Origin of the sequence: Ralstonia mannitolilytica (assembly GCF_000954135.1) — a bacterium.
Lineage (GTDB): Bacteria > Pseudomonadota > Gammaproteobacteria > Burkholderiales > Burkholderiaceae > Ralstonia > Ralstonia mannitolilytica.
The window spans coordinates 3,451,575-3,502,500 of sequence record NZ_CP010799.1 but is presented as its reverse complement, the minus strand read 5'-3'; the positions used below and the strand labels follow the sequence as shown (position 1 = coordinate 3,502,500).

The window sequence follows — 50,926 nt, the reverse complement described above, 5'->3', positions numbered from 1 at the left end:
CACACCATGGGAGTGGGCTTTACCAGAAGTAGTTAGCCTAACCGCAAGGAGGGCGATTACCACGGTAGGGTTCATGACTGGGGTGAAGTCGTAACAAGGTAGCCGTATCGGAAGGTGCGGCTGGATCACCTCCTTTAAGAGCGTGCATCCTAGTTAGGCGTCCACACTTATCGGTTTGTTTGATGTTACAGCCAAGGGTCTGTAGCTCAGGTGGTTAGAGCACCGTCTTGATAAGGCGGGGGTCGTAGGTTCAAGTCCTACCAGACCCACCAAGTTACGGACGGTGGAAGTCTCTGCCGTGACTGGGGGATTAGCTCAGCTGGGAGAGCACCTGCTTTGCAAGCAGGGGGTCGTCGGTTCGATCCCGTCATCCTCCACCAATACCTTGTGGTAGCCAAACGCAAGCATCGACGCGGTGATGTCGATGGTGTTTGCGTTTGGCCTAGCCAAGACGAGCGTAAAAGTTCGGCTGTTCTTTAACAATATGGAATGTAGTAAAGGTGTCGCGGTGCGTTGATGAGGCGCACAGTCAAAACGCGACACTGGGTTGTGATTGTATCAACCAGTATTACCAGAGCAATCGAAAGATTGTCTTGGAATACGGCACAACGCGAGAACTCAGCCTATAGCGAGACATACTCGTTATAGGGTCAAGCGAATAAGTGCATGTGGTGGATGCCTTGGCGATCACAGGCGATGAAGGACGTAGTAGCCTGCGAAAAGCTGCGGGGAGCTGGCAAACAAGCTTTGATCCGCAGATGTCCGAATGGGGAAACCCGGCCCGTATGGGTCATCTTTTACTGAATACATAGGTAACAGAAGCGAACGCAGTGAACTGAAACATCTAAGTAGCTGCAGGAACAGAAATCAACCGAGATTCCCAAAGTAGTGGCGAGCGAAATGGGATCAGCCTTGTACTCTTTAGCAGTATTGTTAGCAGAACGGAATGGAAAGTCCGGCCATAGTGGGTGATAGCCCCGTATGCGAAAACAGTATTGTGGAACTAGGTGTACGACAAGTAGGGCGGGACACGTGAAATCCTGTCTGAAGATGGGGGGACCATCCTCCAAGGCTAAATACTCGTGATCGACCGATAGTGAACCAGTACCGTGAGGGAAAGGCGAAAAGAACCCCGGGAGGGGAGTGAAATAGATCCTGAAACCGCATGCATACAAACAGTCGGAGCCTGGAAACGGGTGACGGCGTACCTTTTGTATAATGGGTCAGCGACTTACATTCAGTGGCAAGCTTAACCGATTAGGGAAGGCGTAGCGAAAGCGAGTCCGAATAGGGCGTTCAGTCGCTGGGTGTAGACCCGAAACCAAGTGATCTATCCATGGCCAGGTTGAAGGTGCGGTAACACGTACTGGAGGACCGAACCCACTAACGTTGAAAAGTTAGGGGATGAGCTGTGGATAGGGGTGAAAGGCTAAACAAACTTGGAAATAGCTGGTTCTCTCCGAAAACTATTTAGGTAGTGCCTCGTGTCTCACCTTCGGGGGTAGAGCACTGTCATGGTTGGGGGGTCTATTGCTGATTACCCCGCCATAGCAAACTCCGAATACCGAAGAGTGCAATCACGGGAGACAGACATCGGGTGCTAACGTCCGGTGTCAAGAGGGAAACAACCCAGACCGCCAGCTAAGGTCCCTAAATATGGCTAAGTGGGAAACGAAGTGGGAAGGCTAAAACAGTCAGGAGGTTGGCTTAGAAGCAGCCACCCTTTAAAGAAAGCGTAATAGCTCACTGATCGAGTCGTCCTGCGCGGAAGATGTAACGGGGCTAAGCCATATACCGAAGCTGCGGATGCACGTAAGTGCATGGTAGGAGAGCGTTCTGTAAGCCTGTGAAGGTGTCTTGTAAAGGATGCTGGAGGTATCAGAAGTGCGAATGCTGACATGAGTAGCGATAAAGGGGGTGAAAGGCCCCCTCGCCGTAAGCCCAAGGTTTCCTACGCAACGTTCATCGGCGTAGGGTGAGTCGGCCCCTAAGGCGAGGCAGAGATGCGTAGCTGATGGGAAGCAGGTTAATATTCCTGCACCGTCGTATGATGCGATGGGGGGACGGATCGCGGAAGGTTGTCCGGGTGTTGGATGTCCCGGTCCCTGCATTGGAGATGGCACTTAGGCAAATCCGGGTGCGTGATTCAAGGGTGTGGGGCGAGCGACTTTAGGTCGCGAAGCAATTGGAAGTGGTTCCAAGAAAAGCCTCTAAGCTTCAGTCATACGAGACCGTACCGCAAACCGACACAGGTGGGCGAGATGAGTATTCTAAGGCGCTTGAGAGAACTCGGGAGAAGGAACTCGGCAAATTGGTACCGTAACTTCGGGATAAGGTACGCCCTTGTAGTTTGACTGGCTCGCGCCAGAAGGATGAAGGGGTTGCAATAAAATGGTGGCTGCGACTGTTTAATAAAAACACAGCACTCTGCAAACACGAAAGTGGACGTATAGGGTGTGACGCCTGCCCGGTGCCGGAAGATTAAATGATGGGGTGCAAGCTCTTGATTGAAGTCCCGGTAAACGGCGGCCGTAACTATAACGGTCCTAAGGTAGCGAAATTCCTTGTCGGGTAAGTTCCGACCTGCACGAATGGCGTAACGATGGCCACACTGTCTCCTCCCGAGACTCAGCGAAGTTGAAGTGTTTGTGATGATGCAATCTCCCCGCGGCTAGACGGAAAGACCCCATGAACCTTTACTGTAGCTTTGCATTGGACTTTGAACCGATCTGTGTAGGATAGGTGGGAGGCTTTGAAACCGGGACGCTAGTTTCGGTGGAGCCGTCCTTGAAATACCACCCTGGTTTGTTTGAGGTTCTAACCTTGGCCCGTGAATCCGGGTCGGGGACAGTGCATGGTAGGCAGTTTGACTGGGGCGGTCTCCTCCCAAAGTGTAACGGAGGAGTTCGAAGGTACGCTTGGTACGGTCGGACATCGTACCTAAAGTGCAATGGCAAAAGCGTGCTTAACTGCGAGACCGACAAGTCGAGCAGGTGCGAAAGCAGGACATAGTGATCCGGTGGTTCTGTATGGAAGGGCCATCGCTCAACGGATAAAAGGTACTCTGGGGATAACAGGCTGATACCGCCCAAGAGTTCATATCGACGGCGGTGTTTGGCACCTCGATGTCGGCTCATCTCATCCTGGGGCTGTAGCCGGTCCCAAGGGTATGGCTGTTCGCCATTTAAAGAGGTACGTGAGCTGGGTTTAAAACGTCGTGAGACAGTTTGGTCCCTATCTGCCGTGGGCGTTGGAATCTTGACGGGGGCTGCTCCTAGTACGAGAGGACCGGAGTGGACGTACCGCTGGTGTACCTGTTGTCTCGCCAGAGGCATCGCAGGGTAGCTATGTACGGAAGAGATAACCGCTGAAAGCATCTAAGCGGGAAACTTGCCTGAAGATGAGGATTCCCTGGAGACTTGATCTCCCTGAAGGGTCGTTCGAGACCAGGACGTTGATAGGCTGGGTGTGGAAGCGCAGTAATGCGTTCAGCTAACCAGTACTAATTGCCCGTGCGGCTTGATCCTATAACCGGTATGTTTCCGGCTGGGTCTGCCTTGTGCCTGATACAAACTAAGCACAACCCCAACTACATTCCATATTGGCGATGTTGACCCCCGCGTCAGCAACGCAACAAGTCATAGCCTGGTGACCATAGCGAGTCGGTACCACCCCTTCCCATCCCGAACAGGACCGTGAAACGACTCTGCGCCGATGATAGTGCGGATTCCCGTGTGAAAGTAGGTCATCGCCAGGCTCTCCCTCAAAACACCCCAGCTCCCGCGAGCTGGGGTGTTTGCTTTTACGCGTCCCAAACGCAGCGCTCCCCATCGCCCCAAGAAAAAAGCCACCCAGCGGTGGCTTCTTGCGTGGGCCCATCCCCCCCCTCAGCCCCGCGCCAGGTACCTCTCCACCAGCCTCACCCAATACGTCGTAAGCACCCGGTGAACCCGTCTTGAAGGGGACCCGCGTAGCAAGGAGCATCGTGTCCATCTAGTTCTAGGTGGACACGTGGACACTATCGAAGAGAGCGCGCCAATACGGCGCCGACGTCGGCATAGCGCCGAGTTCAAGGCCAAGGCAGTGCAGGAGTGCATGCAGCCGGGTGTTTCGATCGCGGCGATAGCCCTGCACCATCGCCTCAATGCGAATCTGCTGCGGCGCTGGGTCGCCGAGCAGGAAGCAAAGAATGGCGCGCCTGAGGACCGCGAGTTGATGAGGGTGCCGCAAGGCGAGTTCATCCCGTTGCGGATCGGCGAGCCGACCACTGCCGTGCCGGACATCCAGATCGAAGTCCGCCGTGGCGCGACGACGATCAGTCTTCGCTGGCCGGGATCGGCCGCAGCGCAGTGCGCCCAGTGGCTGCAAGGGTGGTTGCGTTGATTCGGGTGGACGCGATCTGGTTGGCCGTGGAGCCGCTGGACATGCGCGCCGGTACCGAAACGATCCTCGCGCGGGTCGTCAAGGTGTTCGGCGCGGCACGCCCCCACCACGCCTACCTGTTTGCCAATAAGAGTTCGACGCGCATGAAGGTGCTGGTCTACGACGGCTTCGGCATCTGGCTGGCCGCGCGGCGCCTCAACAAGGGGCGCTTCATCTGGACGAACGGCGACCAGGCGATCGCCACGGCGCTCAATCCCGAGCAATTGCGTGCGCTGGTGACGGGGCTGCCTTGGCAGACGCTCACCCACGACCACGCGATCACGGTCGTGTAATACCCCCAAAGCCGTAAACTGGCTTCCTTCCAGAGGACTTGGGGTTCTGGCAGACTCGCCGCATGAACCTACCCACCAACCTCGATGCCCTGAGCCCGGACGAACTGCGCACACTGGCTGCGCAGTTGATGGCCCAGGTCGGCGAGAAGGACCGGGAGTTGCGGTACCGGCAAGCCAAGATCGACCAGCTCACACACGAGCTGGCCATCCACAAGCGCTGGAAGTTCGGCAAGCGCAGCGAGCAACTGACATCTGAACAGGCGAGTCTGCTGGACGAAGCCATTGACGCAGACCTCGAGGCGATTGAGACCGAACTGGAAGCGCTCCTGCCGTCGTCCAAATCTGAAGCCAAGAGCAAGCCCAAGCGCCAGGCATTGCCGCCGCAGTTGCCGCGCACCGACATCCACCACGAGCCGGACGCAGAGACCTGCACCTGTGGGTGTGCGCTCAAGCGCATTGGCGAAGACATCAGCGAGAAGCTGGACTACACGCCGGGCACGTTCACCGTGGAGCGTCACATCCGCGGCAAATGGGTGTGCGATCAGTGTGAGACGCTGGTGCAGACGCCGGTGCCACCCCACGTCATCGACAAAGGCATCCCGACGGCCGGACTGCTGGCACATACGCTGGTGTCCAAGTTCGGCGACCACCTTCCCCTGTATCGGCAGGAGCGCATCTATGCGCGCGCCGGTCTGGCCATCCCGCAATCGACACTGGGCGCGTGGGTGGGCATCTGTGGCGTGCGTCTGCAACCGCTGGTGGACGCCCTGCAAGAAGAGGTTCTGAGCCACGGTGTTCTGCACGCCGACGAAACGCCAGTGCAGATGCTCGCGCCCGGCAATGGCAAGACGCACCGCGCCTACCTGTGGGCCTATGCGCCGAGCGAGTTCGAGAAGATGCGCGCGGTGATTTACCAGTTTGCGCCCAGCCGCAGCGGCGAGCACGCTCGCGCGTTCCTGGGGCAGTGGCAAGGCAAGCTGGTATGTGATGACTTCGCCGGCTACAAGGCCAGCTTCGACGGTGGCGTCACTGAGATCGGTTGCATGGCCCATTCGCGGCGCAAGTTCTTTGAACTGCACGACAAGCACAAGAGCGAATTGGCGGGCCAGGCACTGCGCTACATGGTGAGCTTGTACGAGATCGAGGCGCAAGTGCGGGATGCTGAGCCAGACCAGCGCCTGGCAGCGCGGCAACAAAGGGCTGGCCCGATTCTAGAGCGGCTGCACGCCTGGCTCGAGGAACAGCGACGCCGCGTCCCAGACGGCTCGGCGATCGCGCGGGCCATTGACTACAGCCTCAAGCGGTGGCCGGCTCTCGTGCGTTACCTCGACGACCCGACGGTGCCCATCGACAACAACCACGTCGAGCGACAGATCCGGCCGGTTGCCCTGGGTCGCTCCAATTGGTTGTTTGCAGGCTCACTGCGCGCCGGTCAACGCGCGGCTGCCGTCATGAGCCTGATCCAATCGGCCAAGCTCAACGGGCACGATCCCTACGCCTATCTGAAAGACGTCCTCACGCGACTGCCGACCCACAAGGCGGCCGACATCGCCGAACTGCTCCCGCATCGCTGGACGCCCAGCGCCACCTAGCTGGCAAGACGGGTTCACCGGGTGCTTACGTATAGACCTCGGAGGTGTGCGAGGTTATTTGTGAGTTGAGTCAGATTTCTTAGGATCAGACGGATGTTGTCCGCACCTTTGGTTTCGTCAGTGATTCCCTCCGGAACGAGCTGCAGCTCTTTTGCCACCTTCTTGGTCAAATCGCCCAAGTCTTCCGACTTGGTGAACTCTACGTTGCGCTTCGTCAGGATCGTCTTGCAGCATGTCTCGATAAGCTCCTTGGCGGTGCCGATGGCCAATGCGGGATCTCGATCAATGGCGTTCTCCAGACGTTCGATTTCTTTGGCCATCCAACCGGCATCCAATGCGTCTGCAACCGTTTTCGCGCGCGAGACAGCACGAGACGCGTTACCGCTCAGCTGCCGATACGAAAAGCGCGGGTGCCCGGCAATTTTCTCTTCTTCGTAGATCTCCCAACCGGCCTGACGTAAGAGGTTGTTGAAGTGAGCCACGAGCTTGATGGCTTCGTCACGATCGGGTCGAACTACCGGGTGAACCATCTCGCAAAGAAAACGCAGAAACTGATCGGCTGGCCCATCTACGAGATTGAATCGAGCGTCACCAAATACCCAATCGGCTTCCCAGTCGTCGTTGTTGTAACGGTGTTGCCAGATGTCTCCCGCTGCATCTTTGAATCTGCTGTCCGTTGAGGGCAAGTGCTGCAGGTCATACAGGCGGCTAAGGAACTCGACATCATCAAGCTCTCCGTACCATGGAATACCCTCCAAGCGTAGGTAGTCCAGCATGTTCACGCGAATATGGCGGGGAAGATCCGAGCTGTCGGATCGCCAATCCGAGCGGCGCTCTTTGGCGGGGATGATCTTGGCCGAGTACAAGTCCTGGGTCTCGCGCTCCAGCACGGTTTTCAAGCGTGCCGAGATCTGTTCCTCCAGCTGGACGCGCTTGGTGCCCAAGCGAGCGTACTCTTCCGCAGGAACTTCGAACTGGATCTCCCAAAAGCCTGTGCCACCGTTCCAGTTGTCATAGCCTGTCTGCTCCTCGCGTGCCGGATATGCGCGTACGATTCTGGCCGCATCTTCCACCCCTTCTGCGCGCAATAGCGCATGAACTGTGGCGAGCAGCTGCTCAACCTTCTCCATCGCCATCCTCCTCCAAGGTCATCTGTAACCAAGCCCGGCATTGAGATATCGATAATCGCATCGATCGTGGACCATATTGTCGATGGGGCCGCAGCCCGATGCAATGCGAGGCTAAATTCTGAGATAAGAAAAATTCATCTCTAACTTAACCCTTCCGGGGGGGAGGTGGTGCGTCTGTTGATCAATAAAATGTGAGCTCCACCAGAGAAAAATATAACCCGACATGAAGCTCCCAGCGGCCACAACCCCGTCACAGTCAGCAACATGGCAAGGTCGCCAAATTAAGTTTGGCTTGCACAAGACGTTCACTCACGCTGGCTCGTCAGTGCCATTTCGGGAGCCATGGAGTTACCTTCGGTTTTGGATTCGGGATAACTTCCCTGCCACTGGCCGTGATGATGCACTTGAGCTTGCAAAACAAGCTGAACGCTTTTATCGGATCGCGCTTGTTGCGTCTTCCGATACGTCTCCGCTACTTTGGTACTACTCGTTCCTCAATTTGAGCAAAGTACTACTACTAAAAACTCCAAGCATCTATACCCCTGCCGAGGTCGAGCATGCAACACATGGAATCGCAGACCCGGCGAACAATAGTCAGGGATATGTGAAGCTGACCAAGCAGAACGTGTCCGTTTTCGGCGTTCGAACGACGAAGAATCCTATCAGGCTACAAGTCTTCCCTGCGCTTTGCGAAGCCTTAGGTACTCCGGTTAGTTTCGCGGCAGGCGCAACCTCGAAAAACATATCGATCAGCTCGCTTTTGTCTCATATCGTCAGTATTCATAGGGCCTATGGGACGGCCTATGACAAACCATTGAAGTTCTGCAAGGTGGGTATCAACGCGTCAGAGCGCCGTAGTCCGTCGGGAAAGGCCGGAGATTTGTGGCATGCATTGTCGCTAGAATCGTTGGATGTTAGGGCGGCCAATGCATCGGTGAAGGATTTCGCGGTCGGTGGGAAAATTAAAGCGGTTGCGCCTGGTGTGCCTGGGTTTCACGCGTACGAAACGCCGTTGAGCAATTTTTCTAACACGAATTTCATCAACAAACTGACCACTCAGAGAGCCAATCTTCGCAGCATTGTGCATCCCATCATTCTTATGAATGGGTATCGGTACTATCTACATCCAGACGCAGATGTTCTCAGGCAGCCATGCTCAATATATGCAGTCATGTTTTATCTTGGATCAATTGTCAGATACAAGCCGCAGAGATTTTCGAGCCTTATCGGCAATAAATATCATTGGTTGATTGAGGAGTTCTTGCAGGTTGCGCCTAAACAGTTTGTCGCATTGATGATCAATGAGATAACCGATTGCGAGCTACCTTACTTTGTCGACTGACGGTCAACCCCGCTTAGCCTCCTGTTCTGCAGCCAACGAAAATCAGCGTTCTGCTATCGCGCGGCCTTCTTGCATCCCGGCCGCGGTCGCTGCATCAGCGGACGCAAAGTCGGCTGACACATGATGGAAGCGCTCCAGTTTTGGGGTAGTGCCATGACCGCATATTTTGGAGCGCAGACGAAACCTGTATACGCGTATCGGTAGTCGCTACCTTGACCCAATACGGCCAAGACATGGACCGGGCAGCCACGGTACCGCTGAATGGACCAACGTTGCATGAGCTATGTCGCAGGCCCGATTGCACTTGAAGCGCTGACGATTGGCATCCGAAACGGCAATTCAGTCATCCTTTGCCGCCTGCCATGCGTGGTAGCCGCATAGACCGTGATTTCCTTGATCCTCCGGTCCGAGAGTCGCGCTGCATATTGCGCATCGAGTGAACTCGAGTTCGCCAGAGCATGCGATACAACGTCCCTCCTCAATGAGGAAGGTGTCTTTTGAACAGTCCGGGCAGGTTGCCACAGGTGGGTCACCACCGTCGGTCATCGCAAGGTAGGTGTCTGCAGCGTAACAATCTTCCACTGCAGCCTCGATGACATCGTCGAAATCGGACTCTTGCCCGCAAGATGCACAATGAAATTCGAGTTGCTCTAAGAATTCGACCTGTGGCTCCACTGGTTTTACCAGCTCTGAGCCGCAGTGTTGACATCGGATATGGTGTGCAACCTGTTCTCCTGCCGGCGATTTCCAATCGATCTCGTCCAACGCTGCGCGGCACGTGGCGAGTTCACGTTCGTAAACTTCGCTCTCCTCCAGCAGGGTGGTCCAAGTGTGGACGCCAAGAAGGTCCGCGGGTTCGCAGCCGAGTTCGGTAGCTATGAAATCCCGGATAACAACGAAGGATTTTGCCAATATCTCGCGCATACCTTCGGCCGTGACGCTAGTTCGGTAGTGCTCAATTTCATTGCGCAAGCGCACTACTTCATCCAGCCGAGCAAAGTCAGCTACGACACCGAGCGACGAGAATCGCTCCTTGATGTCAAGAACGTCGACGGTTTTCTTGCCTTCCCCTTTGAACGCAAGGGTCCCATCTGCCACGCGTATGGGCCGGACGGTCTTCTTAATCAAAACTTCGTCCGACTCCTGGGGAGAAAGCTGGCGGAGCTTCTCTTTGAAAAGCAGAAGTACTCCGGCCGTCAAGTTGCGTACTGCCGAAAGGCTTCTCCGCGTGTCACCGGACAGGTAGTCTTCAACTCCAACCTGAATCGACGCGATGGCATTAGCGAGTATCGTGTCCATTTTCTCGGATTCCAACCGTGAGCCTCATTCTCTAGTTCCTTACATCGTGAGGCAGTGGCTCGTTACGAAGTTCAGCAAGTGTTTTGCCGAATGATGGGTTGTATTTCCTCGCATGTTCCAGCGTGACATTCGGCACCGTGAGGCGAGCAACATGTTTTCCACCAAAGACGTCTCGTAAGCAGACCTTAAGTCGAGTTCCCTTCGCGCTCGAATTTGGGTAGCAACCGCCCCAGCTATCCTGCTGTTCGAAGTAGACGACCCCATTCTCGGCCTGACCGGGCTCCAAGTATGTCGCGGCCCTAGTCACTGCGTAAATGCTACGTTGTGTCAGGAATGGATAGACCTTGATGTTCTCGCCTATCTCTGTCTGGAAATCGGATATGGCGGCCGTTTGAGCATGTAGCCAAAACCGTCTGATCCCATACTTGAACCAAGCTCGCGAGAATGGAGCTACGTGCCAGTGATACCCGACCGATATCTGTTCGATGCTCGATGCAGCTGATCCTGTATTTGCAATCTTGAGGTAAAGGGCAACTCCAGTTCTATGAACATCAAACTCGTTGTGTTTTTTTCCTGTAGGAAACGTACACACGAAAGTCGGACCATCGATCCATTGGATCTTGAATCGCGGTCTGCGACGAAGTGCCGAGAAGATTCCGCTGACCCAGCCAAGCACGAGGGTCGCCGCGAAAATTGCAACGCTGACAACCCCTTGGTTGTCGTTTAGCAATTTTGCGGCGGTAGCATATGTCTGAGCAATGTTTGCAATCATTTATAGCGGGTCAATTAAGCGCGAAGCGTAGCGGTCGGAATCGTCTGCACTTCTACGGATGTTCTGGATCTTCGTACGGTGTTAGTCAGGAGCGGCGCGCCTTCACTCAGGCACTTGAGCATCGATTGACGCACGCGTTGGTGCACCAAAACATTTATATCCACGTAGGTAGTATCGGTTTGCACCAGACCGATTCCCATTAAGCTCGTCGCTGATACCTCGTTCGATGCGCGACAGTAGCTCAACCGCGATCAGGAGTGAATTCGCACTGGCGATATGGCGCTCGGGCACGCCGGTTTGTTGCCAGATCGTCTCGTACTTTGCCTCCGAACAGAAGTCGGAGCGGCTGCGAATCGACGCGTAGTAGAAGAGCAGTTTCAACGCCTCAATCTCGTGCCGGCTGCGCAGATGAAATTTGGTGAACGGGTAGAAGTTCGTTTTGGCCGGCGACAACAGTGCTTGGCCTGGCAACTTAGCGAACTGGCGACCGGCCAGCCCGAGGAGCGCATATTCGCTCGAACGAGCCGAACCAGGCCGCGCAATCATCGCCCGGTCCTCCAACAACCCAAGCCCGTTAGCGATCGACTTGCGCGACAGCCCAGCTAGAGCCGCGAAGTCGTCGTACGTGAGCTGCGCGATGGGGGCACTCGCATCATCCTTTGGCGTTATGGATTCCGCGTCGGCCAATCCGATTGCGGCCTGAACGAAGCTGTAGTTCGGCACCACGGGTGTCCCGTCAAGATGGGTCGCGTAGTCAGGGATTGCTGGCGCTTTTACTACCGGCTGCAGTGCGGTTGAGTATCCGCGGACACGCGGGCCGCGGTCGGTTGCGAAATGGCAGATGACGTAGAACAGTTCGAGCGCCGCTGTTCCAGACGAGTGATCTGTTTTCCAGTCGAACAGCTTAATACGGCCATCCCGAATCCAATCAATGGGCATTGGCGCCCACGGCTTGATGTTCATGTCAGTGCCCGCCTTTTATGACCACTAACCCAAGAACAACCAAGGCAACGATCACCGCGATGACTGCGAGCATCGGGGTGAGCGCTGCCGATCTGTCGGCCAATTTTTCGAGCGACATGCAGATCACTTTCACTAGTTCGCCCATGCTGAAAACCTCCTGAAGGAATTGATGAGCGAATTTTCATCGAACAGTGCACCAATATCTAGAAAGAGGTGCACTATAAATTCTCAAAAATTACTTGCAAGTTATTGATTTATATATGAAAAAGTAAGTAAAAATCAGTTTTTTGATGACCCATGATAGTTCATGAAGAGGCGTTTTTCCATGGGAAAACTGTCGACGAGCCTCCTTGATCGGGAGGTCCGAGCGAGCCTGATGCTCAATCTCGATGTGGCTATCGCTGGGTTGATGGAGGCGGTCGCACGGCGGGGGCATGGTGCGCCAACGTGATTGCGCCCCCTCGCTGCTAGACCAGACGTACATCGGAACCCGGCTTCGGCCGGGCTCTTCCTTTGCCAGAACGCAATGCCACTTCGATATTGCGGGGGCAAGCAGCCTCACGCTTTCAGTGGACGGAAACCATGTGCGTACTACATAAGTATTCCTAGCCGACCTAGACTGAAGCGCGCTCATTGCGCTGGGCCCCTCGCCATGGAGGGTCGACAAGTCAGGGTGGGGAAAGCAAGAATCCACGGATGTGTGCTTTGTGGAGCGCTTTATGCCGGTGCGCCGGATCCCCAAAAACTACCTCTTCGTCACGGGACGTCACGCATCCCCACGGGCGGACGAAGTCATTGAGTTCGAGTCGATTCTGGAGAAGGAGTACATGCTCCTGTTGGACTCGGATCCGCAAGTCGAATCGTACGAAGGTCAGCCCGTCGAAATTCCACTATCTCGCGGGCGGATCTATGTCCCAGATCTGCTGGTGACATACCGCCCCACGTCCTTGGGCATTCAGCGACCACCAGAGCTGGTGGAAGTCAAAACACAAGAGCACCTCAATCGGTACGCCGAAAAGTACCGCGAGAAGTTCGCGGCAGCAGTTGTATTCGCGGAAGAGTGCGGTTGGATCTTCGTGACCCGAACAGAGGCGGATGTCAGGACACCTCGCATCCAAAACCTGAAATATTTGCACCGGTACCGTCATACACCAGCAGATCCGGCCGCCGCTGAGCGCTTGCTTGATGCGATGCGTCGGGAGGGTAGTCCAACGACGCCGGCGGCATTGCTCGGCAATCTGGCGGGCAGCCTAGAGGAACGCGCAAATTGGACTCCAGTGCTTTGGCATCTTGTTGCTCATGGTGCAATTCAAGCCGATCTGCAGGTTCCGTTGACGGAAAACACTCAGCTATCTCTACCTAGCTAGGCCATGACAGGTAATGCGTTCGCGAAGGTGCCGACTCTCCTGCACCTTAGGAAGGGCAGCACCATCACTCATGATGGGCGTGAGTACACAGTTCTCCGCCATGCCGATTTGAACAAGATTCTCGCGCGTGAGGAGGCGTCGGGTGAGCTTGTTTTGCTGAAGCTGGGTTCACTCGAGGCTCCGTTCAAGGGCGGTAGCGATCCGGCAGAGTGCAGGGACCAAGTCGAGCTCGAAGACGTGTCCAGCGAGGAATGGGAGATCGCGCAAAGCCGGCTGCAAGCTATTCGTCCCCTACTTGATCGACGGCGGGATCGCACAAAATCCGACTATGTCGCCGCTGCAGCTAACGCGGGTGTTAGTGTTCCAACGCTTTACAACTGGCTGAATGCGTATTCCTCATCCGAGCTGTTGTCTTCGCTGCTGCCGATACGCAAGAGCGGCGGCCGCGGACGCAGTCGACTCTCGGCAGAGGTAAAGCTGATTTTGGACAACTACGTTCAAGAACACCATCTGACCAACCAGAAGCCGTCTGTGGCCAAGACCGCCCGGGAAATCCGCCGCCTCTGTCATGACGCAGGCATCGAGCCTCTTCCCGCCGTGTCGACCATCTATCGGCATCTCAGTTGGTTGAGTGAGCAGGAATCGCTCAAACATCGGGAGGGCCGGCGTGCGGCAGAGCAGCGATTCCGCGTGAACAAGGGATCCATCCCGGATGCCGAATGGCCGCTTGCACTGGTCCAAGTCGATCACACCCTGTTGCCCGTCATCATTGTCGATGACAAACATCGAAAGTCCATCGGCCGGGCGTGGATCACCTTGGCGATCGATGTATTCAGTCGCGTTTGCCTCGGCATGTACTTGTCCTTTGACGCACCATCGGCGATGTCCGCTGGCATGTGCATCTCGCATGCCATTCTGACAAAGGATGCCTGGATGGCTCGCGTGGGGTGCGGAGACATAGAGTGGCCGTTCTATGGGGTGATGGACGTACTTCACCTGGATAACGCTCGCGAATTCAGAGGCAAGATGCTAGCTCTCGCTGCGAGGGAGTACCACATCGACATTCATCTGCGACCGGTCAAACAACCTCGCTACGGCGGGCACATTGAACGGCTCATGGGCACGGTGTCGGAAGAATTGAAGGGGCTGAAAGGCGCAACCTTTGCCAACCCGCGGCAAAAGGGGGAATACGATGCCGAGGGCAATGCCTGCATGACTTTCGATGAGCTGGAGAAGTGGCTCGTCTTGATGTTTGCGCGATACCACCGCGCGGTGCACTCGGGTATCGGCACAACACCACTGACCAGGTGGCGCGAAGGCATTCTCGGAACACGGGAAAAAATCGGCCGTGGATTGCCACCGATACGCACTGACGCGGAGAAGCTCCGGATCGATTTCATGCCATATGAGGATCGGACCATCCAAGACTACGGCGTCGCGATCGACGGAATTCACTACTTCCATGACATCTTGCGTCCATGGGTGAACGCCCGGGACCCAAAGGATTCGAAGCGGACCAGGCAGTTCCGGTTCCGCTACGACCCGAGCGACATGAGTGTGCTGTACTTTTTCGATCCCGATCTCAAACGCTATTTCCCAATCCCCTATCGAGACATGAGTCTCCCAGTGGCGAGCATTTGGGAAATACGCGCGGCCAAGAAGGCGGCGCGAGATGCGGGCATGGAGAAATACAGCGAGCGTGATCTTTTCGCGTTGATCGCGCGACAGCGCGAGCTCGAAGCTTCAGCTGCCGCGAAAACGAAAGCGGCGCGTCGTGCCGAGCAGCAGCGTAAGCAACAGGCCAAAGCTCGGGCCCAAAAGCCTCAAGACTTGCCACAGGTTTCAAAGGTCGAGCCGTCCAGACTTGCGCCGGCGATACGCGGGTACGACCCTGACGACATTCAACCGCTGAGCGACGATGAATAGCCTGACAGCCGAGTACGGCCATCTCAGTCAGAAGGCACAGGAGCAGTTGGCGCTACCAGACAAGGAGCGGATTCGTCTGATCCAAGCGGGTACCTGGCTGCCGCTCGACCATGCGAAGGCAACGCTTCAGAAACTGGAGGATCTGCTCGACTACCCGAAGGTGACGCGGATGCCGAGCTACCTCATCGTAGGGCCGTCATACAGCGGGAAGACGTCCATTCTTGAACGGTTTCGCGACCGACACCTTCCAGATTTGGACCCGGAGCAGGAGGTGACCAGATCTCCGGTGGTGATGATTGACGCGCCACCTAAGCCGGACCTGTCGGACTTCTACAGCCGGATCATGGATAGTCTGATGACGCCATATAAACCGACGGCTCCGGTCTATGAAAAGTACTCGCAGGTCAAACGTCTTTTCGGCGAGATGGATGTGCGAATCCTCATCGTTGACGAGATCCATCATCTGATTGCCGGTGGCCTCACTAAGCAGCGCGAGTTTCGCAATGCCCTCAAGAGCCTGAGCAACGAAGCGAAGATCAGTATCGTCGCCTCCGGGATCGAGGAGGCGTACAACGCGTTCAACGCTGATCCACAGATGTCGAGCCGATTCGTACCAATCGAGATGCCTAGCTGGACGCCGGGCCGGCAGTTGGGGACGTTGCTGATGACCCTTGAACACCGGACACCACTTCGTAAGCCGTCAGGGCTGCATCGCCCAGAGATGATGCAAGCGATCTACATGAAGAGCGAGTCCACCCTCGGAGACATCTTCGACCTCGTGAAGACTGCGGCGGTGGAGGCCATTCGGTCCGGGAACGAGGCGATCACCGAACAGCAGCTTACCAAGTTGGACTGGGTCCCACCCTCTAAACGCAGGACGTACACACGACGGCTATGAAAACGTGGTCATGTGCGAAGACGCCGCTCTGGCCGGTTCGGTACAAGCCCATACCGGGTGAGCTTCTGTCGAGCTGGATCGTTCGATTGGCACATGGCCATGGGATGAGTGTGATGCCGTTCTGCAATCTGGCACTCGGCCCTGCAGCTCGGGTGCTGACGGTGGATATTGATCGACATGGCCCCGAGTCGCTTCTGGCATCACTGGCGTTGCACACAGGAACCCATCTGGAGGTAGTTCGTCAGGCCACGCTTCGCGTCTATGAGCAGATCCTGTACCCAAAGTTTCACGTTGGCGGATCCCTTCCGTGGGTGATCTCTATCAATCTGCCGCGAGGCACTCGGTTCGGTCCAGGTCTTCAGTTCTGTCCATACTGCCTGAGGGACGACCCGATACCGCACTTCCGCCTCCGCTGGCGAGTCGCACTGCAAACCTTCTGTGAGCGGCACCAATGTGTACTACTTGATCGGTGCCCAAGCTGCGGCGCTTGCTTGTTCATCCAGAGGGTTGATGCGAGTTTGTGTCATGCCGAAATTGACGGTATTTGCCATTGCCCCAATTGTGACTACGACCTTCGGCTGGCGGAGGCGCCCGTTGTAGACGATCGAGGGAGCGGTCACCTTCTGCAGCTGCAGCAACTGACGCGCGACCTCTTCGTCTTGAACGCAGTCGGTCGGCGTGAACAGTTGGAGCGTCTACACGCTATGGCAGTGACAGTGTTGTCGTGCAAGGTTACGCCTCGTCTCTGCAATTGCTTAGCTTGCCGCTTCGGCTTCTCCGACTTGGAAATTGAGCAGGCCAGAAAGCCGGCACTGGAATTGCAATCTGTGCTGACCCGGCACGCCGTGCTGTTGTGGTCGCTCTGGCTTCTTCGACATGATCCCGAAGCGCATGAGCGTCTAGTCAAGCCCATCGCGCCGCTGCACCATCCGTTCATCAAAGATATCTTGGCGCAGTACAGGCGCGAAGCAACCGTCCAGGCACGTCGCGATTCGCTGACGAGGAGCGGCTCAACGCAGATACGTGATGGCCGCGTGGCGCAGCTGCATTGAGATCCACGAGCGCAATTCGTCGGGAGCACTGATCTGTGTGTGCTCCAAGGCCATCACCTGATCATCGGTACGGTCCTGGACCGAGATGAACGCTTCCGTCGCTGCCTGGATCGCGCGCTGTATCGCTTCGTCATCCTTGTTCTCCAACGGAACGGCAAACGATATGGGTGGACAGGCTTCGTGAACCATGAGCAACGTGGAGGCTTCCTTCGAGGAAACCGCGAAGGCGGCTACACGCTTGAGCCGGTGCCCGTCTTCCGGAACCAACAGGTGCTCGTTCAACACTCCATCCTCGTCCGCGATCAGTGGCATTGGAACGGACCACCCGTCGTCACGGCTCGACGTCAGCACTCGCACGGAAACGTCATTCAGCGTGGATAGTGCTTTGACTGCATGATCCAAGAATGCCGGTGGGTCGGGGACTTCGTCGTCGCCTTCGACGATCTGCGCTTCTCGGATGCGTTTCGTCGAGCCTGGCTCGCCGATCGCGTGCTCGCTGATTGGTTCACCGCGCGAGGCGCTTGCACAAGGCCTTTGCCCGGCGATAGTGCGGTCTGCGAAGACCCATTTATTCTCTAAGTCGGCGAATCGCCGATTGCCGCGCATGGGCATCGTGGCCGGAGCGAGCTGTGACGAGGGGTCATGCTCCTCCAGGCTGATTTGGGAGGGCTTCTTGGCTCTCCGCGCGGAGGGTGCAGCCTCCTGTGGCGGGGTGCCGGGAGCCACGCTGGAGCCGTGCGCTTTCTTCGTGCCCGTCACGCGGAATCGCAATGACTTGAAGGGGAACGGGTGCGAGCAACTCAGAAGTTGATAGACGAGGAACGTGCCCTTTGGGTCATTACCTCGCGACAGCCACTCCCCTGAGGCCCGAAGTGTTGTCGTCCCTTCGAATGGAAATAGTGTCTGTGGATAAATCTCCTGGCGCTCCTGCGCAGCTCGTGCACAGGAGGCACCAATCATTGCGACCGCATGCCAAGCGAGGCGACTACCGGCGATTCGAGCGATGTCCTCAGCGCTCGCGCGTGGAATACGGTCGGCAAGTTGGAGCGTCATCCGGTTGTGCCGATCGATTGCTGGTGTCCCTGTGTAGAGATGTTCTTTGCGGAGCTGGGGAGAGAACAACCGATTGAGGAGTTCGCTGGACGAGCCAAAGTAGAAGCGAATCAACTCCATGCACGGTACGACAAGGAGCTTGCCGTCGGGTAGCGTGACCCGGACACAATAGGAGCGCGTATTCTCGCGATGCCCGGCGTGCTGATGGAGCGGCAGCATGAAGCTGCCATCTTCGAAGCTCGATCCCGCTTTCACGAGTTCGCAGGTGTCTCGGCCGATCACCAAATTTTCACAGAGTAGCTCCTCGTCAGAGGCACGGGATTCCAAGCTTTGCTCGCGCCACAGGTCACCGATGCGCAAGAGCATTGTGGTTCCGACTGAAACCCAGCATCGGGTTGCTTGCCTTTCAGCCTGGTGGAGCGATAGGAGCGACAAGCGACCGGCACCATCTGGGGCGTTAGCCTTGGACAGCGAGACCAGCACGGATGGATGCCGCCGCCGCAACATGCGATCGGGGAAGGCAATGGGGCCGAACCAGTCCACGCGCCAATGGTCCCCGCTTTTGGGAAACGCGTTTATACGAAGCATGCGACTCTGATTTTTTCGTCAAACCGTCGCCATGAACTGCGGAACCGCCTAGCCGCCGCGGCCGTGCCGTTCACGAAGACCTCCACCGCTGCCTACGCCCTGCTGTGGCGGAAGTACAGGTACACCAGTCCAATCGGTGCAATGAAGATTGCGAACGCCCAGCAAATCAGCATCGTGGTGAACTTGGCAAACAGCATCACGACCGCGTTCACAAAGAAGATGTTGTTACCGAGGATGAAACCCATCACGCCTTCGTACACGAATCGGGCATATGGATAGAGCACGGTGCTAATGAGGGCGAACAGCACCATCTGGTAGGGGATCGGTTTTCCGGCGTTGCCTGCGAAGAAGAATATGAATGCGGGAAAGATCAATCCGAACAGGAAATGACGGAAGTAGTAGGCGCGAGAGAGGCCACCAAAAGTCTTGGAGAGAATGGATTGCATTTTCTAGGGAGAATCAATTGACGCAAATGCCAGTACAAACTGGTCATGCAGGCTTTGTTCCGACCACGACCAGAGGCGATGCGAGAGCGCCTGGATGTCAATGAAACGACATTAATCGGCTGCGCTGCACCCTTCTCTCGTTGGGGGACGCTACCCGCGAGAAATCAGCTACGGCAATAGCATATCCAACCTGCGTACCGGATAGAGGTTGCCGCGACTGACCTTAGGCGTGAAGGGTGTCTTGGTAACTGAATGTGCGGCACCAAAAATTCACTTTTCTAATATCAGATATAAGTAAATTCATGGCTTGGTGTGTGCTCCCTTTCTATTGCAGGTCGGTAACCACTGTCTTAGCCTAATTTTCCATACTAAGGTGGGGTATCGGTTTGTAAGGGGCGGCCGATACCTTTATTGAATGCGGCAAAGATCGCGCGGTCGCTTCCGGTTCCGTCATGTTTCTGAGAAAGCAATTGAACGCAGATAAGCTAGTTGATGAGTGCCCAGATCCCTATCCTGAGCTGCCAATCGAGCGTGGCCCGCATGGGCGTGGGGTTGGTAGGTGGGTTCCCGATGAGAAGCACCTCTACCTCAAACAGTATCTTCATGCCACGCGTAAGGCTCAGGCGAAATTCAAGCAGCGGGTACTGATTGATCCATTCTGCGGTCCCGGTCGCATTCAAGTTGTGGGCGAATCCTTTACCCGCAGTGGCGGCTCGGTAGTGGCGTACCGTCAATCCGCCGCCTCCGGCGCGCCCTTCACACGTGTCCTGATCGGCGATATCGAGGCGGAACGAGTGCGAGCAAATCAGTTGCGCCTTGGTGCCGCCGGCGCCAGTGTTCAGGGCTTCGTTGGGCCGGCAGCTGAAACAGTCGATGCCATGATCAAGGCAGTTCCGTTTGGAGCGCTTGCCTTGGCCTACATCGACCCCTACAACCTGGAGTACTTGTCGTTCTCAATCATAGAGCGCCTATCCAAACTGCAGCACGTGGATTTCGCCATCCACTTCAGTCTGATGGATCTAACGCGCAATATTGATATGGAGTTGGATCCTCAGCGGGATCGGTTCGACCATGCTCTGCCTGGTTGGAGGTCCAGGGTGCCTACCGATGGGTTGTCCAAGGCCAGCTTGCCTGTGTGGTTCTTCAATGCATGGTGTGATGCGGTGCGGGACCTGGGTTTCAAGGTCAGTGTTCAGATGCCAAAGATTACCGATGGTAAGGGGCGGATCATCTATCGAATGGTGTTCCTGTCCCGGCACGAGTTGCCAGACCGCATTTGGGATGACATTGCTCGCAGTCCCAACCTCAACCTGTTCGATTCCTGATCGGGTGTCTATATCTGCTTCGTTGATCTGATAGGCGCGGCCACCGCCGCGTCCAATTATTTTTCTTGATTAGTGGACGATTGTCCACCAAAATAAAGCGATGGCTCGAACCAACAATGACCAGGCGCATTTGCGCCGACTTCGCGACACGTATGCGCAGATGGGTTGCGTGCCTTCGTACAGCCAGATCGCCAAAGCGCTTGGTTTCAAGGCGAAGAACGCGGCTTTCAAACTGACGCAGCGGCTGATTGCTTCCGGCCATCTGACTAAGTCTGTGGGTGGGCGCTTGGCGCCAGGCCCTGCCTTTTTCACGCTGGAGTTGAGCGACGATGAAGTGCGAGCAGGCTTTGGCGCGGATGGCAACGCTACGGGCCTTGTGCAAGCCCAGGCTCTCGATCAACTGTTGATGGCGAAGCCTTCGAAGACCGTGCTGGTGAAGGTGCGCGGCGATTCAATGCTGAACGCAGGAATTCTGAGTGGCGACGTCGCCGTGGTTGAGACGAGTTCGCAGGCATTGACCGGCGACATCGTGGTGGCCGAAATCGACGGTAGCCAGACCATCAAGGAATTCAGGAGTGATCGAGGCCAACCGCGCCTCGTATCGCACGGCATGGACGGCAGGACGGTGACTCCCGAGAAAACCCTGAACATCATCGGCGTCGTCAGGGGCATTGTCCGAAGCTATAGGCCGCAGTCGGCCGGTGGGACTAAGATAAAAAAACAGGGAATATCTCGATGACAACCATCAGCAAGATTGAGTGGACTGAGCAAACGTGGAACCCGACAGTCGGGTGCACCAAGATCTCGCCCGGGTGCAAGCATTGCTATGCGGAGGCCATGGCCAAGCGGCTGAAAGCTATGGGGACGCCAGGTTATGAGAACGGCTTTGCGCTCACTCTCTTACCTGAGCGCTTCAACGACCCGATCAAACGCAAGAAGCCGACGGTCTATTTTGTGAACTCCATGTCGGATCTGTTCCACGAGCGGGTGCCGGACGCGTATATCGACAAAGTGTTCGAAGTCATCGCGCAAACACCACACCATACATATCAAATTCTTACCAAACGAGCCGCTCGGATGGCGCGTTATTTCCGGAAGCGCTCCGTGCCGACGAATGCGTGGCTTGGGGTCTCTGTCGAGGACCGGAAATACGGTGTTCCACGTATCGACCACCTACGCCAAGTGCCCGCGACCATCCGGTTCCTATCGGTTGAACCGCTACTGGCTGATGTTGGCGAACTCGACCTGACGGACATTCACTGGGTGATCGTGGGGGGCGAGTCTGGCCCGAAGGCACGTCCAATGAAGATGGAATGGGCAGAGGCTGTTCGAGAGCAATGCCAGGAGCAGGGCGTCGCCTTTTTCTTCAAGCAGTGGGGCGGTTGGGGGGCAGACGGCAAAAAGCGGGCGAAGGCTGCTAACGGTCGCGAATTAAATGGCCGCACCTGGGACGAAATGCCGGTCACTGTCGTTGAGCGCGTGACTTCTACCTGAGAGGCGTCGAGGCGCCCTTGATTTTGGGAGGCTGCAGGAGCACATTGATAAGCAGGGGCCACAACAGCGCTGCCACTCAATGCCACACTACACATGGGTCTGGGGAAGTCCGCCACCGCTGCTTAAGCGCCATAGCGAGGTAAAGCATGCGCTCCTGCGCAACTATTTGGTCGACTATTTCCTGACGCTGGTGCCGCTGCCGCACCAGGACAAGATCCAACTGACCATCGTTGATGGCTTCTGTGGTGGGGGGCTCTATCTCAACGAGGATGGCAAGGAAGTCCCGGGCTCGCCTCTCGTTATTCTTGAGGCCATACGCGAGGCCGAAACGCTCCTGAATGTTCGGCAGGAGCGTCGCAAGCCCATCCTGATCGACGTCGAACTCATCTGTGTTGACGCCAAAAAGAGCTCTTTGCACTATCTTGGGCGCCTGCTGGAAGAGCGCGGGTACGGGGCCACACTCGCCAACGGTAAGGTGTGCTTGGTCGAAGGCGAATTTGTCGACCATTGCGGCGCGGCCATTCAACGGTGCCATGATCGAAGCCGCCGTTCTGGGCGAGCACTTTTTGTTCTCGATCAGTATGGCTATTCCGACGTGCCGATGCATTGTTTGCGCGATATTTTTGCCAAGCTCAAGCACGCCGAGGTGATCCTGACCTTCTATATTGATGCGCTGATCAAGTACTTGAATGAGCGCAACCTTGCGGCCTTCCAAAAAGCCACAGGCGTTAGTACATCGGTGCGGGCGTCGGAGCTCGACGAGATCAAGCAGTCGCCGCGCTGGCGCGTACATCTTCAGTCCTCGCTCTACCAGAGTCTCACCGATCAATGCTCGGCGCGGTTTTACACGCCGTTCTTTATTCGCCCTGAGCGCGGGCACGGGGATTTCTGGTTGCTGCATCTCTCGCAGCACTGGAAAGCGCGGGATGTGATGGCTTCCACTCACTGGCAGCACCACAATCATTTCTCGCACTATGGGGACGCTGGTTTCCACATGTTCAGCACGGGCTACATCAGCAAGATCGACGATGAGCACAAGCTGCAGGCAGGATTTGATTTCAGCGAGGTGGCGGCAGCCGTGAGCAAAGAAACCATGCTCGAGCAGATCCCCGAGATGTTGTTCGATGGCGCGGAGGGGATGACCTTCGAGCAGTTCTTCCTGAAGCTGATCAACACAACGCCTGCTACTCGCGAAATGGTGGAGGCCAGTCTGCTAGAGCTTCACCAAGGCGGTGAGATCGTCGTGGTCGATGAATCCGGTGCCCCCTCTCGGGCGCGCGTCAGCCTGAAGGGCGATCATGTTCTGCGCTTGCCATCGCAGCGCTCATTCTTGTTTTCTTGAGGACTGCTGAGTGACTGGCGGGATTCATGACGCCCAGCTCACTCGCTTCCAGGCTCCTGCGCGACGTTAGAGTCAGGCTGGACTTTCGACTCATCGCTTTGCGGGCGCTGGATGTAGGTGGGCGTGATGCCATGCTCTTCAAGATCACGGACAGCATCCCGCACCGCTGCATTGACGCGGGAGAGGAACAAGTCGCTCCTCATGTAACGCCCGAGTTTGTCTGCCGGCATAGCTTGCTCCTTCTTATCCGCATACAGCATACCGCTGTCGGCGTTCTGCCGCCGCGTGCATAGGGGTCCAAAGAGGCTGCGCTCCCAAGTCATGAAGCGCCTAATTTCTGCGGCGCGGAATTCATTCGGTCCAGGAATTGCCGGTGGACCGGCCGGCGGTAGGGGTCCAGGCGGTTCAACGCTGCAGAACAACTTCGATATTTTCCAGCCTACTTCGCTATTTTCTAATTTCCTTCGCTACGCCAACACCTTTTTGCATGACGGCCATAGCGCACGTCTAATTCATAGATAAAAACAATCAAATTCACGAATCCATAGCGCGAAGGTAGACTGCTTTCCATGGTGAGCCAGCCGGCTCGCCGCTGATTACTGGAGCCAGTCATGTCCACCCGCCTTGCCTCAGATGCCGTTGCAGCCGTGCTGGAGTGGCTGGCCGTCTACGGTGAATCGCATTGACCTGAGGTTCGCGAAAGGGCGCTGGACTGCAAGGAGGAAAGATCGTGGCAATGGTGCGGATGTTCGTTTCGGAATGGCAGGGGTTTGCTCACACGGTGCGCGCCGCGCAGGCCGAGGTGCCGATGCTGTCCGGCATGCCGGGAAGCGCGGCCGGTGGTCGGGGCACGCGCCTGGCGGAATCTGCCCGCCTGCAACGCAAGTGGGTGCGCAAGCAGATTGGCCTGGTCATTGTGGCGGCGGGCGCTATGATCGTCCTCCTGCACAGCATGGTGCAGTTGACGGCCTGACCGTCCGGTTGCCGTTCGCGCGTGGTTTCGTCACAGGGCGATGCCATGCTCGGAACTCGCAGCGGGCCTGGCAACCGAAAGCAAGGCTGGACGCTCGCGTGGCTGATCTGATTTCGGTCGGCACTCGCGATTTTGCACACCACTTTTCCAGGGGATTTCAGATGGCAAAGAAGAACGGCGGCGCAGTGGCCGCAGCCCAGATCAACATCGGTATTGCCGACAAGGACCGCAAGAAGATCGCCGAAGGCCTGTCGCGCCTGCTGGCCGATACGTATTCGCTCTACCTGAAGACGCACTACTTCCACTGGAACGTCACCGGTCCGATGTTCAACACGCTGCATCTGATGTTCGAGACGCAGTACAACGAGCTGTGGAATGCCGTCGACCCGGTGGCCGAACGCATTCGTGCGCTCGGTTATCCGGCGCCGGGTTCGTATTCGGAGTTCGCCAAGCTGTCGTCGATTCCCGAATCGAAGGGCGTGCCCGAGGCAATGGACATGGTGCGCGAGCTGGTGGCCGGCCACGAAGCCGTGACGCGCACCGCCCGTAGCCTGTTCCCGGATGTCGACAAGGCCGCCGACGAACCGACGGCAGACCTGCTCACCCAACGCATGGACATTCACGAGAAGACCGCGTGGATGCTGCGCTCCCTGCTGGCGTAATGCCTTGATGGCCGTATCGCCACGCCTTTGACGGGCGTTTCAACAGCAGCGAACTGGGCTCCCTCCGGCGGCCGGCACGGTTGCCGGGGTGGGGCACATCACTCCCCAGACCTCAACGAGAGAATGATGACGACTGAAGCTAAATGCCCGTTTTCCGGCCATGGCCCCGCTGCTTCCCACACCTTCGGTGGCGGTACGTCCAACAAGGACTGGTGGCCCAATCAACTGCGCGTTGATCTGCTGAACCAGCATTCCGAGAAGTCCGATCCGCTCGGCAAGCAGTTCAATTACCGCGAGGCGTTCAAGTCGATCGACTATGACGCCCTCAAGGCCGACCTGCGCAAACTGATGACTGACTCGCAGGACTGGTGGCCGGCCGACTTCGGCCACTACGGCCCGCAGTTCATCCGCATGGCGTGGCACGCTGCCGGCACCTATCGCACGGGCGATGGCCGCGGTGGCGCAGGACGCGGCCAGCAGCGTTTCGCGCCGCTCAACTCGTGGCCCGACAACGTCAACATCGACAAGTCGCGCCGCCTGCTGTGGCCGATCAAGCAGAAGTACGGTCAGGCCATCTCGTGGGCCGATCTGCTGATCCTGACAGGCAACGTCGCGCTCGAAACCATGGGCTTGCGCACGTTCGGCTTTGCCGGCGGTCGCGAAGACACCTGGGAACCGGACAACGACGTCTACTGGGGCAACGAGACCAAGTGGCTGGAAGCCACGCGCTATTCGGGCGAGCGCAACCTCGCCAACCCGCTCGCGGCGGTGCAGATGGGCCTGATCTACGTGAACCCGGAAGGCCCCGAGCACGCCCCTGGCGATCCGCTCGAGGCGGCCAAGGACATCCGCGAAACCTTCGCCCGCATGGCGATGGACGATGAAGAAACCGTGGCGTTGATCGCCGGCGGCCACACGTTCGGCAAGACGCACGGTGCCGGGCCGGCCAGCCACGTTGGCGCCGATGTCGAGGCCGCGCCGCTGGAAGCGCAAGGCCTGGGCTGGGCCAGCACGTATGGCACCGGCAAGGGCGCGGACGCCATCACCAGCGGGCTCGAAGTCACCTGGACGCAGACGCCCGCGCAATGGAGCAACTTCTTCTTCGAGAATCTGTTCAAGTACGAATGGGTGCAGGAGAGGAGCCCGGCCGGCGCGCTGCAGTGGGTCGCCAAAGACGCGGAAGCGGTCATCCCCGGCCCGACGCCGGACTCGCCCAAGCGCAAGCCCACGATGCTGACGACCGACCTGTCGCTGCGCTTCGACCCGGCCTACGAGAAGATCTCCCGCCGCTTCCTGAACAACCCGCAGGCCTTTGCCGAAGCCTTTGCGCGTGCGTGGTTCAAGCTCACGCACCGTGACCTGGGCCCAAAGTCGCGCTACCTCGGCCCGGAAGTGCCGCGCGAAGACCTGATCTGGCAAGACCCGCTGCCGGCAGCCGTGCACCAGCCGACCGACGCCGATATCGCCGACCTCAAGGCGAAGATTGCGGAATCCGGCCTGTCGGCCTCGGAACTGGTGGCGGTGGCCTGGGCTTCGGCCTCGACGTTCCGCGGCTCGGACAAGCGCGGCGGGGCCAACGGTGCACGCATTCGCCTGGCGCCGCAGAACGATTGGGCCGTCAACCAGGCCGTGGCCGGGACGCTGGCCAGGCTGGAAGCGATCCAGCGCGCCTCGGGCAAGGCATCGCTGGCGGATGTGATCGTGCTGGCTGGCAGCGTGGGCATTGAGCTGGCCGCCAAGGCCGCCGGCACGACGCTCACCGTGCCGTTCACGCCGGGCCGCGTCGACGCCACGCAGGAACAGACAGATGCCGCGTCGTTCTCGGTGCTGGAACCGGTGGCCGATGGCTTCCGCAACTACGAGAAGACGAAGTTCGCGGTGCCGGCCGAAGTACTGCTGCTCGACAAGGCGCAATTGCTGACGCTGACGGCGCCCGAGCTGACCGTGCTGATCGGCGGTCTGCGCGCCATCAACATCAACGCAGACGGCAGCCAGCACGGTGTCTTCACAAAGACCCCTGGCGCGCTGACGAACGACTTCTTCGTCAACCTGCTCGACATGGGCACCGAATGGAAGCCCGCCGGTGACATCTACGAAGGCTACGACCGCAAGACCGGCGAGCTGAAGTGGACGGGCACGCGTGTGGACCTGGTGTTCGGTTCGAATTCGATCCTGCGTGCGCTGGCCGAGGTGTACGGCAGCGCCGACGGCAAGGACCGCTTCCTCCGCGAGTTCGTGGCGGCCTGGGTAAAAGTGATGAACCTGGACCGTTTCGATCTGGCGGCCTGACCGCGCGTCGGGACTAAAATGGCGCCTTGCCTCGTGCAGGCGCCATTTTTCCTTGGTGATTCTGATGCAATCGTCTGCTGCCCAGCCCAGCCGCCCCGTGCTCTACGCGCGCCTCATGCGCATGGACAAACCGATCGGCACGCTGCTCCTGCTGTGGCCGACGCTGTGGGCATTGTGGATGGCCGCCGAGGGACATCCACCGGTCTCGCTGGTGGTGATCTTCACGGTCGGCACGTTCCTGATGCGCTCGGCCGGGTGCGCCGTGAACGACTGGGCCGACCGGGATTTCGACAAGCACGTCAAGCGCACCAAGGAGCGGCCGATCACCGCCGGCCTCATCGCGCCGTGGGAGGCGCTGGCCCTGGCAGCCGTGCTCTCCATCATCGCTTTCACGCTGATCCTGCCGCTCAATGCGCTGACCAAGTGGATGTCGGTGGCGGCGGTGCTGATTGCCGGCACGTACCCGTTCTTCAAGCGCTTCTTTGCGATTCCGCAGGCATACCTGGGGATTGCGTTCGGCTTCGGCATTCCGATGGCCTACGCAGCGGTGCAGGACCACGTGCCCGTGCTGGCGTGGCTGATGCTCGTCGGCAATGTGTTCTGGGCCGTCGCCTACGACACCGCCTATGCGATGGTCGATCGGGATGACGACCTGCTCATCGGCATCAAGACGTCGGCCATCACGTTTGGCCGCTTCGATGTGGCGGCGATCATGCTGTGCTATGCCGGCTTCTTCGGGATCATGGCCTGGGCCGGCCATGTGATGGCGCTGGGTGTGGCGTATTGGATCGGGTTTGCCGCAGCGGTGGCGCTGGCGCTGTGGTACTACCCGATGCTGCAGACGCGTGACCGGATGAAATGCTTCTTTGTCTTCCGTCACAACAACTGGCTGGGCGCCTGCCTGTTTGCGGGCGTTGCGGCGGCGTATGCGCTGCGCTAGAGGACGAGGCACAGTCCCTTGTAAATGAGCGTGAGGCCGGCTGCGCAGCCCGCCGCAAGGGCGAGTACGCGCAGCATCTCCCAGAAGGCATCCGGATATTCGCCGCGCAGCGCCGACACGATGTCAGGCTGCAGCGCCATGCGCAGGCTGCGCAGAAAACCGTGGCGATCTTCAAAGAACCGGTGCCACAGCCAGTACGCCAGTGGCAAAGCAAGCACCATCGCTGCCTTGAACAGCCCCGGCTGTTCGATGACGAAGAGACCGGCGTCCATGCGCTGATGCCGTCCGTTCGTTGCAGTGTCGATCAGTCGCGGCCCAATTCTTCGCCCATTTCCTTGCCGCGTGCGGCCGCAGCGTGCATGGCGCGCACAAACGCCGCCTTGACGCCGGCGCCCTCCATCGACGTCAGCGCTGCATACGTCGTCCCGCCCTTGGACGTCACGCGCTCACGCAGCAGTTCCACGGGTTCGGCCGACTGGCCTGCCAGCGTGGCCGCACCGAGGAACGTTTCCACCGCCAGCGTACGGCCGTCTTCGGCAGACAGGCCCAGCTCCTGCGCAGCCTGCTGCATCGCCTCGATGAAATAGAACACATACGCCGGGCCGCTGCCCGAGATGGCCGTGACGGCGTCGATCTGCGCTTCGCTCGGCACCCAGACGCTTTTGCCGACGGCGTTGGCGATGGCGCTGGCCGTGGCGCGGTCGTCCTCCGACAGGCCGGCGTTCGCGGCCAGGCCTGTCATGCCGAGGCCTGAGAGCGCCGGCGTGTTGGGCATCCCCCGCACGATGCGAGCGTGGCCATTCAGCCAGCGCGACAGATCCTGAATGCGGATGCCGGCCGCCACCGACAGCACCAGGCTGTCGCCCAGGTGCGGCGCCAGTTGTGCGCATACCTCCCGCATCTGCTGCGGCTTGACTGCCAGGACGATCACGTCGCGGTCGGCGAGTTCTGCGCCCGGAGTGGCGGCCGTGCGGGCGCCCCAGGTCTGCTCGGCGCGACTGCGCGCGGGTTCGGTCGGGTCTACCACCACGATGTTGGCGCCGTGCGCGCCCTTGGCGATCAGGCCGCCGATGAGGGCCGCTGCCATGTTGCCGCCGCCGATGAAGCCGAGTTTCAGAGTGTCGAGCATGAGAGTTGTGGTGTGAGAGAAAACAGGAATTCAGGCGTTGGCATAATGCCGCGCCCCGAAGATGGCACTGCCGACGCGGACGATGGTCGCGCCTTCGGCAATCGCGTCTTCCAGGTCGGCGGACATGCCCATCGACAGGGTATCGAGCGGGATGCCCGCCTCGTGCAGCTGATCGGCGAGGGCGCGCAAGGCGGCAAAGGGCCGGCGTCGCGCGGCGGGGTCGTCGGTGGGCTCGGGCACCGCCATCAGGCCGCGCAATTGCAGACGGGGCAGGGCCGAGACGGCGCGCGCCACCGCAAGCACGCCGTCGAAGTCCGGCAGCAGGCCATGCTTGCTGGCTTGCCGGCTGATGTTGATTTCGAGGCAGATCTGCAGCGGCGGCAAGTGCTCGGGGCGCTGCGCAGACAGCCGTTCGGCAATCTTGAGCCGGTCGATGCTGTGGACCCAGTCAAAGCGCTCGGCCACCGCGCGGGTCTTGTTGCTTTGCAGCGGGCCGATGAAATGCCAGGAGACCGGGTCCGGACCGGTGCGCAGATCGGCCAGCGCGTCCATCTTGGCTACGCCTTCCTGCACGTAGTTCTCGCCGAACAGGCGCTGACCGGCGGCGTGCGCGGCACGCACCGCGTGGGCGTCGAACGTCTTGGAAACGGCCAGCAATGTGACACCCGCAGCATCGCGCGAAGCCAGTGTGCAGGCCGTTGTGATCCGCTGACGCACGGCTTGCAAGTTGGCGGCGATTACAGACATAATCCGGCGACGTTTGTTACAAATAAACAAGGGTTCCGGCACGTCGAATCGACGGCTCGGAGCGCGTCTCGGAGCGCCATTGCGACGCCCGGGCGACATAAAAAAGTCGGGGGTCATTATAAGATGGACATCGCGCAGCTTCTGGCCTTCTCGGCCAAGAACAAGGCGTCGGACCTGCATCTGTCGGCCGGCCTGCCGCCGATGATCCGGATCCACGGCGACATGCGCCGGATCAATGTGCCGCCGCTCACGCACCAGGATGTGCACGCCATGGTGTACGACATCATGAGCGACGTGCAGCGCAAGGTCTACGAAGAAAACCTGGAAGTCGACTTCTCGTTTGAGATTCCGGGCCTGTCCCGCTTCCGGGTCAACGCGTTCAACCAGAACCGCGGCGCCTCGGCCGTGTTCCGGACGATTCCGTCGAAGGTGCTCTCGCTGGACGACCTGAAGGCGCCGCCCGTGTTTGCCGAGCTGGCGATGAAGCCGCGCGGCCTGGTGCTCGTGACCGGCCCGACCGGCTCGGGCAAGTCCACCACGCTGGCCGCGATGGTGAACCACCGCAACGAAAACGACATGGGCCACATCCTCACGGTGGAGGACCCGATCGAATTCGTGCACGAATCGAAGAAGAGCCTGATCAACCAGCGCGAACTCGGGCCGCACACGCTGTCGTTCGCCAATGCACTGAAGTCGGCGCTGCGTGAAGACCCGGACGTCATCCTCGTCGGCGAATTGCGTGACCTGGAAACCATCCGCCTGGCGCTGACGGCCGCTGAAACCGGCCACTTGGTGTTCGCCACGCTGCACACGAGTTCTGCGGCCAAGACGATCGACCGGGTGGTCGACGTGTTCCCGTCGGAAGAGAAAGACATGGTGCGGACCATGCTTTCCGAATCGCTGGAGGCGGTGATCTCGCAGACGCTGCTCAAGACGCGCGACGGCTCGGGGCGGATTGCGGCGCACGAGATCATGATCACGACGCCGGCCATCCGCCACCTGATCCGTGAGAACAAGATCTCGCAGATGTACTCGATGATGCAGACCAGCAGCGGCATGGGCATGCAGACGCTCGACCAGTGCCTGGCCGACCTCATCAAGCGCTCGGCGATCAACTACGCGGATGCGCGCGCCATCGCCAAGAACCCCGACGCGTTCGCGAACTGACGCATTGACGGTCGCTGCGGCGACCACTCACCGACTTCAAGGAGGGGCACGCCATGCTGGACCGCGAAGCCGCCACCAAATACATCCACGAACTCCTGCAGTTGATGGTGAACAGCCGTGGCTCGGACTTGTTCATCACGTCGGATTTCCCGCCCGCCATCAAGGTGGACGGCAAGGTCACGCCGATCTCGCAGCAGCCGTTGAACGCCACGCAGGCCATGAGCCTGGTCAAGGCGATCATGAACGAGAAGCAGCTGCGCGAGTACGAACAGACCCTTGAGTGCAACTTCGCCATCACGGCCCCGGGTGCCGGGCGCTTTCGCGTGTCGGCCTTCGTGCAGCAGGGCCGCGCCGGCATGGTGCTGCGGACCATCAACACGAAGATCCCCTCGCTGGACGAGCTTGACCTGCCGCCGATCCTCAACGACATCGTGATGAGCAAGCGCGGCCTGGTGATCGTGGTGGGCGCCACCGGCTCGGGCAAGTCGACCTCGCTGGCGGCCATGGTGGGGCATCGCAACGCCAATTCGTACGGCCATATCATCACGATCGAAGACCCGGTCGAATACGTGCACGCGCACCAGAACTGTGTGGTCACGCAGCGCGAGGTGGGCGTGGACACCGAGTCGTGGCACGTGGCGCTGAAGAACACGCTGCGCCAGGCGCCGGATGTGATCCTGATCGGCGAAATCCGCGATCGCGACACGATGGAATACGCCATCCAGTATGCGGAAACCGGCCACCTGTGCCTCGCCACGCTGCACGCCAACAGCTCGAACCAGGCCATCGACCGCATCATCAACTTCTTTCCGGAAGAGAAGCGCCAGCAGTTGCTGATCGACCTCTCGCTGAACCTGCGCGCGATGATTGCGCAGCGCCTGCTGCCGCGCAAAGGCAAGAAGGGGCGCGTGCCGGCCGTGGAGATCATGCTGGCCACGCCGCTGGTGCAGGACCTCATCTTCAAGGGCGAGGTGCACGAGCTGAAGGAGGTCATGAAGAAATCGCGCGAGCAGGGCATGATTTCCTTCGACCAGGCGCTGTTCGAGCTGTACGAGGCGGACAAGATCACCTACGAAGACGCCCTGCGCAACGCCGACTCGCTCAACGACCTGCGCCTGCAGATCAAGCTGCACAGCAAGCGCGCCGGGCAGACCGACCTGGCGGCCGGCACCGAACATCTGAACGTGGTGTAAGCGTATCTGGAGACGCCCATGACCGACATCTACGCCTCGAAGCCGATTCGCTGACCGGCCAGCGCGTGCCGTTGTCGCAGTACAAGGGCAAGGTCCTGCTGATCGTCAACACGGCCAGCCAATGCGGGTTCACGCCGCAATACGCGGGGCTCGAGGCGGTGTACAAGCGCCTGCACGACAAGGGGCTGGAAGTGCTCGGTTTCCCGTGCAACCAGTTCGGCAAGCAGGAGCCGGGCAGCGCAGATGAGATCGGCGCGTTCTGCGAGAAGAACTACGGCGTGTCGTTCCCGATGTTCGGCAAGATCGACGTGAACGGGGCGAATGCGCATCCGCTGTACAAGTGGCTCACGTCGGAAAAACCTGGCGTGCTCGGCACCCAGGCGATCAAGTGGAACTTCACCAAGTTCCTACTGCGCCGCGACGGCACGGTCTACAAGCGCTATGCACCGCTGACCAAGCCCGAAGAGATCGTCGGCGACATCGAAATGCTGCTGGCCGAGCCGGATCCGGCCTGACGCGCCGGCTTCAACGTCAGTCCGACGACCCGCGCACCTTGCGCATGAAATCCGCCAGCGAGCGCTCGGCGGATTCGGCGAAGTGGCGTTCGAGAATGTCGACCTTCACGCAGCGGTCGAGGCGGAACGTGCGGTAGTCCTGGCGGTGCTCGCACCATGCGGCCACGAGCCACACCTGGCCCCAGAAGAACAGCCCGAGCGGCTGGATGCAGCGGTCCGTCAGCTGGCCTTGGGCGTCGCGGTAGGACAGCCGCGCCACGGCGTGGCGGCCCAGCGCCGCATGCAGCGTATCGAAGATCTGCTTGACCTCGCTGCCCATGCCGTAGCCGGGCGCGAAGATGCGCGTCGTTTCCGCTTCGGTGCGGCGCTCGGCGGGCAGGGCGCCCATCAGCTTCTCGAGCGCGGCTTCCACGGAGCCGGCCATGGCGCCGCCGCCCCACGCCTTGATCATCCGCGCGCCGGCAACCAGCGCTTCGACCTCATCCGGCGTGAACATCAGCGGCGCGAGGTCGAAATCGGCGCGCATGCGGTAGCCGATGCCGGCCTCGCCCTCGATCGGCACGCCCGAGACGGACAGATCGCGGATGTCCCGATACACCGTGCGCTCGGACACGCCCAGGCGGTCGGCCAGCATCGCCGCCGTGGTCAGACGGCGGCCTCGCAGGATCTGGGCGATCTGGAAGAGGCGGTCGGCGCGGCGTGTCATGCGCGGCATTGTAGTGGGCTTCTTGCCGCGCGCAATCCGCACAATCTTTCCCCTACGCGCCGAAGGGCGTCAGCTCGCGCTGCGGGTGGAGGTCCACCACGTCCACCTGCTCGCCACGGCGCAGCATCCGCTTGCCGAGCCGCGGAAAATCGGCAATCTCGATGTTCAGATGCTCGCCGCCGCACAGGTAGAGCAGGTCTTCCTTGCCGCAGTTGCGCAGGTGGTGCGCCACGCCTGTGGGGAAGGCCATGAAATCGCCGGGGCGGACGATGAAGACGCTGTCATCGATCTCCGCCTGCGCCTCGCCGGAGAGGATGTAGATCCACTCCTCCTCGCGCTGGTGCGAGTGGTAGACGAACGACTCCTTGCCCGGCGGCACGCGGGCGAAATTCACGCCGGTGCGCTTGAGCCCCAGCAGCCGGCCCATCATGGTGCCGTGGATTTCCGACAGGCTGTTCCAGGGGTGTGAAAACGACTGCGTGCGCGCGGCAATGTCGGCAGCGCGCATGAGGTACGGCGATTGACTCGGCATGGTGTTCTTCTCTGTCTTGGTGAGTCGGCCGACGCCCGCGCGCCGGCCTTGGGGAAAGCGGCGTTACTGCTGCAGCAGGTACGCCTGCGTCTTGGCATCGGGCTCATGCAGGCCGATGCGGTTGCCTTCGGTGTCGACGATGTGGGCGATGCGGCCCATGTGGTCGGGCAGCGTCATCGGCCCGAACACGCATCGGCCGCCGCTGCCGTTCACGCGCTCGAGCGCGGCGTCCAGGTCCGGCGCATTCAGGTAGACCACGCTGCCCTTGTCGGACGGTGCAAAGCCTTCGCCCTTGACCAGCGCGCCGTGAATCGTCGTCTCACCTGCCGGGAACACGCCCATCGTCAGGTCGCCCATGTCTTCCTGCTTGAGCCGGGTGTCGAAGACGTTCTCGTAGAACTTCACCGCGCGCCGGAAATCGTTGGCGGGGATTTCAAACCAGTTGATGACGCTTGCCATGATGTTCGCTCCAGTAGGTGGCGCAGGCGGTTGGGAGTGCCGTTGCCGGTTGAGGTGGAGCGATTCTGGCGGGGGGCTCCTGACAGCGTTCTGTCAGGAGCATTCAGGAGGACTGAGGATCGTGTTTCAGGTTGCCCAGGCAGTGAATGCCGGGGCGGAGGGGAAGGCGGCTCAGTGGGGAATCCAGCCCGCCAGCAGCGGCACCAGCACCGCTGTCAGCACGCCGTTCAGGCCCATGCCCAGCGCCGAGAACGCGCCGGCTTCCGGATTGACCTGAAACGCTCGCGCGGTGCCAATGCCATGCGCCGCAATGCCGGTGGCAAAGCCCCGCACGCTGTACTCACGCACGCGCAGCAGGTTCAGCAGCCGCGTCGTGGTCGTCGCGCCGACAATGCCGGTAATGAGCACCAGTACTGCCGTGATGGTCGGCGCGCCGCCGATCTTCTCCGAGATGCCCATGGCGATCGGGATCGTCACCGATTTCGGCGCCATCGAGCGCAGCGTTTCCGGCGATGCACCCAACAGCCACGCGATGCCCACGGCAGACACCACCGCCACGACCGACCCCGCAAGCAGCCCGGCCATGAGCGGCAACGCGTGGCGGCGCAGCTTCGCCCATTGCTGAAACAGCGGCACCGCCAGCGCCACCGTGGCCGGCCCCAGCAGGAAGTGCACGAACTGCGCGCCGTCAAAGTAGGTCTTGTAAGGTGTGCCTGTCACGGTCAGCAGCGTGCCGAGGATGACGACCGCAATCAGCAGCGGATTGACCATCGGGTTGAAGCGGCTGCGCTCATGCAGACGCACGCCGATCAGATAGGCGATGAGCGTGGCGGTCAGGCCCAGCAGTGGGCTCGCAGCGAGGTACACCCAGAGCTGGTGCAGGTTAGGGGCCATCGCGCTCATGGGGCGAGCTCCTCGTGCGATTCGCCGTGGTCTCCGATGCGGCGCATCAGCGCGCGCGTGACCAGCGCCCCGGCGGCAATCGCCAGCCATGTCGATACGACGGTCGCCACCACGATCGGCAGCCATTCCTGCCCGATGCGGTTCAGTTGCGTCATGACGCCTACGCCGGCCGGCACGAACAGGATGGTCAGGTGCCGCAGCAGTTCACTCACGGTGCCCTGCATGACTTCGAGCACGCGGCCCTTGTCCACCAGCAGGTAAATGACCAGCAGCACCATGCCGATCACCGGGCCGGGCACGGGCAGGTGCAGGGAATACGTCAGCAGCTCTCCCACCGACTGGAACGTCAGCAGGATCGCGAAGGTTTGCAGCATGGGGCCTCCGGAACAAACGAAGCGGCCAGTATAGAACTGGGTGCGTTCGTTTCAGACGAGCATGCGGTCGACCAGCTCGATCCAGTGTTCGACCGGCGTGTCGGTGCCGCTTTGGAGATGCGTGACGCAGCCGATGTTGGCGGTGACGATGCGCTCGGGCTGCGTTGCTTGCAGCTTGGCGAGCTTGTCGTCGCGCAGCCGGTAGGCGAGTTCCGGTTGCAGCACCGAATACGTCCCCGCCGAGCCGCAGCACAGGTGGCTGTCGGCGCAGAGCTTGACGTCCACACCCAGCGAGCCGAGCAGTGTTTCCACCGCGCCGCGTATCTGCTGGCCATGCTGCAGCGTGCAGGGCGGGTGCCACGCCACGCGCGGGCGTTGCGCTTCGGGTTTGGCCTTCTGCAGAAGCTGCTGCGAAAACGCCGGCAGCACCTCGCACAGATCGCGCGTCATGGCGGACACGCGTGCCGCGCGCCCGGCATAGGCCGGGTCGTCGCGCAGCAGGTGGCCGTATTCCTTGACCATCGCGCCGCAGCCGGAGGCCGTCATGACGATGGCCTCGGCGCCCGCTTCGATGTGCGGCCACCACGCGTCGATGTTGGCGCGCATGTTGTCGAGGCCGCCCGTGTGGTCGTTCATGTGATACCGGATGGCGCCGCAGCAGCCCGCGCGGTCTGCGCTGACGAGCTGCACGCCAAGCTTGTCGAACACGCGCGCCGTGGCCGCGTTGATGTTCGGTGACATGGCCGGCTGCACGCAGCCTTCGAGCAGCAGCATCCTGCGTGCATGCGCGGTGCGGGGCCGTGCACCGGCCCGCGGCTGCCTGGCCGGCACCTTGTTGCGCAACACCGGCGGCAGGAGCCCGCGCACGGCCTGCCCAACCTTCAGCGCCGGGCCGAACAAGGCCGGACGGGTCAGGCCCTCGCGCAGTGCCCAGCGCACGGCGCGCTCGCCCAGCGGCCGCGATTGGCCCTTCGCATCGAGCTGGTCTTCGACGATCTTGCGGCCGATCTCCACGAGGCGCCCGTAGGTCACGCCGGACGGGCACGTCGATTCGCAGTTGCGGCAGGTCAGGCAGCGGTCCAGGTGCAGGCGCGTCGCGGCGCCGGCGGGCTGGCCCTCCAGCACCTGCTTCATCAGGTAGATGCGCCCGCGTGGGCCGTCCAGTTCGTCGCCGAGCAGCTGGTAGGTCGGGCAGGTGGCGGTGCAGAAACCACAGTGCACGCACTTCTGCACGATGCTTTGGGCTTCTTCGCCGTCGGGGGTGTTGCGCAGGAACGCCGCGAGCGTGATTTGCATGATGGGCTTGCGTGAGAAGTCGGCAGTCAGAACGCTGAATACAGGCGGCCCGGGTTGAAGATGCCGTGCGGATCGAAGCTGTCTTTCAGGCGTTTGTGTACGGCCATGAGCGGCGCCGAGACCGGCGTGAAGACATCGGCGGCGCGGTCGCCGTTGCGGAACAGCGTGGCGTGGCCACCGGCCTGGCGCGCGGCATCGCGGATGACGTGGGCGGGGGTGCTGGCGGTGTCGATCCACCAGCGCTGGCCGCCGCCCCATTCGATGAGCTGCTCGTCGGCCGACGTATGACCCAGGGCCAGCGGCGGCGTGGCCGGGGGCAGGGCGATGCGCCACAGCGGCAGGCCGCCCTGCACGGCGCGCGCAAAGAACGTGTGCGACTGCTCCCGCAGGTCGCGCCAGAACCCGCCGGCTTGGGCATCGTCCACACGCTCGCCGCCGAGCTTCGTGATTGCCGCGCGCACCGCCGCATCGGCCCCGCTCAGGCGCACCCACAGTGCACCGTCGATCCATGCCGATGCTGCAATCGGCAACGGCTGGCCGCCCCAGCGGTTGAGCGTGTCGATGGCCTCGGCCTGCGGCACGGCAAAGCGCAGCGTCGCATCGCAGAACGGCATCGGCAGGACTTTCAGCGACACCTGCACCACCAGGCCGAGCGTGCCCAGCGCACCGGCCATCAGGCGCGAGACGTCGTAGCCCGCCACGTTCTTCATGACCTGACCGCCGAAGTTCAGCAGGTCGCCGCGGCCGTCCATGACGACCGCGCCGAGCACGAAATCGCGCAGCGCCCCCACCGATTGCCGGCGCGGGCCCGAGAGGCCCGATGCAAATGCGCCGCCCACCGTGGCGGTTTTGCCGTCTGCGGCAAAGTGCGGCGGCTCGAAGGCGAGCATCTGCCGGTGTTCGGCCAGCGCCGCTTCGATCTCGGTGAGGGGCGTGCCGCTGCGTGCGGTGACGACGAGCTCCGCGCAGTCGTAATCGACGATGCCGGACCACTCGCGCGTATCCAGCACGGTGCCGTGGGGCGCGGGCGAGCGACCGTAGAAATCCTTCGTGCCGCCGCCGCGCAGGGTGAGCGGCGTCCGGCTGGCGGTGGCCTGCGCGATGGCCTCGCGAAAGCGCGCGAGCGTGGGTGGGAGGGCGATGTTGTCTTGCATGGCTTGCTGTCGAAGCGTCGGGCGCGGCAGCCTACTCGCTGTGCGCAATCTGTGTGGGGTGCGGTGGCAGCTTGGTGCCGCAGCGCTTGCAGAACGCAGCATCGGCGTCGTGGCCTTCGGTGCCGCAGTGCGTGCAGGTGCGGGGGCTGGACGGACTCTGCCGCATCGTGCTCACGAGCTCCGCGCCGATGATGCCGGTGGGGAACGCGATGATGCTGTAGCCGAGCAGGATGGTCATCGACGTGATGAACTGGCCCAGCGGCGTGCGCGGCACCAGGTCGCCGAAGCCCGTGGTGGTGAGCGTGACCACCGCCCAGTACATGCTGACCGGAATGCTGGTGAAGCCATGCTGCGGCCCTTCCACCACGTACATCACCGTGCCGAGGATGATGGTGATGATAAACACGGTGCCCAGGAACACGAAGATCTTGTGCCGGGCGTTCAGCAGCGCACGCAGCAGGATCTGCGCCTCTTCAAAGTACACCGTGATCTTCAGGATCCGGAAGATCCGCAGCAGGCGCAGCAGCCGCACATCGAGCAGGTAGGCCAGTTCGGGCACAAAGATCGCCAGCCACGTTGGCAGGATCGAGATGAAGTCGATGACGCCGTAAAAGCTCAGCACGTAGCGCCAGGGCTTGCGCACCACGAGGATGCGCATGACGTATTCCGCCGTAAACAGCAGCGTGAAGAGCCACTCGAGCACCGTGAAGAGCGTGCCCGCGCGGCCGCTTACGCTCGGCAGGCTGTCGAGCATCACCACCAGTACGCTGGCGAGGATGGCCCCCAGCAGGGTCAGGTCGAACAGCCCGCCCGACCGTGTTTCGGCTTCAAAGATGATGGTGTACCAACGCGCGCGCCAGCCGCTCTCGGGTTTGCCGAGATATTCGCCAAGCCGCGCGTTGTGGGCGTGCCAGCGGTTGCGGCTGGTGCGGGGCGGGTTCCTCATGGCCGTCATGTGTTCAGAAACGGGGCAGGTCCGGATGCGGCAGCAGCCCGTTGCGCACGTGCAGCCTGCCGTATTCGGCACACCGCGCAAGCGTGGGGATGGCCTTGTCGGGGTTCAGCAGGCGCGCCGGGTCAAACGCCGCTTTCACGCGCAGGAAGGCGTCACGCTCCTCGGCAGAGAACTGCACGCACATCGAGCTGAGCTTCTCCACGCCCACGCCGTGTTCGCCCGTCACCGTGCCACCGAGTTCCACGCACGTTTCCAGGATGTCTGCGCCGAACAGCTCCGCACGGTGCCATTCGTCCTGGTCTTCGCCGTTGAAGAGGATGAGCGGATGCATGTTGCCGTCGCCGGCGTGGAACACGTTGATGCAGCGCAGGGCGTACTTCTGCTCCATCTGCTGGATGCGTCGCAGCAGCGTGCCGATGTGCTTGCGGGGGATGGTGCCGTCCATGCAGTAGTAGTCCGGCGAGATGCGCCCGGCTGCCGGGAAGGCATTCTTGCGTCCGCTCCAGAACTTCAGGCGCTCGGCCTCGCTTTGCGAGACCTGGATCCGCGTGGCACCCGAGGCGCGCAGCACTTCGCTCATGCGCGCGATTTCTTCGGCCACTTCTTCGGGCGTGCCGTCGGATTCGCACAGCAGGATGGCGGCCGCGTCCAGGTCGTAGCCGGCGCAGACGAATTCCTCCACGGCGGCGGTGGCGGGCTTGTCCATCATCTCCAGCCCGGCCGGGATGATGCCCGCGGCAATCACCGCGGCGACGGCGTTGCCGCCCGATTCCACATCGTCGAAGCTCGCCATGATCACCTGCGCCAGTTGCGGCTTGGGGATCAGGCGCACGGTCACTTCGGTCACCACGGCCAGCATGCCTTCGGAGCCGATCACCGTGGCCAGCAGGTCGAAGCCGGGGGCGTCGGGCGCTTCGCTGCCGAATTCGACGACCTCGCCGTCCATCATCACGGCGCGCACGCGCAGCACGTTGTGCACGGTCAGGCCGTATTTCAGGCAGTGCACGCCACCCGAGTTTTCGTTCACGTTGCCGCCGATGGTGCAGGCGATCTGCGACGACGGATCAGGCGCGTAGTACAGCCCGTGCGGGTTGGCGGCTTCCGAAATGGCGAGGTTGCGCACGCCAGGCTGGACCACGGCCGTGCGCGTGTACGGATCGACCTTCAGGATGCGCTTGAACTTGGCCAGCGAGAGGACCAGCCCACCTGGGGTCGGCATCGCGCCGCCCGACAGGCTCGTTCCCGCGCCGCGCGGCACCACGGGCACGCCCATGCGGTGGCACACGCGCAGGATTTCGACGACCTGCGCTTCGGTATCCGGCAGTACCACGGCCAGCGGCACCTGCCGGTAGGCGGCCAGGCCATCGCATTCATACGGGGTGGTGTCTTCGCGCTCCCAGAGCAGCGCGTCGTCGGACACGATCTGGGACAGCGCAGCGGTCAGCTCGGCCTGCAGGGCGGTCAGATCGCGGGCGGTGGCGGACGACGACGATGGCGCATTCATGGGGTGTCTCTCATGGTTCTGCCCGCCAGCGGTGGCCGGGGTGGGAGGCACTATAGCCCGGCCGCCGCGCCGCGCGGCGTGTTAAGGACTTTTGCGGCGATGAATTTGGCTCGCCGGGGCGGCCAATCCGGTTCATCGCGGTGCAGCAGGGTTTCGCCGCCCGTTGGTGGAGGTCCGATCTTCACGATCGAGCCTTTGACTACCAGCGGCGGGGTTCAAAACACCGACCTTCACACTAAAAGTTTCGAATCTGAGGTTCGGATACCTCACGCGTGAGGCAAATACAGTCGGCGTTGATGAAAAAAACAGCAACGATGACGTTCGGAACGTCGACGTCGAGGCCCAGAGGGTCGACCCATGACGCTTTTTGCTCCGACGTTGCTGCATTTTTCATCAACGGTGGGGTTCCGAACGTCAACGTCGATACTAAAAGTTTCGAATCCGGCGGTTTGAGGCCCGGCGACGCGCCTCCACTGCCCACGGGTGGTGGCTGACGGCTTACCAATCCAGCCCGAGCAACCAGTCCACAAAATGCTGCGCCTCGGGCTTCATCGGTGCCTGCTCGCGCTGCACGATGTAATAAGCATGTGGCGACGTCGATTCGATGTCCAGCAGCCGCACGATCTGCCCCGAGGCCAGCCAGTTGCGCGCCATCGCCTGCCGCACCAGCGCCACGCCCTGGTTGGAGGCGACGGCTTCCAGCATGAGCCCGATGTCGTTGAAGAGCGAACCCGTGGCAGGCTCCGGCGCATCGAGCCCCGCTGCCTCGAACCACGGGCGCCACGGCTCCAGCGGGCTGCGCAGCAGCGTGAGGTTCAGCAGTTGCGATGCCTCGGTGATGGTGCTGCCGCTGATCTGCTCGAAGTAGCCGCGTCCGCATGCGGGAAACACCGGCTCGTTGAGCAGGAGCGTGGTCTTCAGGTCGGGGTAGCGGCCGGTGCCGTAGCGGATCTCGACGTCGGTGTCTTCGGCCTTCACGTCGAGGAACGGGATGGCGAGGTGCAGCTCCACGTCGATGTGCGGATACAGCGCGTTGAACTCCGGAATGCGCGGCACCAGGTGCTGACGCCCGAACGTGGGCGGGATTGCCACACGCAGCCGCGCGCGCTGCTTGCTGAATTCCGGGCGGGCCAGCTCATGCAGGCTCTTGAGCGCGTCCTGCACGCTGCGCAGGTAGCGCGTGCCGGCGGCGGTGAGCCGCAATGCCGTGCCGGTGCGCACGAACAGGTCTTCGCCCCACAGCTCCTCGAGGTTCTTGATGCGGTGCGAGACCGCGCTGGGCGTGACGGACAGCTCCTCGGCCGCGCGCGCGAAGCTCGCATGGCGTGCGCCGGCTTCAAAGGCAATCAGCAGGTGCAGCGGAGGAACGCGCTTGAAGACGGAGGCCATTACAGGTGGAAGATCTTGCCGGGGTTGAGGATGTGCTTCGGGTCCAGCGCCTGCTTGACGCTGCGCATCAGGTCGATCGCATCGTTGCCGTGTTCGGCGATGAGGAAGTCCATCTTGTGCAGGCCCACGCCATGTTCGCCCGTGCAGGTGCCGTCCATGGCAATCGCTCGCGCGACGATGCGCTGGTTGATGCGCTCGGCTTCTTCCAGTTCTTCCGGCTTGTTCGGATCGATCAGCAGCGCGACGTGGAAGTTGCCGTCGCCCACGTGGCCGACGATGGGCGCGGGCAGTTGCAGCGCGCTGGCCAGCAGGTCCTTCTCGGTCTCGACCACGCACTCGGCCAGGCGCGAGATCGGCACGCAGACGTCGGTGGTGACAGCGCGGCAGCCCGGCTTGAGTTGCAGGAACGCGAAGTACGCGTTGTGTCGGGCGTTCCACAGGCGGCTGCGGTCTTCGGGGCGTGTTGCCCATTCGAAGCCCTGGCCTTGATGTTCAGCGGCGATCTGCTGGACGGTCTCGGCCTGCTCCTGCACGCCATGCTCCGAGCCGTGAAACTCGAAGAACAGCGTCGGCATCTCGGGCAGCGTCAGCTTGTCGTATTGGTTGATCGCCCGGATGGCGAGCGCGTCGACAAACTCCACGCGCGCAATCGGCACGCCCATCTGGATGGTGTCGATCACGGCCGACACCGCATCGCCCATGCTCGGGAAGGCGCACACCGCCGCGGACACGGCTTCGGGCTGCGGATACAGCTTCAGCGTGATCTCGGTGATGATGCCGAGCGTCCCCTCGCTGCCGATGAAGAGGCGCGTGAGGTCGTAGCCCGCCGACGATTTGCGCGCGCGGTTGGCCGTCTTGATGATGCGGCCGTCTGCCGTGACGACCGTCAGGTTCAGCACGTTCTCGCGCATCGTGCCGTAGCGCACGGCGTTCGTGCCGGACGCGCGCGTCGCGCACATGCCGCCGATGGACGCATCCGCACCGGGGTCGATCGGGAAGAACAGACCGGTATCGCGAATCTCGGTATTGAGTTGCTTGCGCGTGACGCCCGGCTCCACCGTCACCGTCAGGTCTTCCGGGTGCACCGACAGCACGTGGTTCATCTGCGAGAGATCGAGGCTCACGCCGCCGGCCACCGCGAGCAGATGGCCTTCGAGCGACGAGCCGGCGCCATACGGGATCAGCGGAATTTCGTGTTCGAAGCAAAGCTTGGCGACGGCAGCGACTTCCTCGGTGGTCTGCGCGAAGACGACGGCGTCGGGCAGCATCGGGTCGTAGGCGGATTCATCGCGGCCGTGGTGGGCGCGCACGGCTTCGGTGGTGGAGACGCGGTCGCCGAAGCGGGCACGCAGCGCGTCGAGCATGACCGGGGGGATCGGCTTGCGCACCAATCCGGGATGGGGCATCGGGTGGTTCATGGGGGTCTCGCAATGTTGTGCGGCTCTCGGCGGGCCAATGGATCATTCTAACGCCGGGGTTGCACGCCGCTTGCGATAATGGCGGCTTGCAACGCGCCAATACAGCAACAGGAGACGCATCTTGGGCAACCGCCTATCCAAAATCGCCACCCGCACCGGCGACGACGGCACCACCGGCCTCGGCGACGGCAGCCGCACGGCCAAGGACAGCCTGCGCATCGCCGCCATCGGCGATGTCGACGAACTGAACTCGCACATTGGCGTGCTGCTGACGGAATCGCTGCCCGACGGCGTGCGCGCGGCGCTCACCGCCATCCAGCACGACCTGTTCGATCTGGGTGGCGAACTCTGCATTCCCGGGTACACGATGGTGACCACCGCGCACGTGCTGCGGCTCGACCAATGGCTGGCCGATTACAACGCCGATCTGCCGCGGCTGGCCGAATTCATCCTGCCGGGCGGCAGCCGCGCCGCGGCACAGGCGCATGTGTGCCGTACCGTCGCGCGCCGCGCGGAGCGCAGCATCGTCGCACTCGGCCGCGCAGAGGCCCTTGGGGAGGCGCCGCGCCAATACGTCAACCGCCTGTCGGACCTGCTGTTCGTGCTGGCGCGCGTGCTGAATCGCGCAGACGGCGGCACGGACGTCCTCTGGAAGCGCGACGAGCACAAGCCGGCGTAATCGCCGTCCGCATCAAACAAAACGGCCCGGCGAGGTGACGTTGCCTCGCCGGGCCGTTTGCCTTTGCTTTTGCGGTGCGCAGAATCAGTTCACGCTTGTCGGCGTCGTCGTGCTTTGCGCCACGGCGGCCAGCCCCGCCAATTGGCCCGGCGTGGTGATGGTCAGCGCCTGCGATGGCGTCGGCGCCGGGAAGCCGGCTTCGGCCAGCGCTTCCTTGATCGTGCGGTTGGTGTCGAAATAGACCTGCCAGTAGTTGTCGTTGTGCGTGTACGGGCGCACGGCCAGCACAGGCCCGACCAGGTTGAACTCCAGGATCTCAACATCGACCGCCGGATCGGTCAGCACGTTGGGAATGGCGGCCACCTTTTCCTTGAGCAGCGCGATGGCGGCGCGGTGATCGGCACTGCCGGCCAGTTGCGCCTTCAGCTCGACGCGGCGGAACGGGTTGGAGGTGTAGTTCTGGATCGTGTCGGCGAAGATCTTGCCGTTGCCGACAATCGTGACCACGTTGTCCGGCGTGTTGATGGTCGTGGCAAACAGGCCGATCTCCTTGATCGTGCCCGTCACGCCACCGGCCGTCACGAAGTCGCCCACCTTGAACGGCCGCAGCACGATCAGGAACGCGCCCGCCGCAAAGTTGGACAGCAGGCCCGACCATGCCATGCCGATCGCCACACCGGCTGCGGCAATCAGCGCCGCGAACGTCGTCGTCTGGATGCCGAAATAGCCGAGGATCCCGATCACCAGCAGCACATTCAGCGTGACGGTGATGATCGAGCCCACATAGCGCAGCACGGTCGGATCGACCTTCTGCCTGCCAAGCGAGTTTTCGACCATGCGCACGGCCAGGTTGATGAGCCAGCGGCCCACCACCCAGAAGACAATGGCGGCGAGGATCTTCATGCCGACGTCGGCCGCGTATTGCGCGACGAGCGCCTGGTACTTGCTTGCGGTGTTGGTGGCGGTTTCCACCAGATTGTCTGCCATGGTTGCCTCCGGGAGGTGAGCAGGGGGAACTCACCTACGATATGTCAAAGGCAACGCACTTGTGTGACTTTGGCGCCTTTTGCTCACATTTGTTGTAGATCGGCGCGGGCCGCACCGAAACAAAAAGGACGCCCGCAGGCGCCCTTCCGTGAAGCAGTGAGGCTCAGTTCACTCAGTTGCCGCTGCCCGGTACCAGACGGCGCTTGCGCACGGCGTCGGCCAGCGTTTCGAGCACCTTCACCGAATCGTCCCAGCCGATGCACGCGTCGGTCACGCTCTGACCGTAAGCCAGGTCGGATACCGGCGTGCCCTGGACGTGGTCCTGGCGCCCGGCGTTGATGTGCGATTCCACCATCACGCCGACGATGCGGTTGTCGCCCGCGGCCATCTGGCGGGCAATGTCTTCGCACACCGGGATCTGGTTCTCGTGCTTCTTGCTGCTGTTGGCGTGCGATGCATCGATCATCAGGCGCGCGGCCAGGCCCGATTTGGCGATGGCGTCACACGCTTCCTGCACGCTCGCCGCGTCATAGTTGGGCGCCTTGCCGCCGCGCAGGATGATGTGGCAATCCTCGTTGCCGGCCGTCGACACGATGGCCGAGTGGCCGCCCTTGGTGACCGACAGGAAGTGATGCGGCTGCGACGCGGCCTTGATGGCGTCCACGGCGATCTTCACGTTGCCGTCGGTGCCGTTTTTGAAGCCGACCGGGCACGACAGGCCCGAGGCCAGTTCGCGGTGCACCTGGCTTTCGGTGGTGCGCGCGCCGATGGCGCCCCAGCTCACGAGGTCCGCGATGTACTGCGGGCTGATCATGTCGAGGTATTCGGTGCCGGCCGGCAACCCCAGCTCGTTGATGTTCATCAGCAACTCCCGCGCGGTGCGCAGGCCGTCGTTGATCTTGAAGCTGCCATCCATGTACGGGTCGTTGATCAGGCCCTTCCAGCCGACCGTGGTGCGCGGCTTCTCGAAGTACACGCGCATGACGATTTCGAGCTCGTTCTTGAAGCGCTCGCGCTGCTCGACCAGGCGGCGGGCGTAGTCCATCGCTGCCTTGGTGTCGTGGATGGAGCACGGGCCGATGATGACGATCAGGCGGTCGTCCATGCCGTGCAGGATGCGGTGCATGGCGTTGCGGCTCTGGTAGATCAGTTCCGACACGGTGTCGCTGCACGGGAATTCGCGAATCAGGTGCGCCGGCGGCGTCAGCTCTTTCAGTTCGCGAATGCGCAAATCGTCGGTGTTCTTCGGCATGGAAAGCTCCGGGGATGTGTCTTGAGTTCTATCGGAAACGTCTACTGTGTTCGGATCATGTTTCGCGTCGGTGCCGGGGTGGGGCAGGTGACAGGACGAAAAAAAACCGCCAGGGTCGCTGGCGGTTTTCGGTATCTGCTGGGTGCTTTTATTTTTGCTGCAAGCGCCCCTCTCCTTCCGCCAGCGGTGCGAGATGCCAAAAGTAAAAGTAAAAAAACTTGGCGAAGGACATGGAGAGAATGCGAAGGACTGCAGCAAAAATCAGGGAAGCGCTACTGCGCCGCACCAATCGAACCGTCTTTATAAACGCTTTTCTTGAGGGCCGCAAGCGCGGAGTTTCCGGGCCTGCGGCATCCAAACGACGGTGCCGCGGCAATCAAACCGTGCCGCCCACCGTCATGTTTTCCATGCGCAGCGTCGGCTGGCCGACGCCCACCGGCACGCTCTGGCCTTCCTTGCCGCACACGCCGATGCCCGAATCGAGGCGCATGTCGTTGCCGATCATGGTCACGTGCTTGAGCGATTCCGGGCCGCTGCCGACGAGCGTCGCGCCCTTGACCGGCGCGGTGATCTTGCCGTCTTCGATCAGGTAGGCCTCGCTGGCGGAGAACACGAACTTGCCGTTGGTGATGTCGACCTGGCCGCCCCCGAAGTTCACCGCATACAGCCCTTTCTTCACGCTGGCGATGATCTCCTGCGGGTCCTTGTCGCCGCCCAGCATGTAGGTGTTGGTCATGCGCGGCATCGGCAGGGCGGCGTAGCTCTCGCGGCGGGCGTTGCCGGTTACGGGCATCTTCATCAGGCGCGCGTTGAGCGTGTCCTGCATGTAGCCGGTCAGGATGCCGTCTTCGATGAGCGTGTTGCACTGCGTGGGGTTGCCCTCGTCGTCGAGGTTCAGCGAGCCGCGGCGGTTGGCCAGCGTGCCGTCGTCGACCACGGTGACGCCCTTGGCCGCCACGCGCTCGCCCATGCGGCCGGAAAACGCCGACGAGCCCTTGCGGTTGAAGTCGCCTTCCAGGCCGTGGCCGATGGCCTCGTGCAGCAGCACGCCGGGCCAGCCCGGACCGAGCACCACCGTCATCGTGCCGGCCGGTGCCGGCTTGGCTTCCAGGTTGACGAGCGCGGAAGAGACCGCCTCGTCCACGTATTCGCGCAGCAGCTCGTCGGTGAAGTAGCCGTAGGCATAGCGGCCGCCGCCGCCGGAGCTGCCCATTTCGCGGCGACCGTTCTGCTCGGCAATGACGGTGACGGAGATGCGCACCAGCGGGCGCACATCCGCGGCGATGACGCCGTCGCTGCGTGCGACGAGCATCACGTCGTACTCGCCGGCCAGGCCGGCCATCACCTGCACCACGCGCGGGTCTTTGGCGCGGGCGAGCTTTTCGATCCGCTCGAGCAGGGCAACCTTTTCGGAGGCCGTCATCGAGTCGAGCGGGTCGTTCGGGGCATACAGCGCATGGCCGCCGGGGCCGCTCGCCAGGCTGCTCGCCACCTTCACGCGGCCCGAGCCGACGCGGCCGATGGTGCGCGTGGCACCCGCGGCCTGCATCAGTGCGGGCAGGCTGATGTCATCGGAATACGCAAACGCGGTACGGTCGCCCGAGACGGCGCGCACGCCCACGCCCTGGTCGATGCTGAAGCTGCCCGACTTGACGATGCCTTCTTCCAGGCTCCACGCCTCGTTGCGGGTGTATTGGAAATAGAGGTCGGCATAGTCGACGCGGTGCGTGAAGATGTCGGCCAGCGCGCGCTGCAGGTGCGCTTCGTCAAGGCCGTACGGATCGAGCAGCACGCGGCGCGCGATGGACAGGTTCTGGATGGCGATGTCGCCTGCGTTCATGGTGGTGGTCCTTTGAAATTCGGTTGGGCTACATCACACGGTGTTTGAGCGCCGGCAGATCCTGGCGCACCTGCGCAAGCCGGGCCGGGTCCATGTCGCCGATGGCAATGCCTTCGCCCTCGGGCACGGAGGCGATGATCTCGCCCCACGGATCGACCAGCATGGAGTGGCCCCACGTGCGGCGGCCGTTTTCATGGCGCCCGCCCTGTGCAGCGGCGAGCACGTAGCACTGGTTTTCGATGGCGCGGGCGCGCAGCAGGATGTCCCAGTGCGCGGCGCCCGTCACATAGGTGAAGGCAGCCGGCATCAGAATCAAGTTGAGGCTTCCGCCCGCCGACAACGCGCGGTACAGCTCCGGAAAGCGCAGGTCGTAGCACACCGACATCCCCACGCGGCCGCACGGCGCATCGAAGGCGACCGGCGCGGCGCCGGGTTCGATGGTGCGGGCCTCATCGTAGCGCTCTTCACCGCGCACGAAGTTGAACAGGTGGATCTTGTCGTAGCGTGCGACGCGCAGGCCGGCGGGGTTGAATGCGAGCGACGTGTTGCGCACGCGCTGCGCGTCTTCGCACCACATCGGCAGGGTGCCGCCGACGAGCCACAACTGGTGCCGGCGCGCGGCATCGGCCAGGAACGCCTGGATCGGGCCGTTGCCGTCGTCCTCGCGGATGGCGACCTTGTCGCTGTCCTTGCGGCCCATCATGCAGAAGTACTCGGGCAGCAGCGCCAGCTGTGCGCCCTGCGCGGCGGCCTCGGCGAGCAGTGCATCGGCGCGGGCCAGGTTGGCATCCACGTCGATGCCGGTCACGGTCTGGACGGCGGCAACGCGAAAAGGTGCATCAAAGGCCGCATGGGACGCGGACGGGGCGGGGGCAACGGTAGCGGAAGTCATGGGCCTATTTTGCCGAGGTTTCGGAATGACTGCCTGCGCCGGCGCTGGACGCGACCTTCTCGATCTTCGGGTCGGCCCAGCTTCCGGTCACGTGGTATTGCGTGGCGAACGCCTTCGAGACCTGGTCACCGAGGATCAGCTGCGCCGCAAGCGTGCCGAGCCCCAGCGCCGGATTGATGAACGCGGCGGCCAGCGAGGCCGACGTGGCATCGACCTTGGGCGTGACCTTCACGCGCAGATCCTGCGTCTCATCGAGGATGTTGGCCGACCCCTGCATGGCGACCTGGAACTGCGGCCCGCGGACGGCGAAATCTTCCGTGCGCGCGACACCGTTGGTGATGGTGCCGGTGGCCACGACGCTGTCAAAAGGCGTGCCGCGCCCCGTGGCGCTGCGCAGGTCGGTGGCGAAGTGCAGCAGCCCCTGCAGGCTCAGCACGCCGGCCAGCTTGGCGAGCCCCGGATCGACCGGCAGGAACTGGCCCCGCTCCAGGTTCAGCGCCATGCGGCCGTTGAGCGTCGGGTAGTCGATCGACATCGGCGAGCCGCGCCAGACCACGCGCCCTTCGAGCTTGCCCTTGGCGCCGTCGAGCACCTTGGCGAAGCCCATTTTCTGCAGCAGGTCGCCGGAGTCGCGCAGATCGAGGTTGAAGTCGAGCAGCGTGCGGCGTTCCGGGTCGTCGCTGCCGCGCAGGCGGCGTGGAATGCGCCAGGTGCCGTGCGCGGTGAGCGTGGCGGCAGGCTGTTCGATCTTGAGCGTCTCGAGCGTCCAGACCGGTGCCCCGTCGCTGATCTGGCTGCGCGCCTTGATCTCGAGCTTGCCGAGGGCCTTGCCGCGCAGATCGAACTTGTCGGCCACGAGGTCCAGCGACGGCATCTCCTGCGAGCTGCGCGCCAGGGATTCCGTCAGCGCCGTCTCTTCCTGCGCATCGGGGATGCTCATGCGCGACAGGCGCATCGTGAGCTCGCCGAACGGCACGGCTGCGCTTTCGGCGTGCCAGCGCGCGGCACCGGCAATCTCGCGCGATTCGATGGTCGATTGCCAGTTCGCGCCGTCGCGCGTGGCGTCGATGCGCACCGCGTTGAAGTCGCGGCCCAGGATGCGCAGCGTCTGGGCACGCCCGCTCAGGCGGCTCGGCAGATAGGCGTTGTGGCTGGCAGACGTCTTGGGGGCCGAGGCGGCAGCGGCGTGTTCGGTGGCAATCTGCGCGGCGCTCTTGTTAGCGGTGGGAGCGGCGAAGACGTGGCGCCAGGCGTCGATGTCGAGCTGGTCCAGTGCCAGATTGGCCTGGACGCCTTCGGCCGGCTGCGGCACCGGCTGTCGCACGCCAATGCCGCCACGCAGCACTTCGACGCCGCCGGCGCCGCTGCGCTGTTCATAGCGCGCGGTGGCGACGTTGCCAAGCTGCAGCGTGATCTCGTCGAGGGCGTTGTTGGCGGCCAGCGGTTGCATCTCGAAGCGCACCGGCAGCGGCTGGCCCGCGGCCTTGTTCAGCGGCGCCGGCAGGCGCACGGTCATCGGCGTGAGGTCGGACTGCACCTGGATGATCGGCCGATGCTGCTTGACGCTGATGGTCGCGCTGTAGGGCGCGCTGCCCTCCAGTGCGCGCGCTACCGCGGCGACCGGGCTGCCTTCCGGCGTGGTTTCGCGCAGGCCCTGTGCCGACGCC

Annotated in this window: 47 protein-coding genes, 2 tRNA genes, 3 rRNA genes and 1 pseudogene (2 of these 53 only partly in view); 26 read left to right on the top strand and 27 right to left on the bottom strand. The window is 61.5% G+C overall.

The genetic code is table 11. The annotated features are described in order from the left end of the window. From TK49_RS16485 to tnpC, 8 genes are all read left to right on the top strand, one after another. A 16S ribosomal RNA gene (locus tag TK49_RS16485) occupies positions 1-136 on the top strand; it begins 1,399 nt to the left of the window's first position. 59 nt (positions 137-195) lie between these two features. After that, positions 196-272: transfer RNA gene (locus TK49_RS16480), tRNA-Ile, on the top strand. Positions 273-304: 32 nt separating this feature from the next. After that, a tRNA-Ala gene (locus TK49_RS16475) sits at positions 305-380 on the top strand. 268 nt (positions 381-648) lie between these two features. After that, positions 649-3,527 (top strand): 23S ribosomal RNA (locus TK49_RS16470). Between the two features lie 117 nt (positions 3,528-3,644). Next, a 5S ribosomal RNA gene (gene rrf / locus TK49_RS16465) occupies positions 3,645-3,757 on the top strand. The 16S, 23S and 5S rRNA genes sit together here with 2 tRNA genes alongside, the layout of an rRNA operon. 254 nt (positions 3,758-4,011) lie before the next feature. Beyond that, entirely contained in the window at positions 4,012-4,383 is a 372-nt protein-coding gene (gene tnpA, locus TK49_RS16460) for an IS66-like element accessory protein TnpA (protein ID WP_004633552.1), read from the top strand. Further along, a complete protein-coding gene (gene tnpB, locus TK49_RS16455; protein ID WP_146049720.1) occupies positions 4,371-4,715 on the top strand; it encodes an IS66 family insertion sequence element accessory protein TnpB in 345 nt (114 codons plus the stop codon). Before tnpA ends, tnpB begins: the two co-directional genes overlap by 13 nt. Before the next feature lie 62 nt (positions 4,716-4,777). Next, complete coding sequence (tnpC, locus tag TK49_RS16450; RefSeq protein ID WP_009238807.1) at positions 4,778-6,307, top strand: IS66 family transposase; 1,530 nt, start codon at positions 4,778-4,780, stop codon at positions 6,305-6,307. Positions 6,308-6,321: 14 nt separating this feature from the next. Here tnpC and TK49_RS16445 read toward each other — a convergent pair whose 3' ends face one another. Further along, positions 6,322-7,437 carry an abortive infection family protein gene (locus tag TK49_RS16445; protein WP_205624842.1) on the bottom strand — a complete coding sequence of 372 codons (1,116 nt, stop codon included), beginning with the start codon at positions 7,435-7,437 and terminating at the stop codon, positions 6,322-6,324. 223 nt (positions 7,438-7,660) lie between these two features. Between TK49_RS16445 and TK49_RS24255 the strand changes: the two genes are divergently transcribed. Next, positions 7,661-8,779 (top strand): YaaC family protein, encoded by a 1,119-nt coding sequence (locus TK49_RS24255; protein WP_082076332.1) that lies wholly within the window; start codon positions 7,661-7,663, stop codon positions 8,777-8,779. Positions 8,780-9,118: 339 nt separating this feature from the next. Here the strand turns inward: TK49_RS24255 and TK49_RS16440 are convergent, their stop codons facing one another. The 4 genes from TK49_RS16440 to TK49_RS24585 all read right to left on the bottom strand — a co-directional run bounded on the left by TK49_RS16440 (position 9,119) and on the right by TK49_RS24585 (position 11,958). Next, on the bottom strand, positions 9,119-10,078 hold the full coding sequence (locus TK49_RS16440) for a hypothetical protein (protein ID WP_045787669.1): 960 nt from the start codon (positions 10,076-10,078) through the stop codon (positions 9,119-9,121). Between the two features lie 31 nt (positions 10,079-10,109). Then, complete coding sequence (locus TK49_RS24245) at positions 10,110-10,850, bottom strand: hypothetical protein (protein ID WP_082076331.1); 741 nt, start codon at positions 10,848-10,850, stop codon at positions 10,110-10,112. Positions 10,851-10,952: 102 nt separating this feature from the next. Next, positions 10,953-11,813 carry a hypothetical protein gene (locus tag TK49_RS16435; RefSeq protein WP_045787668.1) on the bottom strand — a complete coding sequence of 287 codons (861 nt, stop codon included), beginning with the start codon at positions 11,811-11,813 and terminating at the stop codon, positions 10,953-10,955. A gap of 1 nt (position 11,814) precedes the next feature. Further along, on the bottom strand, positions 11,815-11,958 hold the full coding sequence (locus TK49_RS24585; protein ID WP_157774007.1) for a hypothetical protein: 144 nt from the start codon (positions 11,956-11,958) through the stop codon (positions 11,815-11,817). Positions 11,959-12,532: 574 nt separating this feature from the next. Between TK49_RS24585 and TK49_RS16430 the strand changes: the two genes are divergently transcribed. The 5 genes and pseudogenes from TK49_RS16430 to TK49_RS24995 all read left to right on the top strand — a co-directional run bounded on the left by TK49_RS16430 (position 12,533) and on the right by TK49_RS24995 (position 17,056). Next, entirely contained in the window at positions 12,533-13,180 is a 648-nt protein-coding gene (locus TK49_RS16430) for a heteromeric transposase endonuclease subunit TnsA (RefSeq protein ID WP_045787667.1), read from the top strand. 3 nt (positions 13,181-13,183) lie between these two features. Continuing rightward, on the top strand, positions 13,184-15,106 hold the full coding sequence (locus TK49_RS16425; RefSeq protein ID WP_045787666.1) for a Mu transposase C-terminal domain-containing protein: 1,923 nt from the start codon (positions 13,184-13,186) through the stop codon (positions 15,104-15,106). Then, positions 15,099-16,004, top strand: a complete 906-nt coding sequence (locus TK49_RS16420; RefSeq protein ID WP_045787665.1) for a TniB family NTP-binding protein — start codon at positions 15,099-15,101, stop codon at positions 16,002-16,004. Before TK49_RS16425 ends, TK49_RS16420 begins: the two co-directional genes overlap by 8 nt. After that, a pseudogene (locus TK49_RS25000) lies at positions 16,001-16,453 on the top strand (TniQ family protein); the annotation flags it as partial. The gene TK49_RS16420 and the pseudogene TK49_RS25000, both read left to right, overlap by 4 nt. Before the next feature lie 42 nt (positions 16,454-16,495). Further along, positions 16,496-17,056 carry a hypothetical protein gene (locus tag TK49_RS24995; RefSeq protein ID WP_240479988.1) on the top strand — a complete coding sequence of 187 codons (561 nt, stop codon included), beginning with the start codon at positions 16,496-16,498 and terminating at the stop codon, positions 17,054-17,056. Here TK49_RS24995 and TK49_RS16415 read toward each other — a convergent pair. After that, complete coding sequence (locus TK49_RS16415; RefSeq protein ID WP_240479891.1) at positions 17,015-18,475, bottom strand: hypothetical protein; 1,461 nt, start codon at positions 18,473-18,475, stop codon at positions 17,015-17,017. The genes TK49_RS24995 and TK49_RS16415 overlap by 42 nt on opposite strands. A gap of 314 nt (positions 18,476-18,789) precedes the next feature. Then, positions 18,790-19,143, bottom strand: a complete 354-nt coding sequence (locus TK49_RS16410) for a hypothetical protein (protein WP_045787663.1) — start codon at positions 19,141-19,143, stop codon at positions 18,790-18,792. Between the two features lie 470 nt (positions 19,144-19,613). On the opposite strand from TK49_RS16410, the gene tcmP reads away from it, so the two are divergent. The 4 genes from tcmP (at position 19,614) to TK49_RS16390 (ending at position 23,304) form a co-directional block, all read left to right on the top strand. Next, positions 19,614-20,468 carry a three-Cys-motif partner protein TcmP gene (gene tcmP, locus TK49_RS16405; RefSeq protein WP_240479890.1) on the top strand — a complete coding sequence of 285 codons (855 nt, stop codon included), beginning with the start codon at positions 19,614-19,616 and terminating at the stop codon, positions 20,466-20,468. A 100-nt stretch (positions 20,469-20,568) separates the two neighbouring features. Next, the gene (locus TK49_RS16400; RefSeq protein ID WP_045787661.1) at positions 20,569-21,207 is read left to right on the top strand and encodes a LexA family protein; all 639 of its coding nucleotides are present in this window, start codon (positions 20,569-20,571) and stop codon (positions 21,205-21,207) included. Then, complete coding sequence (locus TK49_RS16395; RefSeq protein ID WP_045787660.1) at positions 21,204-21,962, top strand: DUF5131 family protein; 759 nt, start codon at positions 21,204-21,206, stop codon at positions 21,960-21,962. The genes TK49_RS16400 and TK49_RS16395 overlap by 4 nt, the downstream gene beginning before the upstream one ends. Before the next feature lie 79 nt (positions 21,963-22,041). Then, positions 22,042-23,304, top strand: a complete 1,263-nt coding sequence (locus TK49_RS16390) for a three-Cys-motif partner protein TcmP (protein WP_045787659.1) — start codon at positions 22,042-22,044, stop codon at positions 23,302-23,304. 38 nt (positions 23,305-23,342) lie between these two features. Here TK49_RS16390 and TK49_RS16385 read toward each other — a convergent pair whose 3' ends face one another. Next, a complete protein-coding gene (locus tag TK49_RS16385; protein ID WP_045787939.1) occupies positions 23,343-23,534 on the bottom strand; it encodes a hypothetical protein in 192 nt (63 codons plus the stop codon). Positions 23,535-24,034: 500 nt separating this feature from the next. Between TK49_RS16385 and TK49_RS16380 the strand changes: the two genes are divergently transcribed. The 4 genes from TK49_RS16380 to ubiA all read left to right on the top strand — a co-directional run bounded on the left by TK49_RS16380 (position 24,035) and on the right by ubiA (position 28,168). Beyond that, a complete protein-coding gene (locus tag TK49_RS16380; protein WP_045787658.1) occupies positions 24,035-24,277 on the top strand; it encodes a hypothetical protein in 243 nt (80 codons plus the stop codon). A 161-nt stretch (positions 24,278-24,438) separates the two neighbouring features. Next, entirely contained in the window at positions 24,439-24,939 is a 501-nt protein-coding gene (locus TK49_RS16375; protein ID WP_045787657.1) for a Dps family protein, read from the top strand. Between the two features lie 126 nt (positions 24,940-25,065). Beyond that, positions 25,066-27,228, top strand: coding sequence for a catalase/peroxidase HPI (gene katG / locus TK49_RS16370; protein WP_045787656.1), 2,163 nt, complete (start codon positions 25,066-25,068; stop codon positions 27,226-27,228). A gap of 64 nt (positions 27,229-27,292) precedes the next feature. After that, positions 27,293-28,168, top strand: a complete 876-nt coding sequence (ubiA, locus tag TK49_RS16365; RefSeq protein WP_045787938.1) for a 4-hydroxybenzoate octaprenyltransferase — start codon at positions 27,293-27,295, stop codon at positions 28,166-28,168. Here the strand turns inward: ubiA and TK49_RS16360 are convergent. The 3 genes from TK49_RS16360 to TK49_RS16350 are packed head-to-tail and all read right to left on the bottom strand — an operon-like array spanning position 28,165 to position 30,044. Further along, entirely contained in the window at positions 28,165-28,440 is a 276-nt protein-coding gene (locus tag TK49_RS16360; protein ID WP_045787655.1) for a hypothetical protein, read from the bottom strand. The two genes, ubiA and TK49_RS16360, sit on opposite strands and share 4 nt — an antisense overlap. A gap of 32 nt (positions 28,441-28,472) precedes the next feature. Further along, the gene (gene proC / locus TK49_RS16355) at positions 28,473-29,297 is read right to left on the bottom strand and encodes a pyrroline-5-carboxylate reductase (RefSeq protein ID WP_045787654.1); all 825 of its coding nucleotides are present in this window, start codon (positions 29,295-29,297) and stop codon (positions 28,473-28,475) included. A 30-nt stretch (positions 29,298-29,327) separates the two neighbouring features. Continuing rightward, positions 29,328-30,044 (bottom strand): YggS family pyridoxal phosphate-dependent enzyme, encoded by a 717-nt coding sequence (locus TK49_RS16350; RefSeq protein WP_045787653.1) that lies wholly within the window; start codon positions 30,042-30,044, stop codon positions 29,328-29,330. 123 nt (positions 30,045-30,167) lie between these two features. Between TK49_RS16350 and TK49_RS16345 the strand changes: the two genes are divergently transcribed. The 3 genes from TK49_RS16345 to TK49_RS16335 all read left to right on the top strand — a co-directional run bounded on the left by TK49_RS16345 (position 30,168) and on the right by TK49_RS16335 (position 32,919). Further along, entirely contained in the window at positions 30,168-31,211 is a 1,044-nt protein-coding gene (locus TK49_RS16345; RefSeq protein WP_045787652.1) for a type IV pilus twitching motility protein PilT, read from the top strand. Between the two features lie 53 nt (positions 31,212-31,264). Further along, positions 31,265-32,404: a PilT/PilU family type 4a pilus ATPase gene (locus TK49_RS16340; protein ID WP_045787651.1), complete on the top strand. Its 1,140-nt coding sequence runs from the start codon at positions 31,265-31,267 to the stop codon at positions 32,402-32,404. A gap of 65 nt (positions 32,405-32,469) precedes the next feature. Beyond that, complete coding sequence (locus TK49_RS16335; protein WP_045787650.1) at positions 32,470-32,919, top strand: glutathione peroxidase; 450 nt, start codon at positions 32,470-32,472, stop codon at positions 32,917-32,919. Between the two features lie 16 nt (positions 32,920-32,935). Here TK49_RS16335 and TK49_RS16330 read toward each other — a convergent pair whose 3' ends face one another. From TK49_RS16330 to TK49_RS16280, 11 genes are all read right to left on the bottom strand, one after another. Next, entirely contained in the window at positions 32,936-33,634 is a 699-nt protein-coding gene (locus TK49_RS16330; RefSeq protein WP_045787649.1) for a helix-turn-helix transcriptional regulator, read from the bottom strand. A 43-nt stretch (positions 33,635-33,677) separates the two neighbouring features. Then, positions 33,678-34,157 (bottom strand): cupin domain-containing protein, encoded by a 480-nt coding sequence (locus TK49_RS16325; protein ID WP_045787648.1) that lies wholly within the window; start codon positions 34,155-34,157, stop codon positions 33,678-33,680. Between the two features lie 63 nt (positions 34,158-34,220). Continuing rightward, complete coding sequence (locus TK49_RS16320; RefSeq protein ID WP_045787647.1) at positions 34,221-34,616, bottom strand: VOC family protein; 396 nt, start codon at positions 34,614-34,616, stop codon at positions 34,221-34,223. Positions 34,617-34,787: 171 nt separating this feature from the next. Beyond that, positions 34,788-35,519 carry an LrgB family protein gene (locus TK49_RS16315; protein ID WP_045787646.1) on the bottom strand — a complete coding sequence of 244 codons (732 nt, stop codon included), beginning with the start codon at positions 35,517-35,519 and terminating at the stop codon, positions 34,788-34,790. After that, positions 35,516-35,893 carry a CidA/LrgA family protein gene (locus TK49_RS16310; RefSeq protein WP_045787645.1) on the bottom strand — a complete coding sequence of 126 codons (378 nt, stop codon included), beginning with the start codon at positions 35,891-35,893 and terminating at the stop codon, positions 35,516-35,518. The genes TK49_RS16315 and TK49_RS16310 overlap by 4 nt, the downstream gene beginning before the upstream one ends. 51 nt (positions 35,894-35,944) lie before the next feature. Further along, positions 35,945-37,189: a glycolate oxidase subunit GlcF gene (glcF, locus tag TK49_RS16305; protein ID WP_045787644.1), complete on the bottom strand. Its 1,245-nt coding sequence runs from the start codon at positions 37,187-37,189 to the stop codon at positions 35,945-35,947. Between the two features lie 26 nt (positions 37,190-37,215). After that, positions 37,216-38,343 carry a glycolate oxidase subunit GlcE gene (gene glcE, locus TK49_RS16300; protein ID WP_045787643.1) on the bottom strand — a complete coding sequence of 376 codons (1,128 nt, stop codon included), beginning with the start codon at positions 38,341-38,343 and terminating at the stop codon, positions 37,216-37,218. Positions 38,344-38,374: 31 nt separating this feature from the next. After that, positions 38,375-39,289: an ion transporter gene (locus tag TK49_RS16295; protein WP_045787937.1), complete on the bottom strand. Its 915-nt coding sequence runs from the start codon at positions 39,287-39,289 to the stop codon at positions 38,375-38,377. Positions 39,290-39,302: 13 nt separating this feature from the next. Then, the gene (locus TK49_RS16290; RefSeq protein WP_045787642.1) at positions 39,303-40,802 is read right to left on the bottom strand and encodes an FAD-linked oxidase C-terminal domain-containing protein; all 1,500 of its coding nucleotides are present in this window, start codon (positions 40,800-40,802) and stop codon (positions 39,303-39,305) included. Between the two features lie 498 nt (positions 40,803-41,300). Continuing rightward, the gene (locus tag TK49_RS16285; protein WP_045787641.1) at positions 41,301-42,191 is read right to left on the bottom strand and encodes a LysR substrate-binding domain-containing protein; all 891 of its coding nucleotides are present in this window, start codon (positions 42,189-42,191) and stop codon (positions 41,301-41,303) included. Then, positions 42,191-43,609, bottom strand: a complete 1,419-nt coding sequence (locus TK49_RS16280; RefSeq protein ID WP_045787640.1) for an FAD-binding oxidoreductase — start codon at positions 43,607-43,609, stop codon at positions 42,191-42,193. The genes TK49_RS16285 and TK49_RS16280 overlap by 1 nt, the downstream gene beginning before the upstream one ends. A gap of 121 nt (positions 43,610-43,730) precedes the next feature. Between TK49_RS16280 and TK49_RS16275 the strand changes: the two genes are divergently transcribed. After that, a complete protein-coding gene (locus tag TK49_RS16275; RefSeq protein WP_045787639.1) occupies positions 43,731-44,288 on the top strand; it encodes a cob(I)yrinic acid a,c-diamide adenosyltransferase in 558 nt (185 codons plus the stop codon). An 84-nt stretch (positions 44,289-44,372) separates the two neighbouring features. On the opposite strand, the gene TK49_RS16270 is transcribed toward TK49_RS16275, so the two are convergent. From TK49_RS16270 to TK49_RS16250, 5 genes are all read right to left on the bottom strand, one after another. Further along, the gene (locus TK49_RS16270) at positions 44,373-45,275 is read right to left on the bottom strand and encodes a mechanosensitive ion channel family protein (protein WP_045787638.1); all 903 of its coding nucleotides are present in this window, start codon (positions 45,273-45,275) and stop codon (positions 44,373-44,375) included. Between the two features lie 172 nt (positions 45,276-45,447). Next, a complete protein-coding gene (aroG, locus tag TK49_RS16265) occupies positions 45,448-46,527 on the bottom strand; it encodes a 3-deoxy-7-phosphoheptulonate synthase AroG (protein WP_045787637.1) in 1,080 nt (359 codons plus the stop codon). Between the two features lie 376 nt (positions 46,528-46,903). After that, entirely contained in the window at positions 46,904-48,367 is a 1,464-nt protein-coding gene (tldD, locus tag TK49_RS16260; protein WP_045787636.1) for a metalloprotease TldD, read from the bottom strand. Between the two features lie 28 nt (positions 48,368-48,395). Next, on the bottom strand, positions 48,396-49,259 hold the full coding sequence (locus TK49_RS16255; RefSeq protein WP_045787635.1) for a carbon-nitrogen hydrolase family protein: 864 nt from the start codon (positions 49,257-49,259) through the stop codon (positions 48,396-48,398). Between the two features lie 4 nt (positions 49,260-49,263). After that, positions 49,264-50,926, bottom strand: partial view of a YhdP family protein gene (locus TK49_RS16250; protein ID WP_045787634.1) — the 3' end only. It continues 2,627 nt past the right edge of the window; only the last 1,663 of its 4,290 coding nucleotides appear in the window; its start codon lies beyond the right edge, outside the window — the gene reads right to left on this strand; it ends in the stop codon at positions 49,264-49,266.

Excerpts from the sequence above, each read along its gene's own strand:
- tnpC (WP_009238807.1), top strand. The coding sequence starts at position 4,778 with ATGAACCTACCCACCAACCTCGATGCCCTGAGCCCGGACGAACTGCGC.
- TK49_RS16445 (WP_205624842.1), bottom strand. The coding sequence starts at position 7,437 with ATGGAGAAGGTTGAGCAGCTGCTCGCCACAGTTCATGCGCTATTGCGC.
- TK49_RS24255 (WP_082076332.1), top strand. The coding sequence starts at position 7,661 with ATGAAGCTCCCAGCGGCCACAACCCCGTCACAGTCAGCAACATGGCAA.
- TK49_RS16440 (WP_045787669.1), bottom strand. The coding sequence starts at position 10,078 with ATGGACACGATACTCGCTAATGCCATCGCGTCGATTCAGGTTGGAGTT.
- TK49_RS24245 (WP_082076331.1), bottom strand. The coding sequence starts at position 10,850 with ATGATTGCAAACATTGCTCAGACATATGCTACCGCCGCAAAATTGCTA.
- TK49_RS16435 (WP_045787668.1), bottom strand. The coding sequence starts at position 11,813 with ATGAACATCAAGCCGTGGGCGCCAATGCCCATTGATTGGATTCGGGAT.
- TK49_RS24585 (WP_157774007.1), bottom strand. The coding sequence starts at position 11,958 with ATGGGCGAACTAGTGAAAGTGATCTGCATGTCGCTCGAAAAATTGGCC.
- TK49_RS16430 (WP_045787667.1), top strand. The coding sequence starts at position 12,533 with ATGCCGGTGCGCCGGATCCCCAAAAACTACCTCTTCGTCACGGGACGT.
- TK49_RS16425 (WP_045787666.1), top strand. The coding sequence starts at position 13,184 with ATGACAGGTAATGCGTTCGCGAAGGTGCCGACTCTCCTGCACCTTAGG.
- TK49_RS16420 (WP_045787665.1), top strand. The coding sequence starts at position 15,099 with ATGAATAGCCTGACAGCCGAGTACGGCCATCTCAGTCAGAAGGCACAG.
- TK49_RS16415 (WP_240479891.1), bottom strand. The coding sequence starts at position 18,475 with ATGCTCTTGCGCATCGGTGACCTGTGGCGCGAGCAAAGCTTGGAATCC.
- TK49_RS16410 (WP_045787663.1), bottom strand. The coding sequence starts at position 19,143 with ATGCAATCCATTCTCTCCAAGACTTTTGGTGGCCTCTCTCGCGCCTAC.
- TK49_RS16400 (WP_045787661.1), top strand. The coding sequence starts at position 20,569 with ATGGCTCGAACCAACAATGACCAGGCGCATTTGCGCCGACTTCGCGAC.
- TK49_RS16395 (WP_045787660.1), top strand. The coding sequence starts at position 21,204 with ATGACAACCATCAGCAAGATTGAGTGGACTGAGCAAACGTGGAACCCG.
- TK49_RS16390 (WP_045787659.1), top strand. The coding sequence starts at position 22,042 with ATGCCACACTACACATGGGTCTGGGGAAGTCCGCCACCGCTGCTTAAG.
- TK49_RS16385 (WP_045787939.1), bottom strand. The coding sequence starts at position 23,534 with ATGCCGGCAGACAAACTCGGGCGTTACATGAGGAGCGACTTGTTCCTC.
- TK49_RS16375 (WP_045787657.1), top strand. The coding sequence starts at position 24,439 with ATGGCAAAGAAGAACGGCGGCGCAGTGGCCGCAGCCCAGATCAACATC.
- katG (WP_045787656.1), top strand. The coding sequence starts at position 25,066 with ATGACGACTGAAGCTAAATGCCCGTTTTCCGGCCATGGCCCCGCTGCT.
- ubiA (WP_045787938.1), top strand. The coding sequence starts at position 27,293 with ATGCAATCGTCTGCTGCCCAGCCCAGCCGCCCCGTGCTCTACGCGCGC.
- TK49_RS16360 (WP_045787655.1), bottom strand. The coding sequence starts at position 28,440 with ATGGACGCCGGTCTCTTCGTCATCGAACAGCCGGGGCTGTTCAAGGCA.
- proC (WP_045787654.1), bottom strand. The coding sequence starts at position 29,297 with ATGCTCGACACTCTGAAACTCGGCTTCATCGGCGGCGGCAACATGGCA.
- TK49_RS16350 (WP_045787653.1), bottom strand. The coding sequence starts at position 30,044 with ATGTCTGTAATCGCCGCCAACTTGCAAGCCGTGCGTCAGCGGATCACA.
- TK49_RS16345 (WP_045787652.1), top strand. The coding sequence starts at position 30,168 with ATGGACATCGCGCAGCTTCTGGCCTTCTCGGCCAAGAACAAGGCGTCG.
- TK49_RS16340 (WP_045787651.1), top strand. The coding sequence starts at position 31,265 with ATGCTGGACCGCGAAGCCGCCACCAAATACATCCACGAACTCCTGCAG.
- TK49_RS16330 (WP_045787649.1), bottom strand. The coding sequence starts at position 33,634 with ATGCCGCGCATGACACGCCGCGCCGACCGCCTCTTCCAGATCGCCCAG.
- TK49_RS16325 (WP_045787648.1), bottom strand. The coding sequence starts at position 34,157 with ATGCCGAGTCAATCGCCGTACCTCATGCGCGCTGCCGACATTGCCGCG.
- TK49_RS16320 (WP_045787647.1), bottom strand. The coding sequence starts at position 34,616 with ATGGCAAGCGTCATCAACTGGTTTGAAATCCCCGCCAACGATTTCCGG.
- TK49_RS16315 (WP_045787646.1), bottom strand. The coding sequence starts at position 35,519 with ATGAGCGCGATGGCCCCTAACCTGCACCAGCTCTGGGTGTACCTCGCT.
- TK49_RS16310 (WP_045787645.1), bottom strand. The coding sequence starts at position 35,893 with ATGCTGCAAACCTTCGCGATCCTGCTGACGTTCCAGTCGGTGGGAGAG.
- glcF (WP_045787644.1), bottom strand. The coding sequence starts at position 37,189 with ATGCAAATCACGCTCGCGGCGTTCCTGCGCAACACCCCCGACGGCGAA.
- glcE (WP_045787643.1), bottom strand. The coding sequence starts at position 38,343 with ATGCAAGACAACATCGCCCTCCCACCCACGCTCGCGCGCTTTCGCGAG.
- TK49_RS16295 (WP_045787937.1), bottom strand. The coding sequence starts at position 39,289 with ATGAGGAACCCGCCCCGCACCAGCCGCAACCGCTGGCACGCCCACAAC.
- TK49_RS16290 (WP_045787642.1), bottom strand. The coding sequence starts at position 40,802 with ATGAATGCGCCATCGTCGTCGTCCGCCACCGCCCGCGATCTGACCGCC.
- TK49_RS16285 (WP_045787641.1), bottom strand. The coding sequence starts at position 42,191 with ATGGCCTCCGTCTTCAAGCGCGTTCCTCCGCTGCACCTGCTGATTGCC.
- TK49_RS16280 (WP_045787640.1), bottom strand. The coding sequence starts at position 43,609 with ATGAACCACCCGATGCCCCATCCCGGATTGGTGCGCAAGCCGATCCCC.
- TK49_RS16270 (WP_045787638.1), bottom strand. The coding sequence starts at position 45,275 with ATGGCAGACAATCTGGTGGAAACCGCCACCAACACCGCAAGCAAGTAC.
- aroG (WP_045787637.1), bottom strand. The coding sequence starts at position 46,527 with ATGCCGAAGAACACCGACGATTTGCGCATTCGCGAACTGAAAGAGCTG.
- tldD (WP_045787636.1), bottom strand. The coding sequence starts at position 48,367 with ATGAACGCAGGCGACATCGCCATCCAGAACCTGTCCATCGCGCGCCGC.
- TK49_RS16255 (WP_045787635.1), bottom strand. The coding sequence starts at position 49,259 with ATGACTTCCGCTACCGTTGCCCCCGCCCCGTCCGCGTCCCATGCGGCC.